The organism is Brevundimonas sp. (assembly GCF_046299595.1).
GTDB lineage: Bacteria > Pseudomonadota > Alphaproteobacteria > Caulobacterales > Caulobacteraceae > Brevundimonas.
Map to the genome: position 1 here is coordinate 1,871,382 of NZ_JBKBHQ010000001.1, position 53,715 is coordinate 1,925,096.

The window sequence follows — 53,715 nt, forward strand, 5'->3', positions numbered from 1 at the left end:
TCAGCGATCGCGGCGGCGCGGGCTGCGGCGTTCCCGCTCCGCGCCCGTGGCCTTGGCCGAGATTTCCTTCAGCTTGACCTTTTGCAGGGCGGAAAGCGGCTGGCCCGGCGCGCCCTTCTCGGGGTCGGCAAAGGCGCGGCCATGCTCGGTGATGCGCGATTCTACCGAGCCGAGGAACTCGTCCTCCCACTCGGAAAGGTCCACGCCCTTTGCGGCAGCCACGCGGCGGGCCTTCTTCAGCGCGCGAAGGGCCGAGCGGCGCGCCGCCTCGCGCGCGGCCTGATAGGGATTGGGCGGGGCCTTGGAGCGCCGCACCGCCGGGCCGGACCTCAGACCTCGCCCAGAGCCGACAGGTAAAGATCGAGGATGGCTTCCTCTTCCTGCCGCTTGGCCTTGTCCTGCTTGCGAAGGCGCACGACCTTGCGCAGCACCTTGACGTCATAGCCCTCGCCCTTGGCCTCGGCGAAGACCTCCTTGATGTCGCCCATGATGGCGGCCTTGTCCTCTTCGAGGCGCTCGATGCGCTCGATGATGGAGCGCAGGCGGCCCTGGGCCGTGGCGGTCAGGACATCGGGGTTCTGGAAGGAGGCATCGTCGGCCAAGGCAGGCTCCGCAAGGGCTGGGGTGATCGGTTTACAACACGGTTAGCGGGCGGGGGCCTGCGGCTCAAGCACGCGCTCCGAATCGCTCACAGATGCGTGGCTCCATGCGCTGGTCCTATGCGATGGTCCCTTGGGATGACGCAAACAGGAACGCGGCACAGGAAAAAGGCCACCGGCGCGATGCCCGTGGCCCTGTTCCGTCATCGTTTCGCTGGCGGCGCGCGGCGCGCGCGGCAGGGATCAGCCCTGCTTGGCCTTGAAGCGCGGGTCGGTCTTGTTGATCACATAGACGCGGCCCTTGCGGCGCACGATCTTGCAGTCCCGGTGACGGGTCTTGAGGGACTTGAGCGAGCTGCGGACCTTCATGGCCGTAATCCTTGGGGCTCAGTGCGGGACGCGAACGCCCCGAGCGGAAAAAACAGCGCCGCAGGCACGGGCATGGGCTCGGCGCTTGCGGCGGGAGGCGTGCGTATAAGGGCAGCAGGGCCTTGCTGTCAACCGCTGCCCCGCCCTGCCTGGCCGAGCCCGCTCAGCCCGCGAGCCCGCGCACCCTACGAGGTTGTGAAGCCTCTTGCCACGATTGCGCCCGAATGAGAGGAGGCAATGCGCTAATACCATGGGGGGCAATGGTATGGGGCCTGCATGAACGTGCATGGTCCGCTCAACCATTTCGAGACGAGTTGAAGGGTAATTGGCTCCCATGTCCCTGCGCCTGGTTCTGATCGCCTTGACCGCCGCCTGCGCCCCGATGATCGAGGCGCCGCAGGAGGCTGCGCCCGCGCCTGCGGAACCTGTTCAGCGCGCCGAGGTCCAGACCCCGCCGCCCGCAGCCAGCACGGGCGAATACGCCAGCTTCGAGGCCTGGAAGGAAGGGTTCCTGTCGCGCCACGGCGGGGCCAACCGCGCGGCCTATGAGCGCGAGCTGGCCGGACTGACCCCCGATCCCACGGTCATCAGCCGCGATCGCAACCAGCCCGAGTTCTCGCGCCCCGTGGGGGCCTATGTCACCGGCGCGGTGACGGCGGACCGCCTGTCCATCGGGCGCCAGCGCATGAGCGAGGTCACACAGCTGGCCGCCATCGAGCAGCGCTATGGCGTGCCGCGAGAGATCCTGGTGGGTATCTGGGCGCAGGAAAGCGCCTTTGGCCGCATTCAGGGCGACATGGACGTGATCCGCTCGCTGGCGACGCTGGCCCACGACGGGCGCAGGCGAGACTGGGCCGAGAGCCAGCTAAAAGACGCGCTGGACATCGTGATCTCGGGCCGGGCCAGCCGCGAGCGCCTGCGCGGCTCGTGGGCCGGGGCCATGGGCCAGAGCCAGTTCATGCCCGACAACTATCTGCGCCTTGCCGTCGACGGCGATGGCGACGGGCGCGTGGACATCTGGGGCTCGGCCCCCGATGCCCTGGCCTCGGCAGCGAACCTGCTGGCGCAGGCGGGCTGGAAGCGCGGGCAGGGCTGGGCCTATGAGGTGCGCCTGCCCGAAGGCTTCGACTATGCCCTGGCCGAGACCGACCGCCAGCCCTGGCAGGTCTGGGCCGCGCGCGGGATCACTCTCACCAATGGCGTGGTGCTGAATGCCGCCGAGGCGGGCGAGCAGGCGAGCATACTGCTGCCGCAAGGTGCGAACGGTCCGGCATTCCTCGCCCTGCCCAATCACTATGTGATCCGCCGCTACAACAATTCGGTCGCCTATGCGCTGGCCATCGGCCTGCTGGCGGATGGCATGGCCGGAAGACCCGCCCTGACGCGCAGCTGGCCTGACGAGGCGCCCCTGTCGCGCGACCAGCGCTTCGATGCCCAGCGTGCCTTGCAGGCGCTGGGCTTTGATCCCGGCGGCATCGACGGGGTGATCGGGGCAGGCACGCGCCGGGCGCTGCGTGCCTATCAGCAGGCGCGCGGCATCACCGCCGACGGGCACCTGACCGCACCGCTGGTCGAGCGCCTGCGCTTCGAAGCCGGTCTCTGAGCCGTCAGAACAGCCAGTAGATGGCCATGCAGGTGGTGATGCCCACGATCACCGCCATGGGCACGCCGATCTTGAGGAAGTCCGTGAAGCGGTAGTCCCCGGCCGCATAGACCAGGGTGTTGGTCTGATAGCCGATGGGCGTGGCGAAGCTGGCCGAGGCGGCAAACATCACGGCCACCAGAAACGGTCTTGCATCCACACCAAGTGCCTCGGCAAGGCCGATGGCGATGGGGGTCATGATGACGGCAACGCCATTGTTCGTGACCAGCTCGGTCAGGATGGACGTCAGGGCATAGAGCGCCACCAGCACCGCGAATGGCGGCAGGACCATCAGCCAGGGCGTGGCAAAGCCGACGATGGCATTGATGGTGCCTGCGTTCTGAAGGCCCGCACCGATGGCCAGCATGGCAAAGATCAGCACCAGAACCTCGCCGTCGATGGCGGCCCAGGCCTCCTCCGCATCGACGCAGCGGAACAGCAGGATGATGGCCACGCCGATGATGGCCAGACCGGCGATGGGCATGACGTTGAAGGCGGCCAGCCCGACCACGCCTGCCAGCGCCGCGATGGCGACGGGTGCCTTGGTGCGGCGGAACGAGCGGGCCTGGGACTGGCCCACGCCGATCAGGTTGCGGTTGTCACGCAGGTCGCCGATGGCCTCGGGCGCGGCGGCGATCAGCAGGCTGTCAGCGGCGCGGATGCGGGCATTGGGCAGGTCGGGGCCGGGCAGGTGGCGCGCGCGGCTAATGCCCAGAATGCGCAGCTTGAGCCGCGAGAGCATGGGAATCTCGGCCAGACGCCGACCGATGGCCGGATGGGTCGGCGCGATGGTGGCCTCGATCAGCTCGATGCTGTCGCGGTCCTCGTCGTCGGCCAGATTGAGCGCGCCAAGACCGTTGATGCCGACCACGAAGTCATGACCGTTGGCCAGAGCCACCAGCTCGTGCGGGGCCGCCGAGATCACCAGCCGGTCGCCGGGCTCGAGCACCTCGTCGTCGAGCTCTCGGCGCAGCATCTGCCCCTCGCGGCGGATACCCACCACCTTGACGCCCGCATGGCGCAGCTCGGGGATGTCGCCGACGCGCTCGCCCACCACCTCGGAGCCCTCCTTGACCAGCAGGTCGGTGAGAAAGGCATGGCTCTCGTTGTCCTCCAGCGCGCTGTCGGGCCGGTTGGGCAGCAGCCATGGCCCCAGCAGGGCCAGCACGATCACGCCCGTGATGGCCGTGACGAGGCCCACGCCGGTGATCTCGAAGATGCCGAAGGCGGGCTGTCCCAGATCGCGCGCGACACCGTCCACCAGCAGATTGGTCGAGGTGCCGATCAGGGTCAGTGTACCCGACAGGATGGTGACATAGGACAGCGGGATCAGCAGGCGCGTGGAGGCCACCTCCATGGTGCGCGCCAGCCTGCGGATGACCGGGATCAGGATGATGACCACGGGCGTGTTGTTCATGAAGGCCGGGGCCACCAGCGCACCGCCCAGGACTTCTGTGGTGGTCTGGCGGGGGCGGGACTGGGCACGTTTGGTCAGCACGCCGATGATGGCCTCGATGGTGCCCGTGCGCACCAGCGCGCCCGACAGGATGAACATGGCCGCAATGGTGATGGGCGCCGAATTGCCCAGTGTTGCCACCGCCGTCTGCACCGGCAGCAGCCCCAGCGCGAGCATGACGGCCACCCCCGCCACCGCCACCACCGTGGGGGGGAAACGCTCGGATATGAAGGCCGCGAACAGGCCGATGAGTACGAACAGGCCGATCAGTGCGCTGTTGGCCTCGATCAGGCCCGCGATCATCTGCAGCGATATGATTTCCAATGGAGCCCCCGGCGCGGGCGCACGCTTGTGCGCCTGCACAACTAAACCCCGTTAAGCCAATGCCGTTCCAGACGCCAGATCAGCCTCGTACGCGCGCTGTGGGGTTTTCAAGGGGCAGCGAAACCCTTAGGGGCAGGGGCCATGAGCCCGACCCAGCCCGTCGCCCGCCTTTCCGAGATCGCTGCCGACTACGATGTCGTGTTCTGCGATGTGTGGGGCGTGATCCACAACGGGCGCGAAAGCTGGCCCGAGGCGTGCGCGGCGCTGGCGCGCTTTGCCGAGGCACGCGGTCCTGTGGTGCTGGTGTCGAACTCGCCGCGCCCCAGCAGCGACGTGGTCGCCCAGCTCGATCACCTCAAGGTGCCCCGCGAGAGCTGGCAGGGGTTCGTGACCTCGGGCGATGCCACGCTGGACGAGCTGGCGCGGCGCGCGCCGGGCCGGGCCTGGGCGCTTGGCCCCGCGCGTGACCGCACCCTCTACGAGGGCATGGCCCTGACGCTGGTGGACGGGCCGGAGCAGGCGGACTTCATCAGTTGCACGGGCCTTTATGATGACGCCCGCGACACGCCCGAGACCTATCGAGAGAGCCTCGGCATTGCGGCGGCGCGCGATCTGCCCATGGTGTGCGCCAACCCTGACCGGATCGTGCAGCGCGGCGATACCATCATCTATTGTGCAGGTGCCCTGGCGGATCTCTACGAGAGTCTCGGCGGCAAGGTCATCATGGCCGGAAAGCCCCATGAGCCCATCTATCGCCTGAGCTTCGAGCGCGCGCAGGCGCTGCTGGGAAGGCCGGTGGCGCGAGAGCGGGTGCTGGCCATAGGCGATGGCCTCGTCACCGATGTGATGGGGGCCGAGGCGCAAGGAATCGACTGCCTTTTCGTGGCCAAGGGCATCCACGGCAAGGCCGCCATGAGCGCGAACGGCGGGCTCGATGTCGCCGGGGCGCAGTCCCTTCTGGTGGAGGCGGGCACGCGCGCGCGCTATTCCACCCTTGATCTTGTCTGGTAGCGTTGATGAGCAACATGACCCACCGCGAAGACGGCTACATCCTGCCGGAGCTGTCCGTCGGCATGAGCGCGGAGATTGAAATCACCGTGACCGAGGCGCGCATCCAGCGCTTCGCCGAGGCGTCGGACGACTTCAATCCGGTGCATACCGACGAGGATTTCGCGCGGCGCACGCCCTATCGCGGACGCATCGCCCACGGCCTTTTGTCGGCCTCGTTCGGCTCAGCGGTGGTGGGCACGAAGCTGCCCGGCGCGGGCGCGATCTATCTGTCCCAGACCCTCAGCTTTCACAAGCCGGTGCGCATCGGCGACGTGGTGGTGGCGCGCGTCGAGGTGATCGCCATCGACGAGGCCAGCGCGCGCGTCACGCTTCGCACCGAGTGCCTGGTGGGCGGCGAGGTCGTCATGGACGGCGAGGCGCTGGTGCGGGTGCCCCGGCGCAGGAAGCCCGGCTGATGCAGGTTGTCGAGGGCTGGAAGGCTCTGCCCACGGACCAGCGCGGCGCGGCCGTGGCGCTGGGCAATTTCGACGGGGTGCATCTGGGCCACCAGCAGGTCATCCAAGATGCCCTCGCCGCCGCACGCAGTCTCGGCGTGGCCCCGGCCGTCATCAGCTTCGAGCCGCACCCGCGCCGCTATTTCCAGCCCGATGCGGAGCCATTCCGCCTGATGGATCACGACCAGATGGTTCGGGCGCTGGCGGCGCTGGGGGTGGAGCGGCTCTATCGACTGCCCTTTGACCGCGAGATGGCGGAGATGTCCGACGAGGCGTTCGCCCGCCGCGTGCTGGGTGAGGGGCTGGGCGCACGCCATGTGGCGGCGGGCTTCGACATCACCTTTGGCCGCGGGCGAACGGGCTCGCCAGAGTCGCTGCGGGCCTATGGCGAGGCGCTGGGCTTTTCGGTGTCGATCCGCGCGCCGGTCACGGGGGCGGGCGGGGGCAAGCTGTCGTCCAGCGCGGTTCGAGACGCGCTGATGAGCGGCGACATGGACGCAGCGCGCGCGATCCTGACGCGGCCCTTCGCCATTCGCGGCGAGGTGATCCACGGCGATGCGCGCGGGCGCACCATCGGGGTGCCCACGGCCAATGTCGCGCTGGGCGACTATGTGCGGCCGCGCTACGGCGTCTATGCCACGCGCAGCACCCTGGCCGACGGGCGCGTCTTCGATGGCGTGGCGAACCTTGGCCTGCGGCCCATGTTCGAGACCCGCGAGCCCATGCTGGAAGTCTGGCTGTTCGGCTTTTCGGGCGATCTCTATGGCCGGGTGATCGAGACGGCCCTGATCGCGCACCTGCGTGACGAGGCCATGCTGGACGGGCTCGAGGCGCTCAAGGCCCAGATCGCCCGCGATGCCGAGGCGGCCCGTGCCGTGCTGGCGGCGGAAAAGAGCGCCTCGTGAACCTGTGCAGCCGCACGGGCCTCTGCTAGAGCATCAGCCATGAAGGTTCGCACCGGCACGATTGTCATCGCCACACGCTGCCCCAGAAGCCGGGCCGGCGACGGGGCGGCGCGCATTAGCCGCCCGGCGTAGCGATCGAGGGCCCGCTGCGGCCCCGCGCTCGCCGGGATGTCGATCACGCCCTGCCCCTGACCTTCACCTGCGCTGGTGCGCAACCGAGCCTACGAGAGCCGAGACAGACCATGGCCGACGCAACCTCCACCCCGTCCGGGCGCGACTATCGCGACACGGTGTTCCTGCCCGAGACCGACTTTCCCATGCGCGGCGGGCTTCCCCAGAAAGAGCCCGCGATCCTCGAGCGCTGGGGCGATCTGTATGGCGACCTGCGCCGGGCGCGCCAGGGCCAGGGCGCGGAGCTGTTCGTGCTGCATGACGGCCCGCCCTATGCCAACGGCGCCATCCACATCGGCCACGCCCTGAACAAGACGCTCAAGGACTTCGTGGTCCGCTCGCAGTTCCTGCTGGGCAGGGACGTGGACTATGTGCCGGGCTGGGACTGCCACGGCCTGCCCATCGAATGGAAGATCGAGGAGCAGTTCCGCAAGCAGGGCAAGCGCAAGGACGAGGTGAGCAAGGCCGCCTTCCGCGCCGCCTGCCGCGACTATGCCGGCGGCTGGATCGAGGCCCAGAGCGAGGAGTTCCGCCGCCTCGGCGTGCTGGGCGACTGGGCCGGGCGCTATGCCACCATGGATTTCGCCACCGAGGCGGCCATCGTGCGCGAGTTCCACCGCTTCAAGAACACCGGCCAGCTCTATCGCGGCTCCAAGCCGGTGATGTGGAGCCCCGTCGAGCGCACGGCCCTGGCCGACGCCGAGGTGGAATATCACACCCTCGTCTCGCCGACGGTGTGGGTGAAATTCCCGGTGCGCGGCGCGGGCGATCATCACCCCGACGACCTGCTGGCGTTCCGCAACGCGACGCCGAGCGTGGTGATCTGGACCACCACGCCCTGGACCATCCCGGCCAACCGCGCCATCGCCTATGGGCCGGACATCGAATACGGCCTCTATGAGGTCGAGACCCTTGAGGAAGGGCTGGAGTTCTCGCCCTGGGCGCGTCCCGGCGAGCGGCTGATCCTGGCCGACGCCCTGGCCGAAGCCGTGCTGAAAGAGGCGAAGGTGGCGCGCTTTGTGCGCATAGACGGCATCGATCCGTCAGGGCTGGAGTGCGCCCATCCGCTGGCCGAGCTTGATCCGGGCTACGGCTTCTCGGTGCCGCTGCTGGCGGGCGATCACGTCACGGACGATGCGGGCACGGGCTTTGTGCACACCGCCCCCGGCCACGGGGCCGAGGACTATGAGGTCTGGCGCGCCCACGGTCATCACGAGATCCCCGAGACGGTCGATGCGGACGGCGCCTATTTCGATCACGTTCCCCTGTTCGCGGGCCTGAAGGTCATCGAGACCGAGGGCAAGAAGGCAGGGCGCTTCGGCGATGCCAACAAGGCCGTCACCGAAAAGCTGATCGAGGCGGGCAACCTGCTGGCGCGTGGGCGGCTGGAGCACACCTATCCGCATTCGTGGCGCTCCAAGGCCCCGGTGATCTTCCGCAATACCCCCCAGTGGTTTGTGCGCATGGACGAACCACTAAACTCCAAAGCTCTGGGGTTCGTCCGCATGGACGGCGAGAAAACCCTGCGCGAGACGGCGCTGGCGGCCATCGATGCGACCACCTTCCATCCCGAACAGGGGCGCAACCGCATCCGCGCCATGGTCGAGACGCGCCCCGACTGGCTGATCAGCCGCCAGCGCGCCTGGGGCACGCCGCTGGCCATGTTCGTGGATCGCCACACCGGCACCCCGCTCAATGACGAGGCCGTGGACGCACGCATCCTCGAGGCCATCGAGGCCGAAGGGGCCGATGCCTGGTTCACCCGCCCGGCCAGTGATTTCCTCGGCGCCGGTCACGATGTCGAGCGCTACGAGAAGATCGAGGACATCCTCGATGTGTGGTTCGATTCCGGCTGCACCCACGCCTTCACGCTTGAGGGGCGCGCGGACTCGCACTGGCCGGCCGATCTTTATCTGGAGGGTTCGGACCAGCACCGCGGCTGGTTCCAGTCATCGCTGCTGCAGGCCTGCGCCACGCGCGGGCGCGCGCCCTATCAGGCGGTGCTGACCCATGGCTTCACCCTGGACGAGAACGGCGAGAAGATGTCCAAGTCCAGGGGCAACACCATCGAGCCCCAGACGATCATCAAGGAATCGGGCGCTGACATCCTGCGGCTTTGGGTGGCCCTGACCGACACCTCCGAGGATCAGCGCATCGGCAAGCAGATCCTGCAGACCACCATCGACGCCTATCGCAAGCTGAGGAACACCCTGCGCTACCTGCTGGGCGCGCTGAAGGGCTTTGACGAGGCCGAGCGGGTGGATGCCGACCAGATGCCGCCGCTGGAGCGCTACATCCTGCACCGGCTGTGGGAGCTGGATGGTCAGGTGCGCGCCGCCTATGGGCGCTATGACTTTCAGGGCGTGATCCGTCCGATCATGAGCTTCTGCACCCACGACCTCTCGGCGCTCTATTTCGACATCCGCAAGGACAGCCTCTATTGCGACCGCCCCGATGCCCTGCGCCGCCGCGCGTGCCGCACGGTAATGGATGCGGTGTTCGAGCGCCTGACCGCCTGGCTGGCCCCGCTGGTGCCCTTCACCATGGAAGAGGCGTGGAGCACGCGCTTTGCCGATGCGCCCTCGAACTGCCTGCGCGTAATCCCCGACACGCCCGCCGAGTGGCGCAACGATGTCGAGGCCGGGCGCTGGTCCGGCATCCAGGATGTGATCGAGGCGGTCAACGAGGCGCTGGAGGCAGCGCGGCGCGACAAGGTGATCGGCGGGGCGCTCGACGCCTGGCCGCGCGTCACCCTGCCGATGACCGAGGCCCGGCTTTTCGAGGGCGTGCTGGCCGACGGCAGCAAGGTGGACCCGGTTGATCCGGCCGAGGTTTTCCGCACCTCGGGTGCCGCGCTGGTGATCGGCGATGGTGCCATCACGGTCGAGGTGAGGCCGGCCGATCATCCCAAATGCGCGCGCTCGTGGCGGCGGGTGCCGGACGTGGGCTCTGATCCCGACTATCCCGACCTGTCGGCACGCGATGCCGATGCGGTGCGCTGGCTGGACGGGCGAAAGGCAGGCTAGGAGCGGGCCGCATCCGAGCGCCGCGCCGCATCCTCGAGCCGCTCGCGCGCCGAGCCGAGGCGACGCTCGATGGCACCCAGAGCCGCGATCAGGGCCTCGCGCGCGTCGCTGAGCGGGGCGGGCTCGGGGCGCACACGGCGCGGGCGGCGCCTGTCGAGGCCGAGCCCCTCGCGCCACAGGCCCGAGAAGCGCTCCACGGCCGGACGCACGCTGGCAAGGCCCTGGGCCGAGTGAACATCGGCGTTCTGGATCACGCGCGTCAGGGCCAGATGCGACAGCACGCACCGGCGCAGGCGCGCCAGCTGGTCGAGCCGTGCCGACAGGGCGGCGCGCAGATCGGGCGCGGCCTCGCTTCCCGTATCGCTCACTGCCTCGCTGGCATCGGTATCGGCGGGCTGGGCCAGCGGCATCTGGGCGAGGGCCGTGCGCCCCGCAGCCAGATGGGTGTCGAACTCCGTGACCAGATCACGCAGCGCCGCATGAAGGGTGTCAAGCTCGCCCGCATGGCCGTGCAGCCGTGCGACAGTCTCGTCGAGGCTGCCGAGCGAGGCCGACAGGCGCGAAGCACCCGCCTCGAAGGACTGGCGCAGGGCCTTGAGGCGCTTGCCCCGGCTGTCGAACAGTCCGCCCAGACCGGTGCGCGGGGTCAGGCGGCGGGCGTCCAGCGGCTCCAGCGCGCTGCGGCACGCTTCCAGCTCCTCGCGGCATGGCGCGATCAGGGCCGGGCTGGTGGCGGTCTTGAGCTGGTCGAGCAGCTCGCCTGCGCGCGTAATCAATGCCTCGCCAAAGCTGGCCACGGCGGCGGCATCGGTGAAGTCGGTGGCATTGCGGATGGCGGCCGCACGCGCCTGATCGACGCCTCCGGGATTTGCGCCAGCGCTGTCGGGCTGGGCCGCTCGGGTGGCCTCGGTCGTCATGTCTCCCCTCCATCGGTACGAACCGGGCGGGAGTGAAGGCTCAAGCGCGCCCCATGCCCGGCATAATGGTTAATGCCACTATGCCAGTGCTTTCAGATTTTCGGAAACCGAATAGGACGCCTCGGTCCGGTCCGCCACGTCATCGAGGCTGACGCCCTCGGCCAGCTCGATCAGGTGCAGCCCCGCGCCGTCGGGCAGCACGTCGAACACGCACAGGTCGGTGATGATGCGGCTGACCACGCCCGTGCCGGTCAGCGGCAGGGTGCAGCGCTTGAGCACCTTGGACTGGCCATGCTTGTTGGCGTGATCCATGACCACCACCACGCGCTTGACGCCCGCCACCAGGTCCATGGCCCCGCCCATGCCCTTGACCAGCTTGCCGGGGATCATCCAGTTGGCGATGTCGCCGTTCTCGGCCACTTCCATGGCACCCAGGATCGACAGGTCGATGTGCCCGCCGCGGATCATGGCGAAGCTGTCGGCCGAGCTGAAATAGGCGGTCTCGGGCAGGGCGGTGATGGTCTGCTTGCCCGCATTGATCAGGTCGGCATCGACCTCGTCCTCGAAGGGGAACGGGCCCATGCCCAGCATGCCGTTCTCGCTTTGCAGCGTCACGGTCATGCCCTCGGGGATGTAGTTGGCCACCAGCGTCGGTATGCCGATGCCCAGGTTCACATAGAAGCCGTCCTGAAGTTCCCTGGCGGCACGTTCGGCGAGTTGTTCACGGGTGCGAGGCATGGGTTTGATCCGGGTGTGGGGTGTGGGGTGTGGGGTGTGGGGTGTGGGGAGGGTCAGTCGTCTTTTGTGCGCAGTGATCGGATCAAGGCTCCGAGGCCTCGGCCCAGCGGGTCACATCGCCTCAGCGCCGGCTCGATTTCACCGCCAGGCGCGAGGTCGACTTCCGATGCGATAATCAGGTGCGTTTCCAATTCCTTGAGCGATCCTTGGGCGATCATCAGGTGTCTCACATAATCTTTGCGTGTTCCGCGCCCATATCCTTCAGCAATGTTGGCAGGGATGGAGACCGCTGAACGCCTGATCTGGGATGTCAAACCGAACAGCTCATCCTTCGGGAAAGATCGCGTGATGACGTAGCACGCTTTCACCAGACCAATGCCGTCTTGCCAGACCGTCAAGTCTCGATACGACCTCAGCGGCATTGCCATTCGTCACACCCCACACCCCACACCCCAAACCCCAACCCTCACGCCCAGTGCCCGGTCAGGCGCTCGCGCGCTGACGCACGGTGCGCTGTTCGATGCGTTTTTCGAACGTGCCCTTGATCAGGCGATCGACATAGATGCCCGGCGTGTGGATGTGATCGGGATCGAGCGATCCGACCGGCACGATTTCCTCGACCTCGACGACACAGGTGCGCCCGGCGGTGGCCATCATGGGATTGAAGTTGCGCGCCGTCCTGCGGAACACGAGGTTGCCCGCCTCGTCGGCCTTCCAGGCCTTGACGATGGCCAGATCGGCCACGAGGCCCGTTTCCATCACATAGTCGCGCCCGCCAAAGCTGCGCACCTCCTTGCCCTCGGCCACCAGAGTGCCCACGCCCGTGGCGGTGAAGAAGGCCGGAATGCCCGCCCCGCCCGCGCGGATGCGCTCGGCCAGGGTGCCCTGGGGATTGAACTCCAGCTCCAGCTCGCCGGACAGATACTGGCGCTCGAACTCCTTGTTCTCGCCCACATAGGAGCTGATCATCTTGGCGATCTGGCGGGTCTCGAGCAGCTGGCCGAGGCCAAAGCCGTCAACGCCCGCGTTGTTGGAGATGACCGTCAGGCCCTTGGCACCGGAATCACGCAGGGCGGCGATCAGGTTCTCGGGAATGCCGCACAGGCCAAAACCGCCCGCCATGACGGTCATGCCATCGAAGGTCAGCCCCTCCAGGGCCGCAGCCGCATCGGGGAAAATCTTGTCGCGCATGGGCCACCTCCCGCTTTTCATGTTCTGGTGAATATATCGGAGCCTGCCCGGCTTACTAGACCAAGTTGGGCGTCTGGAAAACCGCAAGAGTGGTTCAAGAGTGGCTTTGGGGCGGGGCCAGAGCGGTTTTCAGGATGCGGGGCGGGTCTTGCCGTGGCCATGGCTGAAGGGCCGGGCGGGCAGGGGCGGCCTGCGGTGATAGCGCCCGCCCTTGAGCACGATGCGCAGTGCCTCCCAGTGGATCGCGGCGATGACCTTCAGCGTCAGCAGGGGATGGCCGAGAAAGGCGCGCAGCAGGGACGCATCAGACAGCGGGCGGCGCGTGGCGGTGAAGGCGGCGTTCAGAACCAGGGCCTCGCCATCGCGCACATTGATGCTGATCGACAGGTGCTCGCCCGGCTGGAGCAGGCGAAAGTCGTAAGCATGGCCCAGCGGCATGAAGGGCGAGACGTGAAAGATCTTCTCGGCGCTGTGATCGCGCGCACTGTCGGCGTCGGGCGTGGCGATGACATAGCTGTGCCGCTCGCCGAAGGTGTTGCTGACCTCATAGACGATGGCGCGCAAACGCCCGTCGGGGCCATGGCCGTAATAGACGCTGAGCGGATTGAAGCCGTAGCCCAGCACGCGCGGCATGGTCAGGAGCCGCACCGGCCCGCCGTCGAGGTGCACGCCTGCGCCCTGCATCAATGCCTCGATCTGCTGGCGCAGCGGCGTGTCCGAGCCATCGCCGTGATCGGCCGCCCGCAGCGACATCAGGCCAAAGCGTCCGCTGCCGAGCAGGCGAAGGCGCCGGGTCAGGGAGTCGATGCGCTCGACATCCACCAGCAGCATGAAGACGCGATATTTCAGCCCGTGCCGGAAGGGGCGGTGGCGCTGATGGGTCACGACACCCGCATAGAGCGCGCCTTCGCCCGGTTCGATCATGCAGCCTCGACCAGAGGGGTAGGCAGGATGATGCGCCCGCTCTCGTTGCGCACGCTCCAGGGGCGACGCACGCCGCCCAGCTGTTCGGCAACCGCCAGTCCGGCCTGAAGCCCATCCTCGTGAAAGCCCGCCCCGAACCAGGCACCGCAGAACCAGGTGTTGCGCACCCCCTGAAGCGACCACAGCCCCTTCTGGGCCGAGACGGCGCGCACGTCGAACACCGGGTGCTCGAACTCGTTCTCCTCGATGACGAGGGCCGGGTCCGGCTCGCGGGTCGGGTTCAGCGTCACGAAGAGGGGCGGGCCATCAAGGCTCTGCAGCTTGTTCATCCAGTAGGTGACGCCGCCCTCGCCCGCATCGGAAAGCTGGCCGATGTGATTCCATGCCGCCCAGGCCGAGCGGCGCCGGGGCATCAGCCGGGTGTCCCGGTGCAGCACCACGCGGTTCTTCTGATAGGCGATGGCACCCAGCAGGCGCTGCTCGTCGGCGGTGGGCTGATCGAGCAGGCGCAGGGCCTGATCGGAGTGGCAGGCCAGCACCACGGCATCGAAATCCATCACCCGGCCATCACCGAGGGTGAGGCTGACGCCATCGTCGCGCCGGGCGATGGCTCTGACGGGCGTGCTCTCGTGCACATCGGCGCTCATGGCGGCGCGAAGGCGGGTGACATATTCGCGGCTGCCGCCCTTCACCGTGCGCCAGTTGGGCCGCACGTCGATGCTGAGCAGGTTGTGGTTCATGTAGAAGCGGATGAAGGAGGCGGCCGGATAGTCGCCCATCTGCTTCATGGATGACGACCAGATCGCCGCCGCCTGGGGCAGCAGGTGCCCGTCACGGAACAGCGGGCCATAGCCGCGCCATTTCAGATAGTCGTCGAGGCTGATCAGCGAGCGCTCCAGCTCGGGCAGGTCGCGCGGGGCGGTCTTCTGAAAACGCAGCAGGTCGCTGATCATGCGCCAGAAGCGCGGGTTCACCAGATTGCGCCGCTGGGCGAACAGGGCTTTCAGGCCGTGGCTGGCGTATTCGAGCGCGCCCTCGTCCAGCGAGACCCCAAAGGACATCCGCGCCGGGATCGTCTCGACGCCCAGGTGCGCGAACAGGGCGGTGAGGTTGGGATAGTTCGGCTCGTTGAACACGATGAAGCCGGTGTCCACGGCGGTGGTGCCATGCTGATCGTCGCGGGCGTCTATGGTGTGTGAGTGACCGCCCAGTCGTGCATCCTGCTCGAACAGCACCACGTCGTGAGCCTGCGAGAGCAGCCAGGCCGAGGACAGCCCGCTGATGCCACTGCCCACAACGGCGATGCGCTGTCGCCGCTGGACCTGGGCTGCGCCCGTGGCCCTGGCCTGCACCGTATTGTCGATCAGAAGATGGGGACTCATGAATGGCTCCGGCTGTGCGGCCGCCCTGACATCGGCCACACGGAACTACGCGCCGGATCCGTCGCCGGATGAGGCCCCGGACGAGATCCATGCACTGTCGGGTGCCCTGTCGCGTGCCCTGTCGCGCCGACTTTACCCGCTGAAAAATGCCTCATCGGCACCCCCGTCCCTCATCCCGGCCCCGCCGTGCCGCGTATCTGGGCTGCGGGCAAGGAAAAATCGCCTTTCCGCGCCAACGATTCACCCGCTCGCGCGTTGAGGCTGTCGGTCCTCGCAGCCAAGACGGCGGGTCCGCCAGAAGTGCCGCGTACCGCTTACCCGCCGAGCCGTGCCCCGTAACGCCTGCATCCGGCCGAAGGATGCGGTGCCCTCTGCCGGAGCCGGTCCGACGTCCCCCTTGCGCCGCCCCGGGTGCGGTGCCTCGTCTGTCAGGAGCCCGCTTCACGCCCATGTCCCTGGTCCGCAATGCCATCCGCTCGCTTCAGGACGCGCCCGCGCCCGACTTCGTCACCCGCTCGGCCATCGCATCTCTGGTCGCGGGAGCGCGGCGCCGGCTGGAGGCCGAGCAGGGCGCTGACGAGGCCCGTTTCGCGCTCGAGATGGCCGAGCGTCCCATCGCAGAGCACACCGATGCCGCCAACGAGCAGCATTACGAGTTGCCGCCCGCCTTCTTCGAGCGGGTTCTGGGGCCGCGGCTGAAATATTCCTCGGCGCTCTACTCGGACGGGGTGCGCACCCTGCCCCAGGCCGAGGAGGCGGCCCTGCACGAGACGTGCGAGCACGCCGACCTGAAGGACGGCCAGAGCATTCTGGAGCTGGGCTGCGGCTGGGGCTCGCTGACGCTGTGGATGGCGGAAACCTATCCCAATGCCAAGATCACGGCAGTGTCCAACAGCCATGGCCAGCGGCGCTTCATCGAGGCGCGGGCCGAGCGCATGGGCCTTGGCAATGTGAAGGTCATCACCTGCGACATGAACGATTTTCAGGCCACTGGGCGGTTCGACCGCGTGGTGTCGGTGGAGATGTTCGAGCACATGGCCAACTGGCGCGCCCTGCTGAGCCGGATTCACGGCTGGCTGGAGCCGGACGGGCGCCTGTTCATCCACATCTTCACCCATGCCACCTCGCCCTACCGCTTCGAGCTGAGCGATCAGGGCGATTTCATCGCCCAGCATTTCTTCACCGGCGGCGTCATGCCCAGCCACAACCTGATCCAGCAGTTTCCCGATCTTTTCCACCTGGAGCAGAGCTGGCGCTGGAACGGCCGGCACTATCAGCGCACCGCCAACGACTGGCTGGCCAATTTCGACGCCAACGAGGCCGAGATCATGCAGATGATGCGCGAGGTCTACGGCGATGACGCGCGCCTGTGGGCGCGGCGCTGGCGGCGTTTCTTCATGGCCACGGCGGGCCTGTTCGGAGACAACCGCGGCGAGACATGGGCGGTCAGCCACTATCGCCTCAAGCCGGCCTGACACCAAACGACTGACAGGGGAGTTCCGACAGATGATCAAATATGTAGCGGGCTATTTCGGCGCTGCGCTTGCCTTTGCGGCCATCGACGCGGTGTGGCTCAGCACCATGGCCTCGCGCCTCTATCGCCCCCTGATCGGCGAGCTTCTGGCCGATCAGCCGAACTTCAAGGCCGCCGTGGCCTTCTATGTGATCTATCTGTTCGGCATCATGATCTTTGCCGTGGCTCCGGCCCTGCGCGAAGGATCGTGGACGCGCGCGCTGATCCTGGGCGGCCTGCTGGGCATCGTGTGCTACGCCACCTACGACCTGACCAACGAGGCGACGCTGCGCGTGTGGTCGACCAAGCTGACGGTCATCGACATCCTGTGGGGCATGAGCCTGACGGCGACCTCGGCCACGGCGGGCTATTTCGCGGCGCGCTGGGCCGAAGGGCGCTTCGGCTGAGGATCAGTACGGGCCCAGCGTCAGAAAGGCGCGCGCGGCCGACAGATCGCCCACTTCCAGCGGGAAGCGCAGCACGCTGTCGTCGCGGAACACGAACTCCAGGGTGAAGCCCTCGCGCGGATCGAGGCGTTCTAGGGCATCGAGGGCCGTGGCCGGAAAGGCCCAGAACTGGGCCTGGGCGGCCTCCTGTGCGCTCACGCCCAGAGGGTTCTGACCCACCGACCAGATCACGCGGCGCTGGGCGGCGGGCGGCAGGGGCGAGAGCGAGGCCATTGCCAGCCACGGCTGAGGGCTGATGCGCGGATCGCGCATGACGATGCGCGCCGAGACGGGCCGCGAGCGACCGGCAAAGCGTACATGGGCGCCCACCTGACCGGCGCGCTGGCCAAAGCGCGCGCTGGCGCTGTTGAAGCGGGTGTCCTGATGCAGGGCGAACAGGGCGCGCTCTGGCGCGAGGCCATAGCGGTCGGCGGACCAGCCCTGCCGGGTGCCCGGAAAGCTCATGCGTGCCATGCGCCTCCAGCCGGAAAAGGCCTGCTCGACCCTGCCTGCGATCAGCGCGGTTTCGGGATTTTGGCAGGCGTGTGACTGGGCGCGCACCCGCGCGTCATGGGCGGCGCGGTCAAGATCGCGCGCCGGGGTGCCCTCGCGCAGGGCCGCGTTGCGCGCCTGACGGGCGGCAACATCAAGACTGGCACGCACGGACGCATCGAACAGGCGGCAGCGCCGGTCCAGCTCCAGCACCAGCTCGCGCTCAACATAGCGTGTGCCCATCTCTCCGCCCGATGCCACGGCTGGGCCACCCGCGAGCAGGGCGGCCAGGGCGGTCAGGATCATGGGGGCTACAAGGCGCGCGTTCATGCACTAGAGTATGGCGACGATCCTTTGCGATCGCGTTTGCGTTCAGGGTTAAGCCTTTGCTGATAGACACCCACGTCTGGGTCGCGGGACTGATACGGCGTGCCGAAATGGCCGGGGCCTCGGCCGTGGTTGCACGCCGGGGCGATGGGCGCGCGGGGGCGGTGATCCTCAAGACCTACAACACGCTGGAGCGCAGCGCCCGGCTCTATGTGCGCGCCCAGGGCAATGACGGCGAGCCGTTATGGATCGAGCCGGTCAACGCGGACACCGAGGCCCAGCTTGACGCCTATGTCGAGCGCCAGCTTCGCCATGACCCGGACCTGTGGGTGGTCGAGGTCGAGGACCGGCAGGGGCGCAGCTTCCTCGACGAGCCGGTCGCAAATCCTTAACCGCGTTCGTGAACCTGACCGCAAGTGGTGCCGGGCCATAGTGCCATCAACGGACGCGCCATGACGTCCGGCTGTGATGGTGGGTGTCCCGTGCTGTTTCTACTCAATGATGCCGTGCTCGATCTGGATGAGACGGGGCCGATGTCCCCGGCGGATGCGCGGCGCTTCGAGCGGCTGGGCTTTGACTATGTGGTCGAGCTGGGCTGTGAGCTGTTTGCGGAAGATCCTCTGATGCACCGGAGCGATCCCGAGCGCGCCCGCAGGCTGGCCTGGCTGATCGCCGACCGCCAGCCGGGCATCAACGCGGCCATGTTCTCGGCACCGGAGGCCGACTGCGCGCCTGAGCTGGTCGAGCCCTATTTCGCGGTCCTGCCCGCGCCTGTCATGCGCCAGCTTGCCCAGCGCGCCGCCAGGGGCAGGCTGGATGCCGTCTCTGCCGACAAGGCGGTCTGGGGCCGGATGGCGGCCTGACCCGGCAAGGATGTTCAGTCGCGCGGCGGCGGACAGTCCTCGAAACGGCCCATCTCGGTCACGCTGAGCGTGGCGATGTTCAGGTGCGAGACCGGCTGCATCGAGGCGCGCCCGTGGCCGGTGTACAGATCGATCTTGTTGCCGCGGATCGCCCCGCCGGTATCGGACGCATACCAGTAGCCGTCATGCACGCTGCCATCAGGCAGGGGCAGGCCGACCGTCTCGTGGATGAACAGCACGGTGCGCCGGGGCACCACGCGCGGGTCGATGGCCACCGTGCGATAGGCGACAGGCCAGCAGCCAAGCGAATCGCGCCCCGTCGCACCGCCTCCGCCCGCATGATAGAGCCGCGCCGACAGCCGCCAGTCCGGCGCGCTGGCCAGAGCCACGCTTTCCTCGCGCAGATCCACGATCAGGGGGCTGAGCGAGGGCAGGGCGAGCGGCGCGATCAGCACCGCCAGACCAAGCTGGGCCAGGGCCAGATGCAGGCGCTTCGAGGCAAGGCGGGGGGTCATTCGGGTCCGTGGGCTGTGGCCCCGCGTTTTGCTTCAGCTGCGGGACATGAAGTGCGGGACATGAGGCCCCGGCAGGGCCGGGCGGCGGGAACTGACGGCGGCGGTATGATCCGTGCTTTGGGCAAAATCTTGGCGGCGCTGGCGCAGGGCGCAGGGCTGGGCTAGGGCAGGGGGGCACAGCCACACCGGATCGAGGTCTTGAGGATCATGCGCAAAGCCCCGCCTACACGCGCCGTCATGCCCACACGCGCCGTCGTGACGCGCACCGCGCTTGCCGCCGTGCTTGGCGTCAGCCTGATGCTGGGGGCCACGCCCCGCCCCGTCGAGGCGTGGGGCGCATCGGGTCACCGCATGGTGGCGATTGCGGCCATGCGCGCCCTGCCCGAAGACCTGCCCGCCTTCCTGCGCACCACCGAGGTTGCAGCCGAGGTGGGCGAGCTGTCGCGCGAACCGGACCGCTGGAAGGGCGGGGGCCGCACCCATGCGCGCGAGCGGGACACGGCGCACTTCGTGGACTTCACCGACGATGGCCATGTGCTGACGGCGCAGGGGCCGCATATCTCGCAGCTGCCCGAACTGCGCTCGGAGTACGAGCGGATGCTGAATGACGCTGGCATCAGCGTCGATCAGGCCGGCTGGCTGCCCTATGCGCTCATCGACGGCTGGCAGCAGCTGGTGCGCGACTTTGCCTACTGGCGCGTGCTGGTGGCGGCCGAGGCGCGCGAGAGCGATCCGGCGCGGCGCGCCTGGCTCACCGAGGACCGCAACCGCCGCGAGCGCCTGCTGATCCGCAATCTCGGGGTCTGGTCGCACTATGTCGGCGATGCCAGCCAGCCGCTGCACCTCAGCGTGCACTACAACGGCTGGGGCGACTATCCGAACCCCGAGGGCTTTACCCAGTCGCGCCAGACCCACGGTATGTTCGAGGGCGCCTATGTGGCGCGCAATGTGAGGCTGGAGACCATCGAACAGGCCATGGGGCCTGTGCGCCCCTGCGGATGCGACATCCGTGCGCGCACCGCCAGCTACCTGGGCGAGGGTCTGGCCGAAGTGATCCCCTTCTACCGGCTGGAGCGTGACGGCGGCTTTGCCGAGGGCGATGCGCGCGGCATCCGCTTTGCCACCGTGCGTCTCGCCGCCGGAGCCTCCGAGCTGCGCGACCTGATCGTGGCAGCATGGCACGCCAGCGCCGAGGCACGGGTGGGCTGGCCTGCGGTCAGTGTGCGCGATGTGGTCGAGGGCGGCGTCGATCCGTTCGACTCGCTGATCGGCACGGACTGACGGTGCGCATCACCTTCGGGATCAGGGAAGGCGGAGTCGCCTATCGCGAGCGTTCCTGTGCCTTCGGCATCGTCGAGCGCGATGGGCTGATCGCCCTGGTGCGGGTCGAGCGCGGCCCGGCCAGCTACTTCGACCTGCCCGGCGGTGCGCTGGACGCGGGCGAGAGCGAGGGTGAGGCTCTGGCACGCGAGTTTCTCGAGGAAACCGGGCTTCAGATCACGCCGGGCGTGCGCCTTGGCGAGGCCGGGCAGTATTTCCGCAAATCGGACGGCGAGCCGGTGTTCAATGCCTGCGCCCTGTGGACCGGCACCCTGGAGGCCGAACGCCCCGAGGCAAAGATCGAGGACGATCACGCGCTCGTCTTCATGACGCCGCAGCAGGCTCTTGTGTCGGTGCGTCACGAGGCTCATGCCCTCGGCGTGATGCTGTGGCTGAGGCGGGCCGGGCAAGCGTAACCATTGAGGAACAAGGCTTGGCTCCCGTGAGTTTCTTTTGTGAAGGCACCGCTGGGGTGCCCCGCACTCAACAGGAGAGACCCACATGGCCGACAAGGACCAGTTCAAAGGCGCTGCCAAGGAAACCGGTGGCAACATCAAGGAAGGCATCGGCAAGATGACCGGCAACGAGAAGCTGCAGGCCGAAGGCAAGGCCGATCAGCTCGAAGGCAAGGTTCAGAAGACCGTCGGCGACGTCAAGGACGCCTTCAAGAACTAAGGTCTTTCAGACCGACAGACCAAGAGGCGCCGGGCTGCTGTCCGGCGCCTTTTTGCTTGGCTGATGCGCTTCCGGTGTCAGCGCATCAGGGCTCGCATGGCCTGATCCAGACCCTGCAAGGTCAGCGGGAACATCCGCTGCTCGACCAGATCGCGCATCATGGCCACCGACTGGGTGTAGCCCCAGTATTTCTCGGGCACCGGATTGAGCCAGACGGACCTTGGCCACGCCTCCATGGCCCGGCGCATCCACACGCTGCCGGCCTCCTCGTTCCAGTGCTCGACCGAGCCGCCGGGGGTAGCGATCTCGTAGGGGCTCATGGTCGCATCGCCCACGAACACCGCACGCCAGTCCGGTCCATAGCGGTTGAGCAGGTCGAAGGTGGGTGTCTTTTCGGCGTGGCGGCGGCGGTTGTCCTTCCAGACCCCCTCGTAGAGGCAGTTGTGGAAGTAGTGGAACTCCAGGTGCCGGAACTCGGCGCGCGCCGCCGAGAACAGCTCCTCGCACAGGCGGATGTGGGCATCCATGGAGCCGCCGACATCGAGAAACAGCAGCACCTTGATGGTATTGCGCCGCTCCGGTCTCATGCGCACGTCCAGCCAGCCCTGCCGCGCGGTGCCGTCTATGGTGGCGTCGATGTCCAGCTCGTCCGGGGCGCCCTCGCGCACGAAGCGGCGCAGGCGCCTCAGGGCCACCTTGATGTTGCGCGTGCCCAGCTCGACGCTGTCGTCGAGATTGCGATATTCGCGCTTCTCCCAGACCTTGACCGCCCGCCCGTGGCGCGAGGGGCCGCCGATGCGGATACCCTCGGGATTGTAGCCGCCGTGGCCAAAGGGGCTGGTGCCGCCGGTGCCGATCCACTTGCTGCCGCCCTGATGGCGCCCGTGCTGCTCGCGCAGACGCTCCTTGAGCGCCTCGATCAGGGCCTCCAGCCCGCCCATGGCCTCGACGGCCGCCTTTTCCTCGTCGGTGAAATAGCGATCGGCGAGCGCGCGCAGCCAGTCCTCGGGCAGGGCATCGAGGCCGTCCAGACCTTCGGTGGGATCGATGCTCTCAAGCCCGCGAAAGGCATGGGCGAAGGCGCGGTCGAAGCGGTCGAAGTGTCGCTCGTCCTTGACCAGCACGGCGCGCGACAGGTGATAGAAATCATCGACGCGGGTATCGGCGACACCGCGCTCTATGGCTTCCATCAGATGCAGCCATTCCTTCGTCGAAACGGGCACGCGCACATCGCGCAGGGCGTGGAAGAAGGGCAGCAGCATGGGGGGAGAGGTTATTTCTCGGGCAGGCCCATGGCCAGCACCATGGCCGAGAGCACATTGGTGTCCTCTTCGTCCGGGCCGGTGGCGCGCAGCTTGAAGCTCCACGGCCCGTCGTGCTGGACATAGACCAGCGTCATATAGGTGCCGCCGTCGGGCGCGGGAATGCGGTAACCGCCCGCAAAGGGTGCGGCATAGCCCTCGAGCGTGATGCCGACCAGATCAGTTTCGATCATGGTGCCCGTGGGCCAGCGCTCGGCGATGGCGGCCATGGAGTCCTGCATGATCTCCTCGGCCGTGTACTGATCCGCCAGGCGGGTGGCATAGGTGGTGATCGAGATGTCCAGAACCTGGGTGTTACACGCCACGTCGTCACCGGCAGCCAGATCGTCATCGGGCTCGCTGAGAATGTGGATGCGGTCGCTCGGGCCGCCGATGAAGCGGCAGGTCATGCCACTTGGCCTGTGGCGCACCAGGGGCACCCCATCGGCGCCCGTGATGTTCTCGAACCACTGTCCGGCACCGGCGGATGCGATCATGGCATCGGCGTGGGCGCGTGCGGCGGCGACCTGTTCGGCGCTGACAGGCTCTGTGCCTGCGGGCTGGGCCTCCTGGCCAAGGGCGGGAAGCGCGAGCATCAGGGCGCAGGCGCCGAGAGCCGGGGCGAGGGAGGTGCGCAGCATGGACTTATACTCCGGGCATGATGCCGTATGGGTCGGCCTCAACTTGTGGCCATGAATGGGGCCGGTCGATGACCCCCAGTCATATTCATAGTCTGCGCAAAATGAACTCGTCGTCCAGCCAGCGCCCGACAGCATACTGATAATCCCCCGCTTTCTCGAAGCCATAGTGGCCGTAAAGACGCTGGGCCCTGAGGTTGCCGCTCCACACCCCGATCCACAGCGGCCCCGCGCTGCGCGGCTCCATCCACGCCAGGGCCGTCTCCAGAAGGGCACGGCCATGGCCGCTGCCCTGATGATCGCGCGCCACATAGAGCCGCTTCAGTTCCATGTGGTCAGGGCGGGCCTCGGGGTGGGGCAGGCTGTTCGGACCGGCCTGGGCGAAGGCGGCGACCTGACCGTCGTGCTCGGCCACCCACCACTGCTGGTGCGGCACGGCGAGCTGCTCACGGATCGCGTCCTCGCCGAAGGTCGCATCGAGAAAGGGCAGAAGGTCCGCCTCGGGATAGGGGATGGCAAAACCCTCGACGAAGGTCTCGATGAAGGTGCGCCGCCCCAGCCGCGAGAGGGCGGCGGCGTCGTCCATGCGTGCGGGGCGGATATGTCTCATGGTCATGGCCTCTACTCTCGTGCCGGGCCAGGGGCTAGAGTGCCTGCATGAGCGTGCGCGTCATCACCCATCCCGACATGGTCGGCCACCGCCCCGGCGAGGGCCACCCGGAGCGGCCCGAGCGCCTGCGCGCGGTCGTCTCGGCCTTGCAGGCCAGCGCGCTCGATCTCGAATGGCTGGACGCGCGTGAGGCCAGCGAGGCCGACCTGTGTGCGGTTCACCCAGACGCCTATGTGCGGCGCCTACTGGACGCATCGCCCAGCGAGGGCTCGCTGGCGCTCGATGCCGATACGGTGCTCTCGCAAGGCAGCGTGCGCGCGGCGCGTCTGGCCGCAGGAGCCGTGACCGAGGCCGTGCGCGATGCGCTGGCGGGCCGGGGCGATCGGGCCTTCTGTGCCGTGCGCCCGCCCGGCCACCACGCCGAGCCGGAGCGGGCCATGGGCTTCTGCCTGTTCTCGAGCGTCGCCGTGGCCGCGCGCGCTGCCCTGGGCGCGGGCGCGGAGCGCGTGGCGGTGATCGATTTTGATGTGCACCACGGCAATGGCACCCAGGCCGCCTTCGAGAACGATGCTGCGCTTTTTCTGGGCTCCATTCACCAGATGCCGCTCTATCCGGGCACGGGCGATCCGTCCGAGACGGGCGTGGGCAACATCGTCAATGTGGCGGTGCCCCCCCACGCGGCGCGCGATCACTGGCGCCAGGCCTTCGAGACCGGCCTGATGACGCGGCTGGACGCCTTCGCACCGGACCTGATCCTGATCTCGGCGGGCTTCGATGCGCACCGGCGCGATCCGCTGGCGCATCAGTCGCTGGAGGCCGAGGATTTCGCCTGGGCGACGCGCGCGATCTGCGATGTGGCGCGGGCGCGATGCAACGGCAAGGTTGTCTCGACGCTGGAGGGCGGCTACGACCTCGAAGGTCTGGGGCGCTCCGCCCTGGCCCATGTGCAAGCTCTGGGTGAGGGATGAGCGCGGACACGAGGGGGGCGGCCACTGTGCCCGAACCGGCGCATCTGGATATGACGGCAGCGGGCCAGGACCAGGCGCGCGGGCGCGCTGCGCGTGCGGGTGAGGTGGCTGGCGAGACGGCCGGTGCGTCCACAGACCGGGCGCCCGCAGCGCCCTTTGGTGCCATAATACTCACGCGCCACGGAGAGCCGGCCCTGTCGCGCCAGTGCCGCCTGACCTCCGAGGAGTACCGGGCGTGGTGGCAGCGCTACGAGGTCGGCGGGCTGCTGGAGGGACAGATTCCGCCCGCCTGTCTGGTCAGGACCGGCGAGGGCGCAGGCGCGATCTTCGCATCCAGCCGCCCGCGCGCCATCGAGACCGCCCGCGCGGTGGCAGGCAAGCGCAGCTTTGAAGTCATGCCCCTTTTCGTCGAGGCCCCTCTGCCGCCGCCCAGGCTGCCCGACTGGTTTCGCACCTCACCGCGTCTGTGGGGCGCGATCGCGCGCTTCAGCTGGTGGGCCTTCGACCACCACCAGGGCGAGGAGAGCCGCCGCGAGGCGGAAGCCAGGGCCGAGGCCGCTGCCGATCATCTGGTGGCCCATGCGCGCGGCGGCGGCGAGGTGCTCCTGTTCGCCCACGGCTATTTCAACCACATGATCGGCACGGTGCTGAAGCGACGTGGCTGGAAGCTGGTCAAGGACCAGGGCTTCAAATACTGGTCGGCGCGGCGCTTCGAGCTGAAGTGACGGGTTGGCCTGCGCGCGCGGGGCGGCTATTCAGCCTTCATGACCGAGACGAGCGCCCCCGTTGCCGACGACCTGAGCTTTGAAGCCGCCCTGGCCGAGCTGGAGGACATCGTGGGCAAGCTGGAGTCCGGGCGCGCGCCGCTCGAGGACTCCCTGCGCCTCTACGAGCGCGGCTCGGCGCTGAAGGCCCATTGCGAAAAACGCCTGAAAGAGGCCCAGCTTCGCGTTGAGAAGATCGTTGTCGGTGCATCCGGGGCCGCAGAAGGTGCCGAACCCGCCCGGTTCGACGGATGAGCGGGGCGGAGCGCGACATGGCCGATCAGGCTGCGACCTGCGCGACCATCAGCTTCGACGATTTCCTCAAGGTGGACATCCGCGTCGGCACGATCGTGAAGGCCGAGCCCTTTCCCGAGGCGCGCAAGCCCGCCTATCGCCTGCTGATCGATTTCGGTCCGGCCATCGGCCAGCGCCGCTCCTCGGCCCAGATCACCGAGCACTACACCTTAGAGCAGCTGCACGGGCGCAAGGTGGCGGCGGTGGTGAACTTTCCGCCGCGCCAGATCGGGCCGATGATGTCCGAGGTGCTGACGCTCGGCTTTCCCGACGCAAGCGGCAAGGTGGTGCTGGTCGGCGTTGACCGGGACGTGCCCGACGGCGGCAGGCTATTCTGATGGGCGAGGTGGTCTCCATGATCGCGCGGCGCGTGGCGGAGGTGGCCGATCTGGTCACGGTCGCGCTCGACGAGTTGCTGCCGCGCGCCGATGGTCCCGATGCCCGCCTGACCGAAGCCATGCGCTATGCGGCCTTGGGGCCGGGCAAGCGGCTGCGCCCCTATTTCGCGCTCGAGGCGGCGCGGCTGTTCGAGATCGAGGAGAGGCCGGTGCTCAGGGCGGCCTGCGCGCTGGAGTGCATTCACGCCTACAGCCTGATCCATGACGACCTGCCGTGCATGGACGATGACGACATGCGCCGCGGGCGTCCCACGGTCCACAGGGCCTATGACGAGGCGACGGCGGTTCTGGCGGGCGATGCACTGCAGGCGGCGGCCTTCGAGATTCTTGCCGATCCCGACACCCACGACGATGCCGAGGTGCGCGCAGAGCTGATAGGCAGGCTGGCCCATGCGGCGGGCGCGCGCGGCATGGCGGGCGGCCAGATGATCGACATTCTGGGTGTGCGCGACGACATCGGCGCGGTGGCGCGGATGCAGCGTCTCAAGACCGGCGCCCTGATCGCCTATGCCTTCGAGATCCCCCTGATCATCGCCCGCGCCCCCGACGCCCAGCGCCAGAGCCTGCTGATGTTCGCCCAGGATCTGGGTCTGGCCTACCAGATCATCGACGATGTGCTCGATCATGAGGGCGATGCCGACCTGCTGGGCAAGGCGGCGGGCGGCAAGGACGCGGCACGGGGCAAGGCCAATTTCGTGACCTTGCTGGGCGTCGAGGCGGCGCGCGCGCGCGTGGCGCACCTGGCCGATCAGGCAGGCGCGCATCTGGAGGCCTTTGGCAAGGCGGCCGATCCCCTGCGCGCCAGCATCGACTTCGTGCTGGGCCGGGACCGCTAGGGCCTGCTTGCGGCAACAAGGGCGCTCGCCTCGCGCGCGATATGGGTCTAGAGACGTTTTCATGTCCAACACGCCCCTGCTCGACAAGGTCAGCCATCCTTCCGACACCCGCGCGCTCGGCATCGCCGAGCTGAAGCAGCTGGCCGACGAGGTCAGGGCCGAGGTGATCGACGCGGTCTCGGTTACCGGCGGGCATCTGGGTGCGGGCCTTGGCGTGGTCGAGCTGACCGTGGCCCTGCACCATGTGTTCGAGACGCCCAAGGACGTGCTGATCTGGGATGTCGGCCACCAGTGCTATCCGCACAAGGTGCTGACCGGGCGGCGTGATCGCATCCGCACCCTGCGCCAGGGCGGCGGCCTGTCCGGCTTTACGCGCCGCGCCGAGAGCGAATACGACCCCTTTGGCGCGGCCCATGCCTCGACCTCGATCTCGGCGGCGCTGGGCTTTGCGGCGGCGCGCGACCAGAAGGGCGCGGACAACAAGGTCGTGGCCGTGATCGGTGACGGCTCCATGTCCGCTGGCATGGCCTATGAGGCCATGAACAACGCCGCCGAAACCACGCGCCAGCTGGTGGTCATCCTCAACGACAACGACATGTCCATCGCCCCACCGGTGGGCGGCATGAGCGCCTATCTGGCCAAGCTGGTTTCGGGGGGTGCCTACCGGAACCTGCGCCGCTTCGGCAAGCAGGTGGCCGGGCACCTGCCGCGCCCGTTCCGCGATGCGGCCAAGAAGGCCGAGGAATATGCCCGCGGCATGGTCACCGGCGGTACCTTCTTCGAGGAACTGGGCTTCTACTATGTCGGCCCCATCGACGGGCACGACCTCGATGCCCTGGTGCCCGTGCTGCGCAATGCTGCCGCCATCAACGACCGCCCGGTTCTGGTCCATGTCGTGACCCAGAAGGGCAAGGGCTATGCGCCTGCCGAAAACTCGGCCGACAAGTATCACGGCGTGGTGCGCTTCGATGTGGTGTCGGGCAAGCAGGCAAAAACGCCCTCCAACGCGCCCAGCTATACCAAGGTCTTCGCCTCCGAGCTGATCAAGCGTGCCGAGCGCGATCCGTCCATCGTGGCGATCACGGCGGCCATGCCGTCTGGGACCGGGCTCGACCTGTTCGGACAGGCGTTTCCCGAGCGCACCTTCGATGTCGGCATCGCCGAGCAGCACGCGGTGACCTTTGCTGCCGGCCTCGCCGCAGATGGCATGAAGCCGGTCTGTGCCATCTATTCCACCTTCCTTCAGCGCGGCTATGACCAGGTGGTGCACGACGTGGCCATCCAGTCCCTGCCGGTGCGCTTTGCCATCGACCGGGCGGGCCTGGTCGGTGCCGATGGTCCCACCCACGCGGGCAGCTTTGACGTGGGCTATCTGGGTGCCCTGCCCGGCATGGTGCTGATGGCGGCGTCGGATGAGGCCGAGCTGGCCGCCATGATCGCCACCAGTCTGGAGATCGACGACCGCCCCTCCGCCTTCCGCTATCCGCGCGGCGACGGCGTGGGCGTGGAGATACCCGATCTGGCAGATCCGCTCGAGATCGGCCGGGGCCGGATCGTGCGCGAGGGCACGGGCGTGGCCATTCTCAGCCTCGGCACGCGCCTGCAAGAGGCGCTGGAGGCTTCAGACCTGCTGGCCATGCGCGGCGTCTCGGCGAGCGTGGCCGACGCGCGCTTCGCCAAGCCGCTCGATCGCGACCTGATCCTGAGGCTGGCGCGCGAGCACGAGGCACTGGTCACGGTCGAGGAAGGCGCCATGGGCGGCTTTGGCGCCTTCGTGCTTGAACTGCTGGCGCGCGAGGGGGCGCTGGATGCGGGGCTGAAAGTGCGCACCATGCACCTGCCCGACGTGTTCCAGGAGCACGACAGCCCCAAGGCCATGTACGATGCCGCCGCGCTCAATGCCGTGCATATTGCCGAGACCGCGCTGCGCGCACTCGGTATCGAGAAATCACGCTCGCGCCAGAAGGCCTAGCCTCGACAGCCACAGGCGCGCTGGCTCAGCCGTCGCGGCAGGCCCGGATGAAACGCGCGATATTGGCCTTGCTCTCGGGATGGGCGATCAGGGCGGGACTGGGCAGGTCGCGGTCGGATTCGGCCCTGATCCAGCCCAGCTCGGCAAAGGTGTCGAACACGGCCTCGCGGGCGTTGAACGTGCCCATCACCACCGTGGCATCATCCAGATCGGTGCGGCTGGTGCTGGCGGCGACACGGGCGCTGACGCCCCCTGATTCCAGCAGGAGGCTGGAGGCACTGTTCGCAGGCGTGAAGCGCGAGGCCTCGATGCGCGCGCTGCCCGCCTCGCAGTCCAGCGAAAGGCCGACATCGTCGCTATCGCGCAGGCCATAGACCAGCGTCATGGCGCCTGAGTCCGCGTGCAGGAACCAGTCATAGCCCGGGCGCGGCACATAGCTTGCGGCCACCGCTGAGGCGGGACCGGCAGGCTCGGGCAGGGCATCAACCGCCGCGCAGGCGCCCAGCAGGCCCGAGGCTGTCAGGATAACGAAAAGTGCGCGCATGGATCATCCGAGGCAGAGGCTGACGAAGCGGCCGATCTGATCGCGCTGTGCCTGGGGGACGCTGAACTCGGCGCTCTCGCCGCCGAGGGTCATGGTCATGCGGCCGGTCCCGGCAAAGTTCGAAAAGACGGCGTTATCGACACGAACGCTCATGCTGACCCGCAGGTTGCGCCGCCCGCGCGTCTCGGCCTCGCTCTGGTGCGTGGCACTGCCCGAGGAAAGGCGACCCATGGCACCGGCACCCAGTGCGCCATAGTGGGTGATGCGCGCCAGGCCCGTTCCGCGCTCGCACTGGATGGCGACGCGAAGGCGATCCGTGTCGGGAACCTCGTGGGCCAGGGTGACGGCGGTGTCGTCCTCATAGACCGACCACACCCAGGCGCGCCCGCTCTGGGCCGATGCCGTGTGGGCAAGGCCTGAAAGCGTTAGGGCGAAGGAGAGTGCGGCAATGGCCGGTCTGACGCGGAGGCTGGTGCGGGGTCTCATGATCGGGGCCCTTTCGTCACCATGACGGCGCTTTCAGACCGCTGATTATAACAGCTTTGGGGCGGATGTCGCGGGGGGCGCATCTGGGGGCGCATCTGGCCGTGGCCACGCAGGCGACGGCATGCTGGCAGGGCCCCGACGCGACGCATAGGGCCGCTCAGGCCCGTCCGCCCTCGCAATGGCGGATGAAGCTGGACACCAGCGACTTCTCGCTGTCCGTGGCACTGATCTGGCGCACGCCGGTCTGGCTCTCGACGGGCAGGCGACCTTCACTGGCAAGGCGGCGCAGCACCGGGTCGCTGACGCGCATGGCCACCTCATAGGCCACGCCCATGGACAGGGGATCGGGCTCGGCCATGGCATCGCTGACGCGGGTCAGGCGCGCACCTTCGGGGTGCACATCGCCGTAAACCACAACTTCGCGCGCGCCGGGCTCGCAGGTCATCATCAGGGCCAGCTGGTCAGAGTTGGCGACGCCATAGGCAAGTTTTGCCATGTCACCCTCATAGTGAAGGTGCCAGCCCATGGGCAGGGGGTTTTCCTGCACCTCGATCTCGGGTGCAGACGGCTGGGCCGCAAAGGCCAGCAGACCAAGAAGACCAACGGCGGGAACGAGTACTTTCAGCATAACCTTCACTCACGTCTGGTCAGTCAAACGCGGGAAGGGCGTTAACGGTTCACGGCCAAGCTTCCCCCGATGTCGAGCGAAGCTTGGCCACACGCCTTGTGAACGGTTGCTGACACAGGCGAAGCGCTGCCGTTCAGCATTCTGGAGCCCTTGGCTCAGAAGGGATTGAAGCGCTCCACCAGAGACTGGGCAGCAGGCGGCGCCTGCACGCGGGTGACATCGCCGCGCCCGCCATAGGAGATGCGCGCCTCGGCGATCTGGGTGTGATTGATGGTGTTGGCCGACGAAATGTCCTCGGGTCGCACGATGCCTGCCACGGTCAGCTCGCGCAGCTCGCGGTTGGTGCGAACCTCCTGTCGGCCCTGGATGACCAGATTGCCGTTGGGCAGCACGGCGGTGACGACGGCGGCGATGGTCAGGCTGACCCGCTCGGCGCGCGCGATGGAGCCCGAGCCCTGCTGGGTGGAGTCGGAGCCCATGCCGACCATGGCGTTCGGATCGAAGCCGCCGGGGAACAGGCGCCCGAGGCTGTTCTCCAGACCAAAGAAGTTGTTCACCCCCGCATTGGTCTCGCTGGAGCGCGAGCGCTGGGTCGAGTTCTGCACGCTGGCGCGGTCGTCGATCTCGATGCGCACGGTCAGGATGTCGCCGACGCGGCGCGCGCGCGGATCGCCGAAGAAAGACCGCTCGCCCGTGCGCCACAGCGAGTTGGCCGAGGCCGAGCGCGGCATGGGCTCGGGCAGGATCTGCTGGCTCTGGGGGACCAGGGCGGCGGGATAGCCGACCGGGGCCAGCTCGGGCCCGCGCACGGCCTCGACGGCGTGGGAGCAGGCCATCAGCGAGAGGCCGGAGATCACGATCAGCGGAAGGGCAAGATGACGCATGACGAAAGGTTCCTAACGGTAAGCGGCAAGTTCGGCGGGAGAGGCGGCGCGCAGGCGCTGGGCGGCGGGGCCGGTGACGGCCTGACCGGGCCCCGAGGCCACGGCGTCGATGATGCGGCCCGACTGGGTGTTGATCAGCTGGACAGGCTCGCCAAGCGCCGCATTGCGCTGGGCGCGGCCCGAGGCGGTCAGGCGCACGCCCCCGTGATCGAAGGTGACCTGCACGATCTCTCCGCGGGTGATCACCTGGGGCGCGCTCAGGTCACGGACACTGACGGCGGCACCGGCACGCAGGGGCCTTCTCGCGGCCAGGCCGATGATCTGGTCGGTGTCGGGCGAGGCTCCGGCCTGATGGGCCTGAACCGTGGTCCAGATGATGTCCTGTGGCCCGATGGTCTCGCCGGTGTTGATGTTGCGCGCATAGGCCAGCACCTCGACACTGCCGGACGTGCCCGCGCGCGCGCCATGAGAGGGGGAGGACGAAGCGGAGTGTGACGGAGCGGGAGCGCCTTCGCGCACCACGATGCGGCGCAGGCCCGTGGGATTGCTCCAGTTCAGGCCGTGGGCGCGGGCCGTGCGCTGAACCTGAACGGCATCGAGAACGGCTGTCGGGCCAGCGCGTGTGCCAACAACGACCGATGACGCCGCGCCTGCGCCCTCGAACAGCTCGCCGAGCGTGATGCGCCCGTCGTCGTCCGTAGGCACATCGCGCAGCACCACGTCGCCGGCTATGGCGGGGCTGGTGACAAGGGCCGTGATCGCGGCAAGAGCGATGAGGGCGCGCATCATCATGACTTCACCTGGCTGGCGACGGCGAGCATGTCGTCGGCGGTGGAGATGACCTTGGAGTTCATCTCATAGGCGCGCTGGGCCACGATCAGGGCCGTGATCTCGCTGACCGCATCGACGTTGGAGGCCTCGGTGTAGCCTTGCAGGAGCTGGCCGAAGCCGGGCTCGCCGGGAGCGGCGACATTGGCGGGGCCGGACGCGGCGGTCTCGAGCAGCAGGTTGTCGCCGATGGCTTCCAGCCCCGCCTCGTTGAAGAAGGTGGCCAGCTGCAGCTCGCCGACCACCTGGGGCTGGGGATCGCCATCGGTGAGGATCTGGACCTGACCGGTGCGCGAGATGATCACGTCGCGCGCATCGTTGGGAATGTTGATCTCGGGCTGGACGACGAAGCCGTCATCGGTGACGAGGCGACCTTCGGCATCCACGGCGAAGTTGCCTGCGCGGGTAAAGGCCGTCTCGCCCGAGGGCAGGGCCACCTGGAAATAGCCGCGTCCGTCGATGGCCAGATCGAAGCGGTTGCCCGTGGCGGTGGGCGAGCCCTGCTCGGTGATGCGATAGACGGCCCCTGCGCGCACGCCCGCGCCGACCTGGATGCCCGTGGGCACCACCGTGCCGGTCGACGAGGACTGGGCACCCATGCGCTCGACGTTCTGATAGAGCAGGTCCTGGAACTCGGCGCGCTGACGCTTGAAGCCAACGGTATTCATGTTGGCGATGTTGTTCGAGATGACCTCGACGTTCAGCTGCTGGGCTGACATGCCGGTGGCGGCGGTTCTGAGGGCACGCATGGGGCTTCAGGGCTCCTATGAGTTCCGGCCCAGCCGCTCGACGGCGCGGCGGGACAGGTCGTTGGCCTGCTCGATCATGCGCGTGACCCGCTCATAGGCCCGGCTGATCTCGATCAGATTGGTGATTTCGACGAGGGTGTTGACGTTGGATCGCTCCAGCATCCCCTGGTGCACGCGCGCGTCGGGCGCGTCCTCGGGCTGGAGGTTCGAGGTATTGCGATAGAGGCCGTCCCCGCTCTTGGCGAGCACGCCGAGCTGGTCGAAACGCACCACCCCGATGCGCCCCACGACCTCGCCGTTCTGGCTGATGGTGCCGTCATTGGCCACCTGCATGGCGCCTGCCTGGGGGTCGAGCACGATGGCGTTGCCGCCGTCGTCCAGCACCGAAAGACCTCCGCGCGTGGTCAGGCGGCCCTCTGCGTCCATGGTGAAGGCCCCGTCGCGGGTATAGGCCTCTGCGCCTGCGTCCTCGATGCGGAAGAAGATGCCCTCGCCCTCGAGCGCGAAGTCGAGGTCACGTCCGGTCTGGCTCAGCGGCCCTTGGCCAAAATCGCGTCCGACGCCCGAATCCAGCACGAAATTGACCGGGCCGCGCACACCGTGGTTGCGCGCACGCGCCCCCGGCTCGGTGCCGACGATCAGCTGTTCGAGCTTGAAGCCGTTGGTGTCGGCATTGGCGATGTTGTTGGCCACGATGTCCAGCTCGCGCCGCAGCGTCATCTGGCTGGACAGGCCGACATAGGCAGCGTTTTGCACAGGCGCACTCCTTTGCCTCACCCCTAGCAAGGGGCGGGCCAGCAGGGTTAACGCCGCTCTGACAAGGCTTTGCGCCCCTTTCGCCTGACCGGTGCCCGGCAAAATCTGCCGGTTCTGAACGTCTCGTTAACCAAACCGGCCCAAAGCTGCCCTGCGGGATGGACCCTCCCGTTCGGGTCTTTGCGGGCGATGCGATGCTGAAGTTCGGCAAGAAGAAGACGGAGGCCTCTGGCGAGGCCGAGGCTCCGGCTGCGGAAGAGGGCGCCGAGGGCGCACCGGCCAAGAAGAAACCGCCGGTCATGCTGATCGCGGCAGCCGCGGCGCTGGTGCTGCTGGGCGGCGGCGGCGCGGGTGCGTGGTTCCTGTTCCTCAAGCCCAAGCCCGCCAGTGCCGAGGCCCACGGCGAGGGCGCGCCTGCGCCAGCGGCCAAGGCACCTGCTGCCAAGGCCCCGGCGGCCAAGGGCGGGCATGGCGCCGCGACCGGCGAGGGGGCGGGCCAGATTCGCGGCGGACCGGACGGCGTGACCTTCTACACCCTGCCCGACCTGATCGTGAACATTCAGACCGCCGACGGACGCCCCACCTTCCTCAAGCTGCGCCTGACGCTGGAGATGAGTGACCCGCATCTGGCCAGCACGCTGCAAGCGGAATATCCGCGCCTTCAGGACATGTTCCAGGGCTTCCTGCGCGAGCTGCGCCCCGAAGACCTGCACGGCTCGGCCGGCAGCCATCAGCTGCGTCAGGAAATCCTGCGCCGGGTCAATCTGATCGCGGCCCCCGGCCACATCGACGCGGTACTGATCGAGGAGATGCTGGTGCAATGAGCGAGACGCTCGACGCGGCGGGTCTGGGCGAGGATCTGGGGCTGGAGAGCCCCTCGGGCCTGTCCGAGCGCGTGCTCAATCAGGACGAGATCGACAGCCTGCTGGGCTTCGATCTGGGCGACGACGAGGGCACCGAGCGCAGCGGCATCCGGGCGATCATCAATTCGGCGCTGGTGTCCTATGAGCGCCTTCCCATGCTCGAGATCGTCTTTGACAGGCTGGTCCGGCTGATGACGACCAGCCTGCGCAACTTCACCTCGGACAATGTCGAGGTCAGCCTCGACAACATCAGCTCGATCCGCTTCGGCGACTATCTGAACTCGATCCCGCTGCCCGCGATCCTGGCCGTGTTCCGTGCCGAGGAGCTGGACAACTACGGCCTGCTGACGGTCGATTCCAACCTGATCTATTCCATCGTCGACGTGCTGCTGGGCGGGCGCCGGGGCACGGCGGCCCTGCGCATCGAGGGGCGCCCCTATACCACCATCGAGCGCGTGCTGGTCCAGCGCATGATCGAGGTGGTGCTGGCCGACGCCCAGGCCGCCTTCGAGCCGCTGACGCCGGTGCATTTCAATCTGGACCGGCTGGAGACCAATCCGCGCTTTGCCGCCATCGCGCGCCCGGCCAATGCCGCCATTCTGGTCAAGCTGCGCGTGGACATGGAGGACCGGGGCGGGCGCATCGAGCTGCTGCTGCCCTACGCCACGCTCGAGCCGATCCGCAAGATGCTGCTGCAGCAGTTCATGGGCGAGAAGTTCGGGCGCGACAACATCTGGGAAAGCCACCTGGCGACCGAGCTGTGGACCACCCAGCTCGAGGTCAGGGCCGTGCTGGACGAGCATCAGGTGCCGCTGTCCGAGGTGCTGGAGCTGAAGGTGGGCGACACCATCATGCTCAATGCCACGCCCGATACCCCCGTCAGCCTGAGGTGCGGAACCGTGCCGCTGACCCAGGGACGCATGGGGCGACGCGGACAGCATATCGCCGTGCAGGTGGACAAACCCGTCACCGAGGCGGTGGCACGCAAGCTCGCAGGAGGCGGCTGATGGACTTTACCGGGCTCATTCTCGATGGCGTGCTGATGATCCTGCTGGTCTCGGCGCTGGCGTTCGGTGTGCGGCTGAGCGGGCGGCTGAAGGCCCTGCGCGAGGGCCAGCAGCGCTTTGCCGAGGCGGTGGGCGAGCTGAACCAGGCCGCCGCGCGCGCCGAGGCTGCCTTGCGCGCGCTCAAGGCGGCGGGCGAGGAGACGGACCTGCTGCACGATCGCATCGTGGCGGCACGCACCCTCAAAGGTGAGCTGGAAGGCCTTCTGGCCCGCGCGCCGCGCACTGTCGAGCGCCCGGAAATGCCCCCGGCCCGCGCCCCGGCCAGCGCCCCGCCAAGGCCCGCAGCCGAGCGTGCGCCCCTGCGCGTGGTGAGCCCCGAGCCGGAGCCCTCTGCCGAGCGCAGCGCGGACGGCGTGTCCGAGGCGCGGGCCTCGGCCCTGGCGGCGCGGGTGCTTCAGGCCCTGGCCGCTAACCAGTCCGCGCAAGACAATCTGAACCGTGCCCGCGCCAGACTGGACGACGATGCCCTGACGCCGCGCCGCGCGCGCGCCTGAACGAGTCCGACGCCCCATGAGCAAGTTTCCGCGCCTTCTGCCCCTGATCGCCATCGCCATAGGCGGGGTGATTGCCGTGCGCGCCGTGGGCGCCGGGCCGGATCTGTTCCAGGGCGCGCGTGCTCTGGCCGAGACGACCGCAGAGGCCGGAGCCGAGGCTGCGGCCAGCGGAAGCGCCACAGCGAGTGCGCCCGCCGTCTGTGCGCTCAGCCCCGAGCAGCTGGCCGAGCAGGCCGGCATCTCGCCCGCCGAGCTGCGCATCATCCAGAGCCTGTCGGCGCGGCGCGAGGCGCTGGATGCGCGCGATGCCGACTTTGCCACCACCCTGCCGCTGATGGTGGCCGCCGAGCAGCGGCTGGATGCACGCATCGCCGAACTGAACGCCATCCGCGCCGAGGTCACGGCCCTGCTGGGGCAGGCCGACGAGCGCGAGCAGCAGGAGGTCGACCGGCTGGTGCAGGTCTATTCGGCCATGCGCCCGCGCGAGGCGGCGCGCGTGATGAGCACGCTCAACGACGACGTGCGCCTGCCCGTGGCGGCAGCCATGCGCCCGCGTGCGCTCGCCGCCATTCTGGCCCAGATGGAACCGGCCGCGGCCCGCGAGCTGACCGAGAAGCTGGCGCGTCGCTATGAGTCCCAGCAACTGGCCGCACGGGCGGCTGTGGCGGGCACGGGCGGTGCCGAGGCCCCCGCACCTGCGCGCACCAATGCCGAGGCAACGCCCGCCGCCCAGCCGCCTGCGCCTCGCCAGACCCCTGCGCCACGCCAGGCGGCGAACCGGGCCCCAGCCCAGCCCGCAGCCCAGCCCGCAGCCCAGCCCGCGACCCAGCGCACGGCCCAGGCGCCTGACAATGGCAGCGCGGCGGCACCCACCCGCTCGCCCGCAGCACAAGCCCCGGCTCCTGAACCGGCCCCGGAACAGGGTCAGTCCCGCAGCCCCGCCGCGCCGCGTCAGTCGGTGAACTGATCCCTTGCCCATGCGCCCGGCCCGCCGCGTTGACCGCCGCCTTGACGGCAGGGCCGCGCGCCGGGCTCACACGCCGGATCGTCGCCTCAGCCGCCTGAACGACGGCATGTCGGCCCTGACCATGGGCGCGCCCCTGACGGGTCTTTTCTCGGGCAGCAGCGAGGCGTCGCTGGTCAGCTATGCGCTCGCCTTCCTGATCGTCACCATGCGCGTGAAGTTCTGGATCGACGACATGGCCTTCTTTGAAGACCCGCTGAAAGGCGGTGATCGCAGCGACCGGTTCTTCCGCATCGGCATGACCTTTGCCATCGCCAGCTGGGTCATGTTCATCGTCGCCGGTGTCATGGTGCGCGATCCGGTGGTCGCGGGCGCGTGGCTGCTGGGTGCGCTGCTGGTCTCGACTGCTTGGCTGGTGGCCGAGATCGTGGGGCCGAAGTCCTATCGCCTGCAGGCGCTGTGGAGCGCATCCAACGCAGGCTATGTCACCCTGGCCATGGTTCTGGTCCTCTCGCCGTGGCTGGGCGGTGTGCTCGGGGTGGAAGCCTCATGGGTGCAGTGGTTCGCGATTCTGGGCATGGCCCTGGTGCTGTCGGTAGAGATCATCAAGGCCGACTGGCTGAGAAGTGCTGCCGTGCAGCTTGGCGGCGAGACCGGCGGGCGCTGAGGGCGCTTGCACGGGCCGTGGGGCACGCATAAACGGGCCTCATGAGCGAGAACACCATGAACGACAGCCCTCTTCCCGACCGACTCAGCGTCGATCCTGACAGCCCCCACCATCATGCCGAGGTGCTCGAGCGCGGCATCGGGGTGCGCTTTCGCGGCGAGGACCGCACCAATGTCGAGGAATACTGCGTCTCGGAAGGCTGGGTGCGGCTGGCGGTGGGCAACCGGGTCGACCGGCGGGGCAAGCCGCTCACGATCAAGCTGAGCGGCGAGGTCGAGCCCTACGTGCGCGGCAACGCCGACTGAGTACCGCTCAAGGCGATCGGGCCGCGGCGTGACGGGCCGTGCGCGCTCGCGCCATGGTTTACGCTGCGTGAAAACCGCTTGTGACGATTTGAAGACCGTGCTCGATATGCGCCCGATTGCGCGCACGGTGCGCGCCTAATCCAATCAGGAGTCGCGAGCGTGAGTTTGAGCGAAGGGGGGGGCGCGCTTGCGCCTCGCAAGACATTCCTGGGACACCCGCGCGGGCTGGTGATCCTGTTCCTCGCCGAGATGTGGGAGCGCTTTTCCTACTACGGCATGAGAGCGCTGCTGGTGCTCTATCTGACCCAGCACTTCCTGTTCGGCCCGGCCGAGGCGCAGGGCATCTATGCCGCCTATGCCGCCCTCGTCTATCTGATGCCGGTGATCGGCGGGCTGCTGGCCGACAAGTATCTGGGATCGCGCAAGGCCGTGATCATCGGTGCCGTCCTGCTGGTGCTGGGCCACTTCACCATGGCTTTCGAGGGCCGCGGCGGGCGTGACTTCGTCACTGTCGGCGGCACGGAATACGCGCTCGAGGTCGAGGGACGCGACACCGACCGGCGCATCTTTGCCGTCAATGGCGAGGAGCGGGTCGAGATCCGCATCACGCCCGAGGGCATCTCGACGGTGGGCGCGGAGCCTTCCGCCGCCATCGCCTCTGACGTCGGCGCCATCGGCGTGCTCGAGGCCGAGACGGGTGCGGCCCCCGCGCCCCAGGCCGGGGTTGCCACGCCCGGCCCCGATGCGCTTGAGGCCGGTGAGCCTGCCGTGGCTGCCACTCCGCCTGCTGCCGGGTTCCCGGCTGCCGTCGCTCCGGGCGAGTACGAGATTCGCACCGTGCGCGACCTGCGCGCCGAGCCGATCCTGTTTCTGGCCCTTTCGCTGATCATCGTCGGCGTGGGCTTTCTGAAGGCCAATATCTCCACGGTGGTGGGCGCGCTCTATGACGAGGGTGATCCGCGCCGCGATGCGGGCTTCACCATCTTCTATGTCGGCATCAACCTTGGCGCCCTGCTGGCGACCATCCTGTGTGCCTGGCTGGGTATTCAGTACGGCTGGGCCTACGGCTTCGGCCTGGCGGGCATAGGGATGCTGTTCGGCCTGCTGACCTTCATCCTCGGCCAGAGCTGGCTGGAGGGACGCGGCGGCCCGCCCAGGCCCGAGCTGCTGCGCCGCAAGGGCATCCTGGGCCTGCCGTTCGAGGCGATCTTCTGGATCGGCGGCCTGATTGCCGTGCTGCCGGTCTGGCTGATGATCCAGCGCCACGAGCTGATCTCCACCACCTTGCCTACCATCGCAGGGGTCATCTTTGCGCTGGTGGTGGGCTACACCCTGATCCGCCTGCGCGGTGCCGAGCGCACCCGCATGCTGGTGGCCCAGGTGCTGACCTTCTTCTCGGTGCTGTTCTGGGCGCTGTTCGAGCAGGCCGGCTCTTCGCTGACCCTGTTCGCGGACCAGTCCACGGCCATGCCCTCGTGGCTGAATGCGGCCCAGACCCAGTTCTTCAACCCCGCGATCATCGTCGTGCTGGGCCCGGTCATGGCGGCCCTGTGGGTCTGGCTGGCCAGGCGGCGCATGGAGCCCTCCACGCCGGTGAAGTTCTCGTTCGGTCTGGTGTTCGTGGGCGCGGGCTTCCTGCTGCTGGCCTGGGCGGCGCTCACGCAGTCCAGCGTGGATTTCCGCGTGCCGCTGCTGTTCCTGTTCCTGACCTATCTGCTGCACACCATCGGCGAGCTGTGCCTGTCGCCCGTGGGCCTGTCGATGATCACCAAGCTGTCGGTGGACCGCGTGGTGGGCCTGATGATGGGCGTGTGGTTCCTGTCCAGCGCGGTGGCGCACATCGTGGCCGGCTGGATCGCCCAGGCCACGGCGACCGAGACCGTGGCGGGCATCGTGACCAACCGCGAGCTGGCCTTGCAGACCTATGCCGACATCTTCAGCTCCATCGGCTGGGTCGGCGTGGGTGTCGGCGTGCTGCTGCTGCTGATCTCGCCGATCCTGAAAAAAGGCATGGCGGGCGTCCACTAGGCGCTCTTTCCAGACCCGAAATGCAGGAGGGGCGGCGCCGCAAGGCACCGCCCCTTTCGCTTGGGCAAAACGTGCAGGTGAGGGATCAGAACGTCTTGCGCAGGCGAAGCTGGAAGTGGGTGTGGGGGTCGACCTCGCGCCGCTCGACGAAGGCCACGGCCCGCGTGACGCGATCGGCATAGACTTCGCGCTCGATGACGAAGTCGTTCCAGATGTTGACCTGGGCGCGCAGCGACAGGTCCGGGCGCGGCTTGTACTCGGCGAACAGCACCAGATAGTTGTTGATCTCGACGCGGGTGGTCTGGTCGGGATCGAAGATGGTCTCGCCGAAGGGCGGCAGGTACTCCACCCCCCAGTTCGTGTTCCAGCGCGGCAGCTCCTGGGTGAAGGAGACGCTGTGGCGGAAGTGCTGGACCCCCGAGATGCGGCGGCTCTCGCCCGTGGTCGGGTCCGTCACGCTGGAGTTCTGGAAGCTGGTGTTCAGCTGAAGGCGTGCGCCGTCGATGCCGAGGCGCTCCAGCGGCAGGGTCAGGTTGGCATTGAGGCGCGTGTGGGTGCCATCGCCGATGTTGCCGCGCGCGCTGAGACCGCCGGGCAGGGGGATGCGGTCGATCACATCGCTGATCCGGTCGTGGCGCAGGGTGAGGGTGAAGGCGCCCTCGTCCCAGAAGCGGCGCTCCCACACGCCCTCGTAGATCCAGCGCTTCTGGGGCACCAGGTCGATGTTGCCGCCGAACACATCGTCGTTGCTGAGCGCCACCGAGGCGGCGAAGTCGCTGAAGTTGAGCTGGCCCAGCTCGCGCTCGACGCGAAAGCGCAGCTGGTTGCCCGGCGCGGGCGTCCAGGTCAGTTGCAGGCGCGGCTTGGCATAGAAGAAGTCGCGCTCGCTGGTGGCATCGCCGCTCTGGCTGATGGTGGAGTTCTCGAGGCGCAGGCCCGCCTCGACGCTGAGCTGGCTGGTGGGCCGCCAGGTGGTGCGCCCGAACACCTCTGCGCGCACTTCCTCGACGCGCACGCTGGCCGAGGGCAGGGGCACGGGCACGCCGTTGATCGTGAAGGCCTGGTCGGTCTCGCGGAACGTCTGGCCGATCTCGCCGCCGAACTGATAGGACAGTGTGGGCGAGCGCTCGAAGCGCAGCGAGCCCTGGGCGATGGTCTCGCCGCTGGTGCCATCATAGAGGAACAGCTGCTCGGTGCCGGGCACGCGGCCCGAGTTGATTCCCTCGAACTCTCCGCGCTGGGCCATCAGGCGGCCCTCGAAGCGCACGCCCTCGCGCAAGGTGCGCTCGTAGCGCATGGCGGCGTTGTAGCTGCGGCTGTCGTCGCGGCTCTCGAACACGCGCTCGCCCAGCGCGCCGGAGATGATCTCCTCGTTGGTGAAGTTGCCGTCCCACGCCGATCCGCTGATGTCCACGCGCCCGCCCAGAGCCGGACCGGCCCAGTTGCCGCGCAGCTGCCAGCCGTCGCCCCACACATCTTCCTCGACGCGATCCTCGCGCAGTATCGTGCCGTCCGGCGCGCGCCGCACCAAGGTGCCATAGCCGATGGAATCGCTCATGCTGAGGGTGCGGGCCACCTGAAAGCCGTACTGCCGCTCGCCGTCGCGCACCGTGAAGTCATAGCGCCCGTTCCACATGACGCGGCCATGCTCCCAGGGGATCACGCCGATCTGAAGCGCCTGCTCGCGCGATACGCCGCCACGCAGGATCACATTGACCACCACGGGGTGGCCCTGCATGTCGATGCCCGGTGCCCCGCCCCGGATCAGGTCGATGCGCTCGACCTGGTTGGCAGGCGTGCGCGCCAGGATCGACAGGGCGCCCTCGTTCTTGGACGCCGGGCGCGCGCCACCGATCAGAACATTGCCGACCGCGCCCTCGAAACCGCGGACATTGCTGCCGTCGGTGGGCGAGAAGCCGGGAATGCGCATCACCATGTCCTGGGCGGTGCTGGGGCGATAGTCGGCGAAGAACTCGGGGCCGAAGGACAGCACGGCTTCGCTGGCCGCGGTGGACGGAGCCGGCGGGGCGGCATCCTGTGCTGCGTTCTGGGCTGCGGCGGGCAGGGCCATGGCGAGGGCAAGGGCGGATGCGCTGAGCGCGAGAAAGGTGCGGCGGCGGTTGTTGTTTTTCATTGGGCGTCTCCTGAACTGAGCGCAGGGATGCCGCCGGGACGCCTATGCTTCCAGTTACAAAGCAGACATCTGGATTAAATCGGATTTATATATGAAAAGCGCTTCATGACATTCCTGTCATGAAGTCATGTGAGCAGCGATTACTTACAGTGAAGTGGAAGCGGCAGGCGGGATCAGACCGCCGTGCCGCCCACGGTCAGGCCGCGAATCTTCACGCTGGGCTGGCCGATGCCGACGGGCACGCCCTGTCCGGCCTTGCCGCAGACGCCAATGCCCGGATCGAAGGCGAAATCGTTGCCGATCATCTCGATGCGGGTCAGGGCCGTGGCGCCGTCACCGATCAGGGTTGCGCCGCGCACGGGCGCGGTGATGCGGCCGTCCTCGATCAGATAGGCCTCGGTGCACTGGAACACGAACTTGCCGCTGGTGATGTCGACCTGGCCGCCGCCGAAGTTCACCGCATAGAGCCCGCGCCGCGTCGAGGCGATCATGTCGGCAAGGCTGTCGCTGCCGCCTTCCATGAAGGTGTTGGTCATGCGCGGCATGGGGATGTGGGCATAGGACTGGCGCCGTCCGTTGCCGGTGGCGCGCTCGCCCATCAGGCGCGCGCTCATGCGGTCATGCATCAGCCCGACCATGATGCCGTCCTCGATCAGCACGGTGCGCGAGGTGGGCGTGCCCTCGTCGTCGATGGAGAGCGAGCCGCGCCGCCCCTCGATGGAGCCATCGTCCACCACGGTCACGCCCGGCGCTGCGACGCGCTTGCCCATCATGCCGTTGAACACCGAGCTGCCCTTGCGGTGGAAATCGCCCTCGAAGCCGTGGCCGACCGCCTCGTGCAGAAGCACGCCGGGCCAGCCGGGACCGAGCACCACATCCATTTCGCCTGCGGGACAGTCGATGGCCTCGAGATTGATCAGGGCCTGACGCAGCGCCTCGTCCGTCTGGGCCTGCCAGCGCTCGGGCGTGATCCAGGCCTCGAAGCCCGAGCGCCCGCCCGCGCCTGCGCCCGCACTCTCGCGCCGGCCATCCTGCTCGACGGTGACGGCGACGGACAGGCGCACCAGCGGGCGCACATCACGGAAGGTCCGCCCGTCCTGGCGCACGATCTCGATGGCGCGGCGCTCTCCTGCGAGCGAGGCCGACACCTGCACCACGCGCGGATCGCGTGCCCGGGCATAGGCATCGATGTCCTGCAACAGGGCGATCTTGTCAGAGAAGGCGGGCGAGGCGAGCGGGTCATCCTCGCCATAGAGCTTGCGGTTGGTGGCGGGAGGCGCATCGGCGGCAGTGCCGACATGGCCGCGCCGCGCCAGGGCCGCCGCCTCGCCCGCGCGCGCGAAGGCCTCGAGGCTGATCTCGTTGGCATGGGCATAGCCCGCGGTCTCGCCCGCGACGACCCGCAGGCCAAATCCTTCGGACACATCGTAAGAAGCCGATTTCAGCCGCCCGTCGTCGAAGACCAGGGCCTCGCTCTCGGTGCGCTCCAGAAAAAGCTCGCCATCGTCCGCGCCGCGCAGCGCGTCCTGCAAGATCGCATCGACGGAGGCGCGCTCAAGCTCGTGGGCTTCGAGCAGCGAGGCGGGAGCAGGGGGCGAGACTGGGGGCGAGATTGGGGGCGAGACTGGGGCACTGGAAGGGGGCATGAGGGCTCCGGCAGGAAGGCGGATCGAGCAGGTGTCGCCCCTACATAGGCAATGAGGCAGAGCCCTCAAAGTGCCGGGGCCACAGCGCATCGACAGATCGTCCCGCAGCGGGGGCGGGCATGGCGCAGGGGCGTGTGCGGCCACAAACGCACACAAAAAGGGCGGGGCTGCGACCTTTCAATCGCTTGGCAAGCGCGAGGCAAGCCGATATTGACCCGGCATGACGCCGTATGCCCCGCTTCGCGGAGCTTCGGCCCGTGGACGCTGGCAGCGCCTCATCGCACGAGGAGCCCGCCCTGCGGTAAGGATGAAACATGACCATGAGGGTTTCTGGTATGGGGATGCGCGCACGAATCGGGGCCGCCTGGGCCTTTGTCGGCGCTGTGCTGACAATGGCCGTGATGGCGCTGCCCGCAGCAGCCTCCGCGCCGCTGATGGGCCAGCCGACGCCGGGGGCCATCGGCCTTCAACCGGCCGCCTCGCCGCTCAAGGAGCACGCGCACTTCTTCCACAACGTCATCCTGATGCCGATCATCACGGGCATCTCGCTGCTGGTGCTGGGCCTGCTGCTCTGGGTGGTGTTCCGTTACAACCGTCGCCGCAATCCGGTGCCCGCCAAGTGGAGCCACAACACCACCATCGAGGTGATCTGGACCCTGGTGCCCGTGGCGATCCTGATCTTCATCGCGGTGTTCTCGTTCCGCCTTCTGTTCACCTATCACGACATGCCCGAGCCGGACATCACGGTGAAGGTGACGGGCAACCAGTGGAACTGGTCCTACGAATATCCCGATCTGGGCGTGCCGGAATACATCTCGAATATGCTGCCCGAGGACCAGACGACGCCCCAGCTCTATCGCCTCGCGGCCGACGAGCCGATGGTGGTGCCGGTGGGCCAGACCGTGCGTCTGCTGGTGACGGCCTCGGACGTGATTCACGCCGTCGCCCTGCCGGCCTTCGGCCTCAAGGTCGATGCCATTCCCGGCCGCCTCAACGAGACCTGGTTCCGCGCCGACCGCACCGGCGTCTTCTACGGCCAGTGCTCGGAGCTGTGCGGCGTCGATCACGCCTTCATGCCGTTGCAGATCAATGTGGTGACCCAGGCCGAGTTCGAGGCCTGGGTGGCCTCGCGCGGCGGCTCCATGCAGGTGGCCGAGGCCGAGGCGCCCGCCGCACCGGCGGCTCCGGCTGCGGCTCCGGCTTCTGGCGAGACTTCTGGCGAGGCGAGCGTGACGCCCGCCTCGCTCACCACTTCCACCCCTTCTCAGGCGGCGGTTCAGCCCGCCGTCGCCCGCTAGGTTTCCGGCGAGAGGCTAGACAGAGACACCCATGGCCACCGCATCCGCACACACTCACGACGACGGGCACGATCACAAGCCCGGCTTCTTTGTCCGCTGGCTGTTTTCGACCAACCACAAGGACATCGGCACCCTCTACATCATCTTCGCCATCATGGCGGGGGTGGTCGGCGGCGCGCTCTCGGGCCTGATCCGCTGGGAGCTGGCCGAGCCGGGCATGCAGGTGTTCGTGCCGGGCGGTCTGGTCGAGCAGCTCGGCCTCGTCGAGGCGTCCAAGCACGGCTACAACGTGACGGTGACGGCCCACGCCCTGATCATGATCTTCTTCATGGTCATGCCCGCCATGATCGGCGGCTTTGGCAACTGGTTCGTGCCGATCATGATCGGTGCGCCGGACATGGCCTTCCCGCGCATGAACAACATCTCGTTCTGGCTGCTGGTGTCGGCGTGGGTGCTGCTGGTCATGTCCATGTTCGTGGACGGCGGGCCGGGGCGGGGCTTCGGCGGCGGCTGGACCATCTATCCCCCGCTATCGACCATGGGCCATACGGGACCGGCGATGGATCTGGCGATCTTCTCGCTGCACGTCGCGGGGGCCAGCTCGATCCTCGGTGCCATCAATTTCATCACCACCATCTTCAACATGCGCGCGCCGGGCATGACGCTGCACCGCATGCCGCTGTTCGTGTGGTCGGTGCTGATCACCGCCTTCCTGCTGCTGCTGTCCCTGCCGGTCCTGGCGGGCGCCATCACCATGCTGCTGACCGACCGCAACTTCGGCACCAGCTTCTTCGATCCCGCCGGTGGCGGTGATCCGGTGATGTTCCAGCACCTGTTCTGGTTCTTCGGCCACCCCGAGGTGTACATCCTGATCCTGCCGGGCTTCGGCATCATCAGCCACATCGTCTCGACCTTCTCGAAGAAGCCCGTGTTCGGCTATCTGGCCATGGCCTATGCGATGGTCGCCATCGGCTTCATCGGCTTCGTGGTGTGGGCGCACCACATGTACACCGTGGGCATGAGCATCAATCTGCGCGCCTATTTCGTGGCCGCGACCATGATCATCGCCGTGCCGACAGGGGTGAAGATATTCAGCTGGATCGCGACCATGTGGGGCGGCTCGCTGAGCTTCAAGACGCCCATGATGTGGGCCATCGGCTTCATCTTCCTGTTCACTCTCGGCGGCGTGACCGGCGTGGTGCTGTCCAACGCCGGCATCGATTACAGCCTGCACGACACCTACTATGTCGTGGCGCACTTCCACTATGTGCTGAGCCTCGGTGCCGTGTTCGCCATCTTCGCGGGCTTCTACTACTGGTTCGAGAAGATGTGGGGCGTGAAGTACAACGAGATGCTGGGCCAGGCGCACTTCTGGATCACCTTCATCGGCGTGAACGTGATCTTCTTCCCCCAGCACTTCCTCGGCCTGCAGGGCATGCCGCGCCGCTATGTGGACTATCCCGAGGCCTATACCCTCTGGAACCAGGTCTCGAGCTGGGGCTATGCCATCACCCTGGTGGGCATGGCCGTGTTCTTCATCCTGCTGATCGAGGCCGCCGTGCGCCGCCGCAAGGCCGAGGCCAATCCGTGGGGCGAGGGGGCAACGACGCTGGAGTGGACCCTGTCCTCGCCGCCGCCGTTCCACCAGTTCAACGAGCTGCCGGTCATCAAGGCCGACGAGAAGCACTGATGCGCTGACAGGCTGCCGCGCCCGTGCGCGGCGGCCTGTGCCGCCGGAACCGAGGGGGCTCAGGTGCCATGGTGCGTCTGGGCCTTCTTGCTTGAGGGCCTAGGCCCTGTCTTCCCCGCCGCGGCGGGGCATACCCCGAGGAGGCCCCGGCCCATGGCGACGCCGCGCGCCGACATCCCCGTCTCGACCGCCCAGCCGGAAGACTATTTCCAGCTGCTCAAGCCGCGGGTCATGTCGCTGGTGATCTTCACCGCGGTGGTGGGTCTCGTGGTGGCGCCGGGCAGTCTTCCGTTCGGGCTGGCCGTGGTGGCGATCTTGTGCATCGGCCTTGGCGCAGGGGCTGCGGGCGCGCTCAACATGGCGCTGGAGGCCGAGACCGACGCCCTGATGCGCCGCACGCGCGGACGGCCCGTGGCGGCAGGGCGCATCGCACGGGGCGATGCCATGAGCTATGGCGTCATCCTGTCGGTGGCTTCGGTGACCCTGCTGGGTCTGGCGGTGAACTGGCTGGCGGCGGGTCTGCTGGCCCTGACCATCGTCTATTATGCGGGGCTCTATACCCTGGTGCTGAAGCGGCGCACGCCCCAGAACATCGTCATCGGCGGTGCCGCCGGGGCCTTTCCGCCCGTGATCGGCTGGGCGGCGGCCACGGGCAGTGCGCCATGGCAGGCGTGGCTGCTGTTCCTCATCATCTTCCTGTGGACCCCGCCGCACTCGTGGGCGCTGGCGCTCTATTCGGCCGGAGACTATGCCAAGGCGGGCATTCCCATGATGCCGGTGGCCAGGGGCGCGCGCGCGACCCGGCTGCAGATCCTGCTCTACAGCCTCGTTCTGGTGCCGGTGGCGGTGCTGCCGGGTCTGCTGGGCATGGGCGGGGCGATCTATCTGGCCGCGTCCATCGGGGGCGGGGCGCTGTTCCTGCTGCTGGCCTATCGCCTGTGGCGCTCGCGTGCCGGTGATGCCCCGCCGGGAGAGGCCAGTGCCGACAAGCCCGATGCCGTGGGCCGCGAGGCCGCGCTTTATGACGTGCGCGCCCAGTCCAAGCCCGCACGCAACCTGTTCGCCTATTCCATCGCCTATCTGTTCGTGCTGTTCGCCGCCCTCTTGGTGGAGAACATGCCCCTTGTGCAAGGATGCCCGACATGCAGCTGACCCCCGAGGAGCTAAAGGCCCGCAAGCGGCGAAACGTCGCTTTGGCTCTGGCGCTGGTGGCCTTTATTGTGATCGTGTTCGCCGTGACGGTGCTGCGTCTCAGCGCCAACATCGCCGCGAACGCCGCCGGTTGATCCCTGCACGCCCCGCGTCCGAGGGGCGAGGTTACGGAGACGATGGACAAGAACGCGCGTACAGCCCTGATCTGTGTCGTGGTGGTGGCCGGCATGACCGGCGCGGCCTTTGCTGCCGTGCCGCTGTATCAGCTGTTCTGTCAGGTGACCGGTTTCGGCGGCACGGTCAGCCGCGCCGACGAGGCGCCGGGCGAGGTTCTGGAGCGCACCGTCACCATCAGCTTCGATACCAATGTGCGCGGCCTTGAGTGGGAGTTCACCCCCGAGGTGCGCCGCCAGAGCGTGCACATCGGCGAGACGGGCATCGCCTATTTCCGTGTGACAAACACCTCTGACCGGCCCCTGTCGGGCACGGCGGCCTACAATGTGGTGCCCAACCACGCCGGACCCTATTTCCAGAAGCTGCAGTGCTTCTGCTTCGAGGACCAGACCCTCCAGCCCGGCGAGAGCATGAGCTTTCCGGTCCAGTATTTCGTGGCCCCCGAGATGGCCACCGACCGTGAGGGGCAGGGCATCACCAACATAACGCTTTCCTACACCTTCTATCCCACCGACCGCTTCGATCAGCGTGCACAGATGGATGCACGTCCGGGGCTTGGCGGACAGGGCTAGGCGAGGCTATAGCAACCGCAACCGCTCACTTCCCGCGCTTTGCTGTTCAGCGCGACCGAACCGAGAGATTTCATGGCCGACGCCCACGCCGCTCCCAAGCACGACTATCACCTCGTCGACCCGAGCCCCTGGCCGCTGGTGGCATCGATTGCCACCACCATCATGATGGTAGGCGCGGTGATCTGGATGAAGGGCATGTTCGGCCTGTCCGGCCCCATGGTGTTCATCGTGGGCTTTGCCGCCGTGCTCTATTCCATGTTCGGCTGGTGGGCAGACGTGGTGAAGGAAAGCCGCAAGGGCGATCACACGCCGGTGGTCTCGCTGGGCCTGCGCTATGGCATGGTGCTGTTCATCGCCTCCGAGGTGATGTTCTTCGCCGCCTTCTTCTGGATCTTCTTCGAGATGGCGCTGTGGAATGAATCGCGCACGCTCATCCCCGAGTTCGGCAACTGGACCGAGACGGCCGCAGCATGGTCCACCTGGCCGCCCCAGGGCGTCGAGACGCTTTCGGCCTGGCACTTGCCGCTGCTCAATACGGTGATCCTGCTTCTGTCGGGCACCACGGTGACGTGGGCGCACCATGCGCTTCAGGTCGGCAAGCGCGGCGAGGCCAAGCTGGGCCTGGCCCTGACCATCGCGCTGGGTGTGCTGTTCACGGGCGTTCAGGCCTATGAGTACTACCACATCCTGCACGACAACCTGTTCTTCAACGACGAGGCGATGAACTCGGGCCTGTATGGTTCGATCTTCTTCATGGCCACGGGCTTCCACGGCTTCCACGTTCTGGTGGGCACGCTGTTCCTGACCGTCTGCCTGATCCGCCTGCTGCGCGGTCACTTCACGCCCCAGAAGCACTTCGGCTTCGAGGCGGCGGCCTGGTACTGGCACTTCGTGGACGTGGTGTGGCTGTTCCTGTTCGCCTTCGTCTATGTGACGTTCGGATAAGGTGAGCGAAGCGCCCTCCGGCCCGTCGACACCCGGTGCGCGGCCCCTCGATCGCAGGGCCGCCGCCCTTGCCGGGCTGAGGGGGCGCTGTCCCGTCTGCGGGCGCGGGCGGCTGTTCTCGGGCTTTCTCAAGATCGCGCCGCGCTGCACCGCCTGCGGCTTCGATCACGGCGGGGAAAACACCGGCGACGGGCCTGCCGCCTTCATCATCCTGATCGCCGGGTTCGTGGTCGGCTTCTCGGCGCTGTTCGTCGAGATGCGCTTCTCGCCGCCGATCTGGGTGCACCTGATCGTCTGGCTGCCCATGGTCGCGGGGCTTTCGCTGGCGATGATGCAGCCGCTCAAGGGCCTGATGGTGGCGCTTCAGATCGTCAACCGCGCGTCCGAGGTGCGCAATGACGAGTTCTGAGCCCGCGCAGCGCTTTGGGCGGGGCCGCTTTCCCTGGCTGCTGGTGCTCATCAGCCTGCCGCTGATTGCCGCCCTGCTCTGGCTGGGGCTCTGGCAGGTTCAGCGGCTGGAATGGAAGTCCGCCCTGATCGAGGACGCGGAGCGCGCCGAACAGGCGCCGCCCGTGCCTCTGGCTGCCCTGCTGGCGTCAGGCGAGCGGCCCGGCTTTCGCCGCGTCATCGTGCGCTGTCCGGGGCTGGCGGGCGCACCTTACGTGGAGCTTCAGTCCATCCATGAGAGCGAGGCCGGGGTGCGCCTGATATCCGTCTGCCGACCCGAGGGCGTGCAGGGCGTGTGGCTGATCGACCGGGGTTTCGTGCCCGGCGACGACGGGCCGCGGCCGCAGGTGCGGGCCAGCGAGGCCATGACCGGGTTCACGAGCGAGTTCACAGGCATCATCCGCCAGATTGACGCCCCCCATGCCCTGACGCCTGCGCCGCGCGGCCTGCGCTTCTACGGCCGCGACCATGCAGCGATGGCGCAGGCACTGGGCGTGCAGGGGCCGGTGGTGAGCGATCTGGTCATACTGGCCGAGAGCCCCGTCAATCCCGAGGTCGAGGCCCTGCGCCCGGCCATTCCGCCTGCGGCGTTCTCGAACAATCATCTCGGCTATGCCCTGACCTGGTTCGGCCTGGCGCTGGCCCTGATCTTCGTCGTGGGGCTCAAGGTCCGCCAGAGCCTGCGCAAATGAGTCTGCGCCCATGAGCCATCATGTCCTGAACAGCGGCGTGCGCGTGATCGCCGACCCCATGGCCGGTCTGCGGACCCTGGCCATCAGCCTTGTGATCCGCGGCGGCGCGCGCTGGGAGGACGAGACGTGCTCGGGCTGGTCGCACCTGCTGGAGCACATGGTGTTCAAGGGTGCAGGCCCGCGCGACGCGCGCGCCCTGGTCGAGGCCATCGAGGCGGGCGGCGGCAGCCTGAACGCCTACACCGGCTATGAATACACCAGCTATCAGGCCCGCGTGCTGGAAGGCCAGCTGCCGCTGGCGCTCGAACTTCTGTCCGACCTCGTGTTCGCCCCCACCCTCGATGAGCGCGAGCTGGTGCGAGAGAAGGGCGTGATCGCCCAGGAGATCGCCGAGGCCTTCGACACGCCCGACGATCATGTGTTCGAGATGGCACAGGCCCGCGCCTACGAGGGCCAGTCGCTGGGCCGCTCCATCCTCGGCACCACGGCCAGCATAGGCACCGCCGGGCGCGACGATCTGAACACATGGCGCGGCACCCTTTATGCGCCCGCCCACATGGTGCTGTCGGTCTCCGGTGCGGTGGACGAGGACGACCTGCTGGCTCTGGCCGAGGCGCGTTTCGGGCACGCGCCCGAGGGCCAGCCCGATCCGGCGCTGGTGCCCGCGCGCTTCGAGGGGGGTGTGGCGACGGACGTGCGCCGCATCGAACAGGCCAATCTGGTTTTCGAGCTGCCCGCGCCGGGCCTCGGCGATCCGCGCTGGCACGCGCTGAAGGTGCTGAGCGAGATTCTGGGCGGGGGCATGGCGTCCCGCCTGTTTCAGGAGGTGCGCGAGAGGCGCGGTCTGGCCTATGCCATCGACGCCTTCCATCAGGGCTATGAGGACACGGGCGTGCTGGGCATCTATGCGGCCACCTCGGGTGCCGATGCGGCCCAGCTCGGCACGGTGGTGGCCGATGAGCTGAAGCGTCTTGCCGACGACGGCCCGATGGCGGACGAGGTGGCCCGCGCCCGCGCCCAGGTGCGCGCCCAGGCCTTCATGGCCGCCGAGAGCCCGGCTGCGCGCGCCGAGCGGGCCGGGGTCCAGACCCTGATGATGGGCGCACCCGAAAGCCTCGATGCGTTGGGGATGGCCCTTGATGCCGTGGATGCGCCCGCCGTCATGGCCCTGGCGCGCGACATGCTGGGACAGCGGCGCGCGGCGGTGGCGGCGCTGGGTCCGGCGCGTGCCGGGGCAGGCGCCGAAGCCTTCATGAAGGCGCTCGTGGCATAAGCGCGCGCTTTGGGCCATGATGGGCCATGGCCCTGATGGACTGGATGAACGAGCCCGAGGTGCCGCTGGTGCGCGGCGAGGGGGTTTACCTGCGGCCGCCGCGCCTGTCCGACCACGGGGCATGGGCGGCTTTGCGCGAGGCATCGAGAGACTATCTGCAGCCCTTCGAGCCGACCTGGCCCGAGGGCGACCTGACCCGCGCGGCCTTCAAGCGGCGCCTCGGCATCTATGAGCGCGAGAGCGAGCTGGGCAATGCCCTGCCGCTGTTCCTGTTCTGCGAGCACAGCGGCGATCTGGTCGGGGCCATGACCCTGTCGAACATCCGCCGGGGCGTCAGCGAGGCGGGCACTCTGGGCTACTGGATCGGCGAGCGGTTTTCGGGTCAGGGCTATGGTACGCGCGGGGTGAGGGCGATCACGCGCCACGGCTTCGAGGCCCTGGGCCTGCACCGCATCGAGGCGGCCTGCGTGCCCGACAACATACGATCGCGCCGGGTTCTGGAAAAATCGGGCTTCCGGCTGGAAGGAACGGCCCGCGCTTATTTGAAAATTAACGGGGTCTGGAGAGATCATCTCCTGTTCGGATTGCTGGCCGACGATCCAGTCGGCTGACAATGACATATCGCCACCTGCCTCCTTTTCTGGACGGCGGGCCGGGTGATGCGGGGGGCAGAAGCGCTTTGAACGACCGATCGAGAAGTCTGGTCTGGGACACCACCCTGACAATCGAGGCTCTGGCCGCCGCCGACGTGGCGCTGTGGTCGTGGTGCCCGCGTGAGGACCGTCTGTCCATTTCGGGAGCCAGCAGGGCGCTTGGCCTTGGCCCGCTGGCCCCTGACTGCACCGGTGCCGCCTTTGCCGCCCTCGCCATGCCTCAGGACCGCACCCTGGCCGACGAGCTGCTGAAGCCGCGCGTGGAAGGCTCGGAGGTTGCCCTTCGTCTGCGTATGCGCGGCTCGGAGACCTGCCTGTGGCGCGGCGTGTGGCTGGAGGACGGTCTGCGTGCAGCCGGCATCGTGGCGCTGGAATCGAAGTTCACCGGCACCGATACCGATGCCCTGACCGGCCTGCTGGACCGGCGTACCTTCCTGGCGCGTGCGCGCGATGCCCTGATCGAGCCGGGCGAGTACGAGATGGTGGTGGCCGACGTGGACCGTCTGCGCCGTCTCAACGAGGCCCTGGGCCACGAGAGAGCCGATCTGGTGCTTTCGGCGCTGGGCTCGCGCCTGGCGGCGGCCTTCCCTTCGGATTCCCTGCCCGCGCGCGTGGGCGAGGACGAGTTCGCGGTGCTGGCGCGCATCAATGGCGGTGCCCGCGTGGCGGATCGCGTGCGCGAGGCGCTGGAACAG

At 68.0% G+C, this 53,715-nt stretch carries 60 protein-coding genes (1 of these 60 cut by a window edge); 36 read left to right on the top strand and 24 right to left on the bottom strand.

Annotation, left to right across the window (positions count from 1 at the left end; genetic code table 11):
• The 3 genes from ACK4E3_RS09165 to ykgO form a co-directional block, all read right to left on the bottom strand.
• Entirely contained in the window at positions 1 to 315 is a 315-nt protein-coding gene (locus ACK4E3_RS09165) for a hypothetical protein (protein ID WP_409699499.1), read from the bottom strand.
• Positions 316 to 329: 14 nt separating this feature from the next.
• Positions 330 to 602 (bottom strand): DUF2312 domain-containing protein, encoded by a 273-nt coding sequence (locus tag ACK4E3_RS09170; RefSeq protein ID WP_409699502.1) that lies wholly within the window; start codon positions 600 to 602, stop codon positions 330 to 332.
• 240 nt (positions 603 to 842) lie between these two features.
• Complete coding sequence (gene ykgO / locus ACK4E3_RS09175) at positions 843 to 968, bottom strand: type B 50S ribosomal protein L36 (RefSeq protein ID WP_409699505.1); 126 nt, start codon at positions 966 to 968, stop codon at positions 843 to 845.
• Positions 969 to 1,302: 334 nt separating this feature from the next.
• On the opposite strand from ykgO, the gene ACK4E3_RS09180 reads away from it, so the two are divergent.
• Positions 1,303 to 2,571: a lytic murein transglycosylase gene (locus ACK4E3_RS09180; protein ID WP_409699508.1), complete on the top strand. Its 1,269-nt coding sequence runs from the start codon at positions 1,303 to 1,305 to the stop codon at positions 2,569 to 2,571.
• A gap of 4 nt (positions 2,572 to 2,575) precedes the next feature.
• Here ACK4E3_RS09180 and ACK4E3_RS09185 read toward each other — a convergent pair whose 3' ends face one another.
• Entirely contained in the window at positions 2,576 to 4,390 is a 1,815-nt protein-coding gene (locus tag ACK4E3_RS09185; RefSeq protein ID WP_409699511.1) for an SLC13 family permease, read from the bottom strand.
• 141 nt (positions 4,391 to 4,531) lie between these two features.
• On the opposite strand from ACK4E3_RS09185, the gene ACK4E3_RS09190 reads away from it, so the two are divergent.
• The 4 genes from ACK4E3_RS09190 (at position 4,532) to ileS (ending at position 9,997) form a co-directional block, all read left to right on the top strand.
• Entirely contained in the window at positions 4,532 to 5,401 is an 870-nt protein-coding gene (locus tag ACK4E3_RS09190; RefSeq protein WP_409699514.1) for a TIGR01459 family HAD-type hydrolase, read from the top strand.
• A 14-nt stretch (positions 5,402 to 5,415) separates the two neighbouring features.
• Complete coding sequence (locus tag ACK4E3_RS09195; RefSeq protein WP_409699517.1) at positions 5,416 to 5,856, top strand: MaoC family dehydratase; 441 nt, start codon at positions 5,416 to 5,418, stop codon at positions 5,854 to 5,856.
• Entirely contained in the window at positions 5,856 to 6,800 is a 945-nt protein-coding gene (locus ACK4E3_RS09200) for a bifunctional riboflavin kinase/FAD synthetase (protein ID WP_409699520.1), read from the top strand. Before ACK4E3_RS09195 ends, ACK4E3_RS09200 begins: the two co-directional genes overlap by 1 nt.
• A 242-nt stretch (positions 6,801 to 7,042) precedes the next feature.
• Entirely contained in the window at positions 7,043 to 9,997 is a 2,955-nt protein-coding gene (gene ileS, locus ACK4E3_RS09205) for an isoleucine--tRNA ligase (protein ID WP_409699523.1), read from the top strand.
• Here ileS and ACK4E3_RS09210 read toward each other — a convergent pair.
• From ACK4E3_RS09210 to ACK4E3_RS09235, 6 genes are all read right to left on the bottom strand, one after another.
• The gene (locus tag ACK4E3_RS09210) at positions 9,994 to 10,914 is read right to left on the bottom strand and encodes a toxic anion resistance protein (RefSeq protein WP_409699526.1); all 921 of its coding nucleotides are present in this window, start codon (positions 10,912 to 10,914) and stop codon (positions 9,994 to 9,996) included. The two genes, ileS and ACK4E3_RS09210, sit on opposite strands and share 4 nt — an antisense overlap.
• Before the next feature lie 78 nt (positions 10,915 to 10,992).
• Positions 10,993 to 11,652: a 3-oxoacid CoA-transferase subunit B gene (locus tag ACK4E3_RS09215; protein ID WP_409699529.1), complete on the bottom strand. Its 660-nt coding sequence runs from the start codon at positions 11,650 to 11,652 to the stop codon at positions 10,993 to 10,995.
• Positions 11,653 to 11,705: 53 nt separating this feature from the next.
• Positions 11,706 to 12,080: a four helix bundle protein gene (locus ACK4E3_RS09220; RefSeq protein ID WP_409699532.1), complete on the bottom strand. Its 375-nt coding sequence runs from the start codon at positions 12,078 to 12,080 to the stop codon at positions 11,706 to 11,708.
• Between the two features lie 55 nt (positions 12,081 to 12,135).
• On the bottom strand, positions 12,136 to 12,843 hold the full coding sequence (locus tag ACK4E3_RS09225) for a CoA transferase subunit A (protein ID WP_409699535.1): 708 nt from the start codon (positions 12,841 to 12,843) through the stop codon (positions 12,136 to 12,138).
• A gap of 129 nt (positions 12,844 to 12,972) precedes the next feature.
• Positions 12,973 to 13,767, bottom strand: a complete 795-nt coding sequence (locus ACK4E3_RS09230; RefSeq protein ID WP_409699538.1) for a DUF1365 domain-containing protein — start codon at positions 13,765 to 13,767, stop codon at positions 12,973 to 12,975.
• Complete coding sequence (locus tag ACK4E3_RS09235) at positions 13,764 to 15,149, bottom strand: NAD(P)/FAD-dependent oxidoreductase (RefSeq protein WP_409699541.1); 1,386 nt, start codon at positions 15,147 to 15,149, stop codon at positions 13,764 to 13,766. The genes ACK4E3_RS09230 and ACK4E3_RS09235 overlap by 4 nt, the downstream gene beginning before the upstream one ends.
• Positions 15,150 to 15,598: 449 nt before the next feature.
• On the opposite strand from ACK4E3_RS09235, the gene ACK4E3_RS09240 reads away from it, so the two are divergent.
• Together ACK4E3_RS09240 and ACK4E3_RS09245 are read left to right on the top strand one after the other, a co-directional pair.
• A complete protein-coding gene (locus ACK4E3_RS09240; protein ID WP_409699544.1) occupies positions 15,599 to 16,624 on the top strand; it encodes an SAM-dependent methyltransferase in 1,026 nt (341 codons plus the stop codon).
• 31 nt (positions 16,625 to 16,655) lie between these two features.
• Positions 16,656 to 17,069: a DUF2177 family protein gene (locus ACK4E3_RS09245; RefSeq protein ID WP_409699547.1), complete on the top strand. Its 414-nt coding sequence runs from the start codon at positions 16,656 to 16,658 to the stop codon at positions 17,067 to 17,069.
• 3 nt (positions 17,070 to 17,072) lie between these two features.
• Here the strand turns inward: ACK4E3_RS09245 and ACK4E3_RS09250 are convergent, their stop codons facing one another.
• A complete protein-coding gene (locus tag ACK4E3_RS09250; protein WP_409699550.1) occupies positions 17,073 to 17,930 on the bottom strand; it encodes a hypothetical protein in 858 nt (285 codons plus the stop codon).
• Positions 17,931 to 17,986: 56 nt separating this feature from the next.
• Between ACK4E3_RS09250 and ACK4E3_RS09255 the strand changes: the two genes are divergently transcribed.
• Entirely contained in the window at positions 17,987 to 18,319 is a 333-nt protein-coding gene (locus ACK4E3_RS09255; RefSeq protein WP_409699553.1) for a DUF1491 family protein, read from the top strand.
• A 90-nt stretch (positions 18,320 to 18,409) separates the two neighbouring features.
• Positions 18,410 to 18,790, top strand: a complete 381-nt coding sequence (locus tag ACK4E3_RS09260; RefSeq protein ID WP_409699556.1) for a hypothetical protein — start codon at positions 18,410 to 18,412, stop codon at positions 18,788 to 18,790.
• Between the two features lie 14 nt (positions 18,791 to 18,804).
• Here the strand turns inward: ACK4E3_RS09260 and ACK4E3_RS09265 are convergent, their stop codons facing one another.
• On the bottom strand, positions 18,805 to 19,305 hold the full coding sequence (locus tag ACK4E3_RS09265) for a 3D domain-containing protein (protein ID WP_409699559.1): 501 nt from the start codon (positions 19,303 to 19,305) through the stop codon (positions 18,805 to 18,807).
• A gap of 237 nt (positions 19,306 to 19,542) precedes the next feature.
• Here ACK4E3_RS09265 and ACK4E3_RS09270 point away from each other — a divergent pair, with 237 nt between their 5' ends.
• The 3 genes from ACK4E3_RS09270 to ACK4E3_RS09280 all read left to right on the top strand — a co-directional run bounded on the left by ACK4E3_RS09270 (position 19,543) and on the right by ACK4E3_RS09280 (position 21,300).
• A complete protein-coding gene (locus ACK4E3_RS09270) occupies positions 19,543 to 20,586 on the top strand; it encodes a S1/P1 Nuclease (protein WP_409699562.1) in 1,044 nt (347 codons plus the stop codon).
• Positions 20,587 to 20,588: 2 nt separating this feature from the next.
• Positions 20,589 to 21,041, top strand: coding sequence for an NUDIX domain-containing protein (locus tag ACK4E3_RS09275; RefSeq protein WP_409699565.1), 453 nt, complete (start codon positions 20,589 to 20,591; stop codon positions 21,039 to 21,041).
• A gap of 85 nt (positions 21,042 to 21,126) precedes the next feature.
• Positions 21,127 to 21,300 carry a CsbD family protein gene (locus ACK4E3_RS09280; RefSeq protein ID WP_409699568.1) on the top strand — a complete coding sequence of 58 codons (174 nt, stop codon included), beginning with the start codon at positions 21,127 to 21,129 and terminating at the stop codon, positions 21,298 to 21,300.
• 77 nt (positions 21,301 to 21,377) lie between these two features.
• On the opposite strand, the gene ACK4E3_RS09285 is transcribed toward ACK4E3_RS09280, so the two are convergent.
• The 3 genes from ACK4E3_RS09285 to ACK4E3_RS09295 all read right to left on the bottom strand — a co-directional run bounded on the left by ACK4E3_RS09285 (position 21,378) and on the right by ACK4E3_RS09295 (position 23,855).
• Positions 21,378 to 22,562, bottom strand: a complete 1,185-nt coding sequence (locus ACK4E3_RS09285; RefSeq protein ID WP_409699570.1) for a vWA domain-containing protein — start codon at positions 22,560 to 22,562, stop codon at positions 21,378 to 21,380.
• 11 nt (positions 22,563 to 22,573) lie between these two features.
• Positions 22,574 to 23,242, bottom strand: a complete 669-nt coding sequence (locus tag ACK4E3_RS09290) for a hypothetical protein (RefSeq protein ID WP_409699573.1) — start codon at positions 23,240 to 23,242, stop codon at positions 22,574 to 22,576.
• A gap of 85 nt (positions 23,243 to 23,327) precedes the next feature.
• On the bottom strand, positions 23,328 to 23,855 hold the full coding sequence (locus ACK4E3_RS09295) for an N-acetyltransferase family protein (RefSeq protein WP_409699576.1): 528 nt from the start codon (positions 23,853 to 23,855) through the stop codon (positions 23,328 to 23,330).
• A 41-nt stretch (positions 23,856 to 23,896) separates the two neighbouring features.
• On the opposite strand from ACK4E3_RS09295, the gene ACK4E3_RS09300 reads away from it, so the two are divergent.
• The 6 genes from ACK4E3_RS09300 (at position 23,897) to dxs (ending at position 29,081) form a co-directional block, all read left to right on the top strand.
• Positions 23,897 to 24,817, top strand: a complete 921-nt coding sequence (locus ACK4E3_RS09300; RefSeq protein WP_409699579.1) for a histone deacetylase family protein — start codon at positions 23,897 to 23,899, stop codon at positions 24,815 to 24,817.
• Positions 24,814 to 25,542, top strand: a complete 729-nt coding sequence (locus ACK4E3_RS09305) for a histidine phosphatase family protein (RefSeq protein WP_409699582.1) — start codon at positions 24,814 to 24,816, stop codon at positions 25,540 to 25,542. The genes ACK4E3_RS09300 and ACK4E3_RS09305 overlap by 4 nt, the downstream gene beginning before the upstream one ends.
• Positions 25,543 to 25,581: 39 nt before the next feature.
• Complete coding sequence (locus ACK4E3_RS09310; protein ID WP_409699585.1) at positions 25,582 to 25,836, top strand: exodeoxyribonuclease VII small subunit; 255 nt, start codon at positions 25,582 to 25,584, stop codon at positions 25,834 to 25,836.
• Positions 25,837 to 25,853: 17 nt separating this feature from the next.
• A complete protein-coding gene (locus ACK4E3_RS09315) occupies positions 25,854 to 26,213 on the top strand; it encodes a tRNA-binding protein (RefSeq protein WP_409699588.1) in 360 nt (119 codons plus the stop codon).
• 17 nt (positions 26,214 to 26,230) lie between these two features.
• Positions 26,231 to 27,109: a polyprenyl synthetase family protein gene (locus tag ACK4E3_RS09320; RefSeq protein ID WP_409701220.1), complete on the top strand. Its 879-nt coding sequence runs from the start codon at positions 26,231 to 26,233 to the stop codon at positions 27,107 to 27,109.
• 61 nt (positions 27,110 to 27,170) lie between these two features.
• Positions 27,171 to 29,081: a 1-deoxy-D-xylulose-5-phosphate synthase gene (gene dxs, locus ACK4E3_RS09325; RefSeq protein WP_409699591.1), complete on the top strand. Its 1,911-nt coding sequence runs from the start codon at positions 27,171 to 27,173 to the stop codon at positions 29,079 to 29,081.
• A 25-nt stretch (positions 29,082 to 29,106) separates the two neighbouring features.
• On the opposite strand, the gene ACK4E3_RS09330 is transcribed toward dxs, so the two are convergent.
• The 7 genes from ACK4E3_RS09330 to flgF all read right to left on the bottom strand — a co-directional run bounded on the left by ACK4E3_RS09330 (position 29,107) and on the right by flgF (position 33,956).
• Positions 29,107 to 29,625 carry a hypothetical protein gene (locus ACK4E3_RS09330; RefSeq protein ID WP_409699594.1) on the bottom strand — a complete coding sequence of 173 codons (519 nt, stop codon included), beginning with the start codon at positions 29,623 to 29,625 and terminating at the stop codon, positions 29,107 to 29,109.
• A 3-nt stretch (positions 29,626 to 29,628) separates the two neighbouring features.
• A complete protein-coding gene (locus ACK4E3_RS09335; protein ID WP_409699597.1) occupies positions 29,629 to 30,111 on the bottom strand; it encodes a hypothetical protein in 483 nt (160 codons plus the stop codon).
• A 157-nt stretch (positions 30,112 to 30,268) separates the two neighbouring features.
• The gene (locus tag ACK4E3_RS09340) at positions 30,269 to 30,739 is read right to left on the bottom strand and encodes a hypothetical protein (protein WP_409699600.1); all 471 of its coding nucleotides are present in this window, start codon (positions 30,737 to 30,739) and stop codon (positions 30,269 to 30,271) included.
• A gap of 155 nt (positions 30,740 to 30,894) precedes the next feature.
• Positions 30,895 to 31,623 carry a flagellar basal body L-ring protein FlgH gene (flgH, locus tag ACK4E3_RS09345; protein ID WP_409699603.1) on the bottom strand — a complete coding sequence of 243 codons (729 nt, stop codon included), beginning with the start codon at positions 31,621 to 31,623 and terminating at the stop codon, positions 30,895 to 30,897.
• Positions 31,624 to 31,635: 12 nt separating this feature from the next.
• Positions 31,636 to 32,415: a flagellar basal body P-ring formation chaperone FlgA gene (gene flgA / locus ACK4E3_RS09350; RefSeq protein ID WP_409699606.1), complete on the bottom strand. Its 780-nt coding sequence runs from the start codon at positions 32,413 to 32,415 to the stop codon at positions 31,636 to 31,638.
• Positions 32,412 to 33,200, bottom strand: coding sequence for a flagellar basal-body rod protein FlgG (gene flgG, locus ACK4E3_RS09355; RefSeq protein WP_409699609.1), 789 nt, complete (start codon positions 33,198 to 33,200; stop codon positions 32,412 to 32,414). The genes flgA and flgG overlap by 4 nt, the downstream gene beginning before the upstream one ends.
• A 15-nt stretch (positions 33,201 to 33,215) precedes the next feature.
• Positions 33,216 to 33,956, bottom strand: a complete 741-nt coding sequence (gene flgF / locus ACK4E3_RS09360) for a flagellar basal-body rod protein FlgF (protein WP_409699612.1) — start codon at positions 33,954 to 33,956, stop codon at positions 33,216 to 33,218.
• Positions 33,957 to 34,150: 194 nt separating this feature from the next.
• On the opposite strand from flgF, the gene ACK4E3_RS09365 reads away from it, so the two are divergent.
• The 7 genes from ACK4E3_RS09365 (at position 34,151) to ACK4E3_RS09395 (ending at position 40,344) form a co-directional block, all read left to right on the top strand.
• Positions 34,151 to 34,780: a flagellar basal body-associated FliL family protein gene (locus ACK4E3_RS09365; RefSeq protein ID WP_409701223.1), complete on the top strand. Its 630-nt coding sequence runs from the start codon at positions 34,151 to 34,153 to the stop codon at positions 34,778 to 34,780.
• The gene (gene fliM / locus ACK4E3_RS09370) at positions 34,777 to 35,826 is read left to right on the top strand and encodes a flagellar motor switch protein FliM (RefSeq protein ID WP_409699615.1); all 1,050 of its coding nucleotides are present in this window, start codon (positions 34,777 to 34,779) and stop codon (positions 35,824 to 35,826) included. The genes ACK4E3_RS09365 and fliM overlap by 4 nt, the downstream gene beginning before the upstream one ends.
• Positions 35,826 to 36,380 carry a DUF6468 domain-containing protein gene (locus ACK4E3_RS09375; RefSeq protein ID WP_409699618.1) on the top strand — a complete coding sequence of 185 codons (555 nt, stop codon included), beginning with the start codon at positions 35,826 to 35,828 and terminating at the stop codon, positions 36,378 to 36,380. Before fliM ends, ACK4E3_RS09375 begins: the two co-directional genes overlap by 1 nt.
• A 16-nt stretch (positions 36,381 to 36,396) precedes the next feature.
• Positions 36,397 to 37,347 (top strand): MotE family protein, encoded by a 951-nt coding sequence (locus ACK4E3_RS09380; RefSeq protein ID WP_409699621.1) that lies wholly within the window; start codon positions 36,397 to 36,399, stop codon positions 37,345 to 37,347.
• Between the two features lie 10 nt (positions 37,348 to 37,357).
• Complete coding sequence (locus ACK4E3_RS09385; protein ID WP_409699624.1) at positions 37,358 to 38,011, top strand: hypothetical protein; 654 nt, start codon at positions 37,358 to 37,360, stop codon at positions 38,009 to 38,011.
• A 56-nt stretch (positions 38,012 to 38,067) separates the two neighbouring features.
• Positions 38,068 to 38,316 carry a DUF3297 family protein gene (locus ACK4E3_RS09390; RefSeq protein ID WP_409701226.1) on the top strand — a complete coding sequence of 83 codons (249 nt, stop codon included), beginning with the start codon at positions 38,068 to 38,070 and terminating at the stop codon, positions 38,314 to 38,316.
• Positions 38,317 to 38,475: 159 nt separating this feature from the next.
• A complete protein-coding gene (locus ACK4E3_RS09395) occupies positions 38,476 to 40,344 on the top strand; it encodes a peptide MFS transporter (RefSeq protein ID WP_409699627.1) in 1,869 nt (622 codons plus the stop codon).
• Positions 40,345 to 40,429: 85 nt separating this feature from the next.
• On the opposite strand, the gene ACK4E3_RS09400 is transcribed toward ACK4E3_RS09395, so the two are convergent.
• Together ACK4E3_RS09400 and tldD are read right to left on the bottom strand one after the other, a co-directional pair.
• Complete coding sequence (locus ACK4E3_RS09400; protein ID WP_409699630.1) at positions 40,430 to 42,478, bottom strand: TonB-dependent receptor domain-containing protein; 2,049 nt, start codon at positions 42,476 to 42,478, stop codon at positions 40,430 to 40,432.
• Positions 42,479 to 42,651: 173 nt separating this feature from the next.
• Positions 42,652 to 44,124: a metalloprotease TldD gene (tldD, locus tag ACK4E3_RS09405; protein WP_409699633.1), complete on the bottom strand. Its 1,473-nt coding sequence runs from the start codon at positions 44,122 to 44,124 to the stop codon at positions 42,652 to 42,654.
• A 320-nt stretch (positions 44,125 to 44,444) separates the two neighbouring features.
• Between tldD and coxB the strand changes: the two genes are divergently transcribed.
• The 11 genes from coxB to ACK4E3_RS09460 all read left to right on the top strand — a co-directional run.
• Positions 44,445 to 45,422 (top strand): cytochrome c oxidase subunit II, encoded by a 978-nt coding sequence (gene coxB / locus ACK4E3_RS09410; protein ID WP_409699636.1) that lies wholly within the window; start codon positions 44,445 to 44,447, stop codon positions 45,420 to 45,422.
• A 31-nt stretch (positions 45,423 to 45,453) separates the two neighbouring features.
• The gene (ctaD, locus tag ACK4E3_RS09415; RefSeq protein ID WP_409699639.1) at positions 45,454 to 47,112 is read left to right on the top strand and encodes a cytochrome c oxidase subunit I; all 1,659 of its coding nucleotides are present in this window, start codon (positions 45,454 to 45,456) and stop codon (positions 47,110 to 47,112) included.
• 153 nt (positions 47,113 to 47,265) lie between these two features.
• Positions 47,266 to 48,264, top strand: a complete 999-nt coding sequence (cyoE, locus tag ACK4E3_RS09420; RefSeq protein ID WP_409699642.1) for a heme o synthase — start codon at positions 47,266 to 47,268, stop codon at positions 48,262 to 48,264.
• On the top strand, positions 48,255 to 48,398 hold the full coding sequence (locus tag ACK4E3_RS09425) for a hypothetical protein (RefSeq protein ID WP_409699645.1): 144 nt from the start codon (positions 48,255 to 48,257) through the stop codon (positions 48,396 to 48,398). Before cyoE ends, ACK4E3_RS09425 begins: the two co-directional genes overlap by 10 nt.
• A 42-nt stretch (positions 48,399 to 48,440) precedes the next feature.
• Positions 48,441 to 49,010 (top strand): cytochrome c oxidase assembly protein, encoded by a 570-nt coding sequence (locus ACK4E3_RS09430; RefSeq protein ID WP_409699648.1) that lies wholly within the window; start codon positions 48,441 to 48,443, stop codon positions 49,008 to 49,010.
• A gap of 72 nt (positions 49,011 to 49,082) precedes the next feature.
• Entirely contained in the window at positions 49,083 to 49,955 is an 873-nt protein-coding gene (locus ACK4E3_RS09435) for a cytochrome c oxidase subunit 3 (protein WP_409699651.1), read from the top strand.
• Position 49,956: 1 nt separating this feature from the next.
• The gene (locus ACK4E3_RS09440) at positions 49,957 to 50,364 is read left to right on the top strand and encodes a DUF983 domain-containing protein (RefSeq protein ID WP_409699654.1); all 408 of its coding nucleotides are present in this window, start codon (positions 49,957 to 49,959) and stop codon (positions 50,362 to 50,364) included.
• Positions 50,351 to 51,094, top strand: coding sequence for an SURF1 family protein (locus tag ACK4E3_RS09445; protein WP_409699657.1), 744 nt, complete (start codon positions 50,351 to 50,353; stop codon positions 51,092 to 51,094). The genes ACK4E3_RS09440 and ACK4E3_RS09445 overlap by 14 nt, the downstream gene beginning before the upstream one ends.
• Positions 51,095 to 51,104: 10 nt before the next feature.
• Positions 51,105 to 52,367, top strand: coding sequence for a M16 family metallopeptidase (locus ACK4E3_RS09450; RefSeq protein WP_409699660.1), 1,263 nt, complete (start codon positions 51,105 to 51,107; stop codon positions 52,365 to 52,367).
• Positions 52,368 to 52,393: 26 nt separating this feature from the next.
• On the top strand, positions 52,394 to 52,978 hold the full coding sequence (locus ACK4E3_RS09455; RefSeq protein ID WP_409699663.1) for a GNAT family N-acetyltransferase: 585 nt from the start codon (positions 52,394 to 52,396) through the stop codon (positions 52,976 to 52,978).
• A gap of 68 nt (positions 52,979 to 53,046) precedes the next feature.
• A protein-coding gene (locus ACK4E3_RS09460) for a putative bifunctional diguanylate cyclase/phosphodiesterase (RefSeq protein WP_409699666.1) crosses the window boundary here: on the top strand, positions 53,047 to 53,715 show its 5' portion. The gene runs 1,002 nt beyond the window's last position; the window shows 669 of its 1,671 coding nt (coding positions 1–669); it begins with the start codon at positions 53,047 to 53,049; the stop codon falls past the right edge of the window.

What these genes read in the sequence shown, in the direction of transcription:
- ACK4E3_RS09320 (WP_409701220.1), top strand. Translation starts at nt 26,231, where the DNA reads ATGATCGCGCGGCGCGTGGCGGAGGTGGCCGATCTGGTCACGGTCGCG.
- ACK4E3_RS09330 (WP_409699594.1), bottom strand. Translation starts at nt 29,625, where the DNA reads ATGCGCGCACTTTTCGTTATCCTGACAGCCTCGGGCCTGCTGGGCGCC.
- ACK4E3_RS09285 (WP_409699570.1), bottom strand. Translation starts at nt 22,562, where the DNA reads ATGCTGCTGCCCTTCTTCCACGCCCTGCGCGATGTGCGCGTGCCCGTT.
- ACK4E3_RS09315 (WP_409699588.1), top strand. Translation starts at nt 25,854, where the DNA reads ATGGCCGATCAGGCTGCGACCTGCGCGACCATCAGCTTCGACGATTTC.
- ACK4E3_RS09455 (WP_409699663.1), top strand. Translation starts at nt 52,394, where the DNA reads ATGGCCCTGATGGACTGGATGAACGAGCCCGAGGTGCCGCTGGTGCGC.
- ACK4E3_RS09230 (WP_409699538.1), bottom strand. Translation starts at nt 13,767, where the DNA reads ATGATCGAACCGGGCGAAGGCGCGCTCTATGCGGGTGTCGTGACCCAT.
- ACK4E3_RS09365 (WP_409701223.1), top strand. Translation starts at nt 34,151, where the DNA reads ATGCTGAAGTTCGGCAAGAAGAAGACGGAGGCCTCTGGCGAGGCCGAG.
- ACK4E3_RS09180 (WP_409699508.1), top strand. Translation starts at nt 1,303, where the DNA reads ATGTCCCTGCGCCTGGTTCTGATCGCCTTGACCGCCGCCTGCGCCCCG.
- flgG (WP_409699609.1), bottom strand. Translation starts at nt 33,200, where the DNA reads ATGCGTGCCCTCAGAACCGCCGCCACCGGCATGTCAGCCCAGCAGCTG.
- ACK4E3_RS09190 (WP_409699514.1), top strand. Translation starts at nt 4,532, where the DNA reads ATGAGCCCGACCCAGCCCGTCGCCCGCCTTTCCGAGATCGCTGCCGAC.
- ACK4E3_RS09225 (WP_409699535.1), bottom strand. Translation starts at nt 12,843, where the DNA reads ATGCGCGACAAGATTTTCCCCGATGCGGCTGCGGCCCTGGAGGGGCTG.
- dxs (WP_409699591.1), top strand. Translation starts at nt 27,171, where the DNA reads ATGTCCAACACGCCCCTGCTCGACAAGGTCAGCCATCCTTCCGACACC.
- ACK4E3_RS09250 (WP_409699550.1), bottom strand. Translation starts at nt 17,930, where the DNA reads ATGAACGCGCGCCTTGTAGCCCCCATGATCCTGACCGCCCTGGCCGCC.
- ACK4E3_RS09445 (WP_409699657.1), top strand. Translation starts at nt 50,351, where the DNA reads ATGACGAGTTCTGAGCCCGCGCAGCGCTTTGGGCGGGGCCGCTTTCCC.
- ACK4E3_RS09235 (WP_409699541.1), bottom strand. Translation starts at nt 15,149, where the DNA reads ATGAGTCCCCATCTTCTGATCGACAATACGGTGCAGGCCAGGGCCACG.
- flgA (WP_409699606.1), bottom strand. Translation starts at nt 32,415, where the DNA reads ATGATGATGCGCGCCCTCATCGCTCTTGCCGCGATCACGGCCCTTGTC.
- ACK4E3_RS09270 (WP_409699562.1), top strand. Translation starts at nt 19,543, where the DNA reads ATGCCCACACGCGCCGTCGTGACGCGCACCGCGCTTGCCGCCGTGCTT.
- cyoE (WP_409699642.1), top strand. Translation starts at nt 47,266, where the DNA reads ATGGCGACGCCGCGCGCCGACATCCCCGTCTCGACCGCCCAGCCGGAA.
- ACK4E3_RS09390 (WP_409701226.1), top strand. Translation starts at nt 38,068, where the DNA reads ATGAACGACAGCCCTCTTCCCGACCGACTCAGCGTCGATCCTGACAGC.
- ACK4E3_RS09400 (WP_409699630.1), bottom strand. Translation starts at nt 42,478, where the DNA reads ATGAAAAACAACAACCGCCGCCGCACCTTTCTCGCGCTCAGCGCATCC.
- ACK4E3_RS09380 (WP_409699621.1), top strand. Translation starts at nt 36,397, where the DNA reads ATGAGCAAGTTTCCGCGCCTTCTGCCCCTGATCGCCATCGCCATAGGC.
- ACK4E3_RS09295 (WP_409699576.1), bottom strand. Translation starts at nt 23,855, where the DNA reads ATGACCATGAGACATATCCGCCCCGCACGCATGGACGACGCCGCCGCC.
- ACK4E3_RS09290 (WP_409699573.1), bottom strand. Translation starts at nt 23,242, where the DNA reads ATGCTGCGCACCTCCCTCGCCCCGGCTCTCGGCGCCTGCGCCCTGATG.
- ileS (WP_409699523.1), top strand. Translation starts at nt 7,043, where the DNA reads ATGGCCGACGCAACCTCCACCCCGTCCGGGCGCGACTATCGCGACACG.
- ctaD (WP_409699639.1), top strand. Translation starts at nt 45,454, where the DNA reads ATGGCCACCGCATCCGCACACACTCACGACGACGGGCACGATCACAAG.
- ACK4E3_RS09340 (WP_409699600.1), bottom strand. Translation starts at nt 30,739, where the DNA reads ATGCTGAAAGTACTCGTTCCCGCCGTTGGTCTTCTTGGTCTGCTGGCC.
- ACK4E3_RS09220 (WP_409699532.1), bottom strand. Translation starts at nt 12,080, where the DNA reads ATGGCAATGCCGCTGAGGTCGTATCGAGACTTGACGGTCTGGCAAGAC.
- ACK4E3_RS09280 (WP_409699568.1), top strand. Translation starts at nt 21,127, where the DNA reads ATGGCCGACAAGGACCAGTTCAAAGGCGCTGCCAAGGAAACCGGTGGC.
- ACK4E3_RS09200 (WP_409699520.1), top strand. Translation starts at nt 5,856, where the DNA reads ATGCAGGTTGTCGAGGGCTGGAAGGCTCTGCCCACGGACCAGCGCGGC.
- ykgO (WP_409699505.1), bottom strand. Translation starts at nt 968, where the DNA reads ATGAAGGTCCGCAGCTCGCTCAAGTCCCTCAAGACCCGTCACCGGGAC.
- ACK4E3_RS09265 (WP_409699559.1), bottom strand. Translation starts at nt 19,305, where the DNA reads ATGACCCCCCGCCTTGCCTCGAAGCGCCTGCATCTGGCCCTGGCCCAG.
- ACK4E3_RS09335 (WP_409699597.1), bottom strand. Translation starts at nt 30,111, where the DNA reads ATGAGACCCCGCACCAGCCTCCGCGTCAGACCGGCCATTGCCGCACTC.
- ACK4E3_RS09310 (WP_409699585.1), top strand. Translation starts at nt 25,582, where the DNA reads ATGACCGAGACGAGCGCCCCCGTTGCCGACGACCTGAGCTTTGAAGCC.
- ACK4E3_RS09300 (WP_409699579.1), top strand. Translation starts at nt 23,897, where the DNA reads ATGAGCGTGCGCGTCATCACCCATCCCGACATGGTCGGCCACCGCCCC.
- ACK4E3_RS09240 (WP_409699544.1), top strand. Translation starts at nt 15,599, where the DNA reads ATGTCCCTGGTCCGCAATGCCATCCGCTCGCTTCAGGACGCGCCCGCG.
- ACK4E3_RS09215 (WP_409699529.1), bottom strand. Translation starts at nt 11,652, where the DNA reads ATGCCTCGCACCCGTGAACAACTCGCCGAACGTGCCGCCAGGGAACTT.
- ACK4E3_RS09385 (WP_409699624.1), top strand. Translation starts at nt 37,358, where the DNA reads ATGCGCCCGGCCCGCCGCGTTGACCGCCGCCTTGACGGCAGGGCCGCG.
- ACK4E3_RS09305 (WP_409699582.1), top strand. Translation starts at nt 24,814, where the DNA reads ATGAGCGCGGACACGAGGGGGGCGGCCACTGTGCCCGAACCGGCGCAT.
- ACK4E3_RS09435 (WP_409699651.1), top strand. Translation starts at nt 49,083, where the DNA reads ATGGCCGACGCCCACGCCGCTCCCAAGCACGACTATCACCTCGTCGAC.
- fliM (WP_409699615.1), top strand. Translation starts at nt 34,777, where the DNA reads ATGAGCGAGACGCTCGACGCGGCGGGTCTGGGCGAGGATCTGGGGCTG.
- coxB (WP_409699636.1), top strand. Translation starts at nt 44,445, where the DNA reads ATGAGGGTTTCTGGTATGGGGATGCGCGCACGAATCGGGGCCGCCTGG.
- ACK4E3_RS09375 (WP_409699618.1), top strand. Translation starts at nt 35,826, where the DNA reads ATGGACTTTACCGGGCTCATTCTCGATGGCGTGCTGATGATCCTGCTG.
- ACK4E3_RS09425 (WP_409699645.1), top strand. Translation starts at nt 48,255, where the DNA reads ATGCAGCTGACCCCCGAGGAGCTAAAGGCCCGCAAGCGGCGAAACGTC.
- ACK4E3_RS09245 (WP_409699547.1), top strand. Translation starts at nt 16,656, where the DNA reads ATGATCAAATATGTAGCGGGCTATTTCGGCGCTGCGCTTGCCTTTGCG.
- flgH (WP_409699603.1), bottom strand. Translation starts at nt 31,623, where the DNA reads ATGCGTCATCTTGCCCTTCCGCTGATCGTGATCTCCGGCCTCTCGCTG.
- ACK4E3_RS09195 (WP_409699517.1), top strand. Translation starts at nt 5,416, where the DNA reads ATGACCCACCGCGAAGACGGCTACATCCTGCCGGAGCTGTCCGTCGGC.
- ACK4E3_RS09430 (WP_409699648.1), top strand. Translation starts at nt 48,441, where the DNA reads ATGGACAAGAACGCGCGTACAGCCCTGATCTGTGTCGTGGTGGTGGCC.
- ACK4E3_RS09210 (WP_409699526.1), bottom strand. Translation starts at nt 10,914, where the DNA reads ATGACGACCGAGGCCACCCGAGCGGCCCAGCCCGACAGCGCTGGCGCA.
- ACK4E3_RS09450 (WP_409699660.1), top strand. Translation starts at nt 51,105, where the DNA reads ATGAGCCATCATGTCCTGAACAGCGGCGTGCGCGTGATCGCCGACCCC.
- tldD (WP_409699633.1), bottom strand. Translation starts at nt 44,124, where the DNA reads ATGCCCCCTTCCAGTGCCCCAGTCTCGCCCCCAATCTCGCCCCCAGTC.